Here is a 57,671-nt window from a genome sequence, read left to right as displayed (position 1 = left end):
ACGAAGATCAACGCGCTTTGAGCCGGTCAATTCGGCCAGGGTCGTGGCTTTGCCATCCTGTACAATCGTCAGTTCATGCACCGAATGATCGGTCAGATTCTTATCGATCGTGGCAAAGAAAACCCGCCCTCTGGCAATGTCCCCGAAAACGTATTTGTGCTTCAATGCCTCAATGGGACCATCATACACATAACCACCACTGATTGCATTACCGTCAATATGGTCGTATTGCAGAAATGGCTTGATGAATTTATCGGACTTGACGCCGGGCGCAGGATACACATTCTTCAAATCCTTCGACGAGATTCCGTAGTTTCCTTCCCGCACATTCCAGCCATAATCGCCACCCTTCTGAATAACGTTTACTTCTTCGAAATTTGACTCACCTACATCGGTACAGAACAGTTGGCCATTATACCAGGCTTGCCGGTGCGGATTGCGAAAACCATACGCATATATTTCCTGGTACACCGAAGCATCGTTCGCAACCACAAACGGATTGTCGGCAGGGATGCCATACTGCCCATTTTTACTATTTCGCCCCAACGGATCAATTCGAATCAGGGTACCCAGCAGGGAGGTTAGCTTGTGACAGAGTTCCGGGTGCTTACTGATGGTCGATCCACCGTCGCCGATACCGATGTAGAGCTTACCGTACTCCGGGGACCCTTTCGGGGCTTCTGGATTAAACCCAATATCCTGTACGCCATGGGCTCCGGTTGGTACATTAACCCGGAGTAATTCCCTTCGTTTACCGGTGAATACTGGACTTTTTACATCATCCATGTGCCATTCGGAAACCACCCACTGCAAAGCCACCTCTACCGAATCGCTGTATTCGTAATCGGCACGTTTACCCTTAAATGATTCTGTATGGGTACTGTATATGAGCCCATTGCTCAGATAGTCGGGGTGAAAGGCAAAGCTGCCCAAACCCGTGCCTAATCCCGGCTCGTTGATGAAATTTTCGATCTGAGAACGAGCGTCCAGAAAGGTACTGACGTCTCTGCCTACAATGCGATAGATCAGTCCGCGCTGGTCACTGACGTACTGTGTCCTGTCGCCGGAAGGGTGAGGGCGCATGGTGGCGATTCGGGTACGGGGCATTTTATCACTAGATGGCGGGATGGTCACAAACTCTTCCAGCTCGATGGTGAGGTTTGATTTTGCTACCGGCGCTATTAATCGCGCAACGGCTCCACCCGTATTGTTACTAACCTCCAGTGGTTGAATAGCCTGTTTCTGGGTCTCGTCGGCGATGTAAGCCACAATGGATTTCAACTCGTCGTCTTTCAGGAAATCGAAAGCGGGCATGATCATCTTGTAGCGTTTCGACAAGCTTACCGCCCGGCTATTTCCTGACTCGATCGTCTTGAGTGGATTCTTTACAAAAGCAATCAGTTCTTTCTCGGAAAGCAGGCGGGTAATTCCTCCAAGTCGGGGGCCTATTCCATCCTGGTTCAGCGCATGACAGGATACACAGTGCGTTTTAAAGAGCGCGCTTCCCTGAGGATCGACTGGTATCGGCTGCAATCGATTAGAGACCGACAACGGGTGGCCATTAGGTGTATTGAGCCAAATCAATGCAAGGAAAGGAATACTGTAGAGGAAGCGTAACAATTGGGCCATACATAAAAGATCAACCCTTTTAAAAGCATAGTTAAGCTAGCAACTACCATTCAGAGATGTCAATCCCTTATGAACTGACTGTCTCACTACCCAACTTCCTCAATCTCCGGCCCCTACTAAACAAAAAATTTCAAAAACTTTTTTCCCAAATTATTGGTTGATATATCAACATAACACTACATTTGCGCCATGATCGTCAGTAAAGAAGAAGAACTTCGCCAAAAGGTTTCGGGTCGGATGGGCCGTATGTTCATTTTTATGATCAACCATGTGGGTCATTTGATGGGCAAAAAGGCGAATCGCGAACTTGTCCGGTTAGGGTTTACTCTTCAGATTGAGCAGGTGCCGATCCTGTTTATGACCTACTTTTCGGGTGAGGAGTTATTATCGCAACAGGAAATCGCGGATCTGCTACATCGGGACAAATCGGGTATTCAACGCTCGCTACGCACGCTGGAACGGGATGGTTATCTTCGGATTGTACCCGATAGTATCGACCGACGTAAGAATCTAATTCAGTTAACCCCGGCCGGAAAGATGGTCGTCGAGAAAGTGATTGAAACGGCTGAAGTCATTGATAAGCAAGTAACAGATCAGTTAACATCTGAAGAGCTGGATTCGTTTTTATCCACGTTACGGAAAATTTCTACTCTACTGGAAAAATAACATTTTTTTAACTAAATAGTTGATATGTCTACAGTAGACACCTCAACTTTATTGAACGTATGAAATATAAAATTGCACTGAGTTTATTTTTGCTACTGGCACAAGCTGGCTGGGCTCAGTCTACGCAAAGTTTTCGGTTGAAAGACTGTATCGATTACGGTCTACAGCATTTTGGTACGGTCCGCATTGCCCAGAATCAGGTTGAGAATGCCAATCAACAGGCTCGACAGGCATTGGGTCTGTACCTGCCTCAGGTTTCGGCGAACGGTACGTTTACGGATAACATAAAATTGCAGACAACGCTTCTACCGGCCGGATTCGCCGGACCAGAGCCCGTTCGACTTGCCCTCGGATCAAAATTCCAGACCAACGTAAATGCCCAGGCAACTCAGACCATCTACGACAAATCGCTGCTATTAGGTATCAAAGCGGCCAAGCCCAATCAGCAGTTGGCGGACCTAAATACCCGCCAAACCCGTGAGGACATTATCTATAACATCGCCAGCAATTACTATCAGGTTTTTATTGCTCAGCAACAAATAGCCCTGTTACGCGATAACCTGCAACGGACACAGCAGGTGCTGAACATCCTGAAATTGCAGCGGGATAATGGTGTCATTCAGCCTGTCGATTATACCCGAACAGAAGTCAGTTACAATAGTACACAGTCGCAGTTGACGCTGGCTGAGAATGACCTGAATCTGGCCTACAACCGACTCAAATACCAGATGGGTTTGCCGGGAGATCAGGAACTGACCCTGGCCGACTCGACCCTGTTAACGCAACTTCCGGTTATTGAACAACTGCCGTTTGAAGCCAGAAGCCTGGTCTCTTTTCAACAGGCCGAAACGAATCTGGAGCTCCAACGCCTTCAGCTTCAACGGGTAAAGGCGGGTTATATGCCGACGGTAAGTCTGGCGGCAAACTACGGATCGCTTGTGTTGGCAAACGAGTTCAGTAATTCATTTAGAAACTTTACAGGATTCGGCAGCTTTAGCCTACGGGTGAACATCCCAATTTTCGACGGCTTTCAACGTGACGCCCAGATTAAACAGCAACGCCTGACGGTACTCAATCAGGAAGAGCAGCAGCGACTGAACATTGCGGCCTATCGGCTTCAGTTCAACAACGCCCAGTCGCAGATTCAGCGGGCGCAAACGAACGTTTTGAACGGAGATCGAAACGTTAAGCTGGCTCAGGAAGTTTATAATGTCACGACACTGCAATACAAACAGGGCGTCAAATCGCTGACCGATCTGGTCAATGCGGATACCTCCTACCGGCAAGCCCAATCCGATTACATCAATTCACTCATTAATCTGTATCAGGCCCGACTCGATCTCGAGCAGTCGAAGGGCACGCTTCTTACTTTCTATAGTCAACTTTAAAATGAATAATGGATAATGTAAAATGAACAATGGATGATTGACAATGCAGACTAACTGGTTTACAGTGCATTAAACATTATACATTTTTCATTATTCATTTCCTCGATAGGTCATGAAAAAGACAACACTCATCATTATTACGTCGGCACTGGCCATCGTCGCGCTGATCGGCTTCCGACTAGCGTCGAATAAAGAGAAAATCGATGCCCAGAACAAACCGGTCGTTAACACGAATGTAGCGATTCCGGTAACGGTCAACCGGGTAGAAGAAGGGACAGTCAGTCAGCAACTCGTTAAAACCGGGAATCTGATTCCATTTCGCGAAGCAACAATTACGGCCACCACAGCCGGTAAGGTTACGCGCGTTAACTTCGATCTGGGTACGCAGGTGCGGCAGGGACAGACACTAGTTGAAATCGACAACCGGCTGAAAGAACTCTCCCTACAGGCTACTCAACTGAACATCGACAAACTGAAGAAGGATGTGAACCGCTATAACACCCTGCTGGCGGGCAACGCTACCACCGAGATTCAGGTCAACGAAACGAAATATAATTACGAGAATGCGGTGAATCAGGCCGAACAGATTCAGAAGCAGATTCAGGATGCGAACGTAAAAGCACCGATCAGCGGGCAGATTGTGCAGAAAGCCATTGAACCGGGTGTGTACATTACTGTGGGTAGCACGTTGGGCAAAGTGCTGGATGTGGCCCGATTGAAAGTAGATGTGCTGGTCAATGAGAGTGATGTCTATCAACTTCGCAAAGGGCAGGCAGTGAAAGTGACCGCCGATGTTTTCCCTGGAAAAGTATTCAATGGACAGATTTCCTACATCGCTCCGCAAGGCACCGACGAGCACAATTATCCGGTTGAAATCACCATCAGCAACGCCAATAACCTGAAAGCGGGCACGTTTGTCAATGTTGATTTCTCGCAGAAATCCAACCAGAAAGCCCTTCAGATTCCGCGCATTGCCCTGGTCGAAAGCATCAAGAATCCGTATGTGTATGTGGTAGAGAACAATGTAGTACACCAACGGAAGATCAGCATCGGCCGCGATTTTGGCGATACCATCGAAGTACTGAATGGCCTGTCGGCTGGCGACGTCGTCGTTACCACCGGCCAACTGAATCTGGGCGAAGGCAAACCTGTACAGATCACGAAATAATATAGAGTGATTGAGCGAATGAGTGATTGAGTGTTATCTAACTCGTCACTCAATCATTCATTCACTCATTCACTCAACAAGACTATGTCAATAACCGAGATAGCCATCAAACGGCCGTTACTGGTAACGACCATATTTACTGTACTGATTTTGTTCGGCTTCCTCAGCTACCAACAATTATCATACAACCTGCTACCGAAATTCGAGGCCAACGTGATTAGCGTGGCCACGACCTACCGGGGGGCCTCAGCCGACGAGGTAGAGACCAACGTAACGAAGCGAATTGAAGATGCCCTATCATCGCTCGAAGGGCTCGACCGCATGACGGCCACCTCGCAGGAAGGCGCTTCAATTGTTATTATTCAGCTTAAAAATGGCGTCGATGTGACGCTGGCCCAACAGGATGCCCAGCGAAAGATCGAACAGATTATCAACCTGTTGCCAGATGAAGTCGACCGCCCCATTCTGAATAAATTCTCGACAGATGAGATCCCGGTTTTGCGGATGGGCGTAACGGCGAATCTGTCGCCAACCAAACTGTACGATCTGATTGACGATGAGTTGAAACCACAGCTTTCCAACGTGGCTGGTGTGGGGCAGGTAAACGTGATCGGCGGTAATGAACGGCAAATTCAGGTAAACGTCAATGCCGAAAAACTTCGGGCCTACGGGGTTTCGATCGGTCAGGTTTCGCAGGCCATCAACGCGGCAAACACCAGCTATCCGGCGGGTCAGTTGGAGACGCGGCAGTCGCAGTATTCGATCCGGTTCGATGCGTCGGTTGAAACCGTCAACCGGCTTCGGAGTCTGGTGATTGCCCGCCGGACGGATGGCAGCGAGGTTCAGTTAAACAATATCGCCGAAGTGGTCGATGCGGTGGCGAAACCAACGGCCATCAACCACATCAACGGTCTGCCCTCTATTGGCGTCCAGATTCAGAAGCAGTCGGATGCTAACGCCGTATCGGTGAGTGAACTGGTTCGGGCGCGGATCGCGCTGCTCGAAAAGCAGCACAGTGATGTGAAACTGAAATTCAACATTGCTTCCGACCAATCGACTTACACGCTGGCATCGGCCCACGCCGTTGTCGACGACCTTTTCCTGGCCGTATTGATCGTGTCTGTTGTGATGCTGATGTTTCTGCACAGTTTCCGTTCGTCGCTGTTCGTGCTGGTGGCTTTGCCATCGTCCATGATTCCGACGTTCATTCTGATGTACGTATCGGGTTTCTCGCTGAACCTGATGACACTGATGGCCCTCTCGCTGGTGGTTGGTATCCTGGTCGATGACTCGATTGTGGTACTTGAAAACATCAACCGGCACCTCGAAATGGGTAAAGATCGGGTTAAGGCATCGCTGGAAGGCAGGAACGAAATCGGCTTTACGGCGCTGGCTATTACACTGGTCGACGTGGTAGTATTCGTGCCACTGGCGATGACCGGCGGGCTGATCGGGAATATCCTGCGTGAGTTTTCGCTGGTGGTTGTGTTCTCGACCCTGATGAGTCTGGTCGTATCCTTTACCCTGACGCCATTGCTGGTATCGCGGTTTGGGAAACACGAGCCACTAAACCCCAACTCCCTGTGGGGACGGTTAAACCTGGGTTTCGAAAATTTCCTGACCCGTATTACCAATGCCTATGGACGTATTCTGGAATCGGTACTGGGTCATAAACGCTGGATTTTTCTGGCGGTTATTGTCCTGCTGATGGGTTCGATTGCCTTAGTGCCCGCCGGTTTTATTGGGGCTGCTTTCATGCCACAAAGCGATCAGGGCGAGATGAGCGTTCAGTTGGAGTTAGCGCCGACGGCATCCATTTATCAGACGAATTCGGTGTCGCAACGAGCCGAGCAACTTATTCTGAAGCACCCCGAAGTAACGAACGTGTTCACCAACGTCGGCTATACGAGCAGCGGAATTGCTACCTCTTCCAACAGCAATATCGTCGATCTGAACGTGAAGCTGATTGACAAAAAGCAACGGACCGTTTCGACCGATGATTTCGGGCAGATTCTGAAACGGGAAGTTAGCCAGATTCCGGGGGTTAAAGTAACAGTCAGTCCGGTAGGTATCGTAGGCGCTTCACAAGCACCGATTCAAATTGCCGTTAAAGGTACCAGCCTTACCAGCATTCGGCAGGCAGCAGCTCAGGTAAAAAATGTAGTGGCATCGATTCCAGGTACGCAGGACGTCAAATTCTCGGTAAAAGACCCGAAACCAGAAGTTACCGTGAGCCTCGACCGGGAGAAAATGGCGCAGTTGGGCATCAGTGCTTCGGATGTGGGTATTGCCTTGCAAAATGCGTTCCGGGGTAACGACCTGTCGAAGTTCAAGCAGAACGGTAATGAATACGATATTCTGATTAGCCTGGACCGTTTCGACCGTACCAATCCGCAAGATGTCAGTCGTCTAACCTTCGTCAATAATCAGGGTCGAACCTTCGAGCTATCGCAGTTCGCCCGCGTACAGGAACAAACGGGCGAGAGCGTACTGGAGCGGATCGACCGGCTGTCTTCGATTACAGTTAATTCGCAGGTGGTTGGCCGTCCGGTGGGTACAGTAGGGGCTGATATTCAGGCAAAGATGGCGCAAGTCAAACTGCCCGAAGGTGTTAGCGTTCAGTATCTGGGGCAGTTACAGCAGCAATCCGATGCGTTCGGCAGTCTGGGGCTGGCCCTGATGATCGCCATTCTGTTGGTGTACTTCATCATGGTGGCGCTCTACGAAAGTGTGGTGTACCCATTCGTGGTATTGTTCTCTATTCCTGTTGCTCTGATTGGTGCACTGTTGGCGCTGGCCCTATCGATGCAAAGCCTGACAGTGTTCTCCATTGTGGGTATGATCATGCTATTGGGTCTGGTAGCCAAGAACGCCATCCTTATTGTCGACTTTGCCAATCAGCTTAAAGCCGAAGGGCATGACGTGATTCATGCGCTGATCGAAGCCGGTAAAGAACGATTACGACCCATTCTGATGACCACGCTTGCCATGGTGCTCGGTATGTTGCCGATCGCGCTGGCGAGTGGTGCTGGTGCCGAAACCAAAAACGGTATGGCTTGGGTAATCATCGGTGGTCTGACGTCTTCCCTCCTGCTTACGCTTCTGGTAGTCCCCTCGGTATACCTGGTCGTTGACCGGTTAGTTGCCCGATTCTCCAAAAAGAAGGTAACGCCCAAAAAACCACAGGAGCTTGAAGTCGCCAAAGCAATTAGTTAATTGTAAAATCAAAGCGCAGGTAGAAGCCTGCGCTTTGATTTTACAAGCCAGACATAGGTCGTTTAAAAACACGCCCTTGGTTCATAGCTCATTAAAATTAGTTTAAAGTGTCCGATTGTGACAGATATGTCTCGATCTAAATGCAACAAGACTAACGGCTGATGCGTATTAGAAAAGACAACAATCAGCGTCTCCGATTTCAAAAAATACTCCGCACCCTTACTCGGTCTGGCGCGACCTCACTGACGAATAGGACGGTAATTGATTAGGGAAATAATGCACAATGAATAATAGGTTGATCAACCCATTATTCATTGTGCATTACCCATTATGCATTATTCTAACAAATTCACTATTTATGAACACTTACGAACGTGCTTTTCAGAAACTCCAGCAGTTTTTATCACGAACTTTTACCTTACCTTATTCCACCATTGCCGCCTATCAACAGCTACAAGGCACACTCGGCCTGAGCGAATGGGAGTTTACCGAAGCGGTTGTGGTGCTGGAAACACATTTTGGTGTCGTACTACCCGATGAAGTACTTACCCCCAGACTCACCGTTGGCGAATTGTGTACGCTGGTTAGTCAGCAGGCAAGTCCACTTAACCGATAAATATCTATGTAAAGTGAATTTTCTGTCATTCCGACGAAGGAGGAATCTTCGGATAAGTTGATTTCTTCTGCCTCACCCGAAGATTCCTCCTGCGTCGGAATGACAGAAAAATGCCAAACACTTAAAGTACAGTGTAATAAATATCTGTGCAAAACTTCGTCTAAACAGCTACGAGACAACGCTCCTGGAAAACATTCGCCGGGTAAAACCAGCGATTCAACCGATCTGATTGGGCATTCAGGTCGGTTGTTTTTTTGATTCTGTCTAGCTGGCAATAACTTTCCAGGCAGTAACGTATAGATTAACATTAGCTGATCTAATTACTACCAACCCACAAAATGAACTCACTTATCTTGTCCTGAATCATGAATACAATCTCACTATTAGGTCTTGCTCCAGTGCTGGCCAGCTTGCCCGGATCAGCAACCAGTGGTCTGTTTATCAACCATCTGGAAAACGTCCTCGGCACATCGTTTGACCTTAAACTCGCTGCCAATTCGCTGGCCGCAGCCCGACAGGCCGAGCGTTTACTACTGAACGAAATAGATCGCCTTAGCGCCGTATTGAGTGGATACCAGACCGAGAGTGAGTTTAGTCAGTGGCTGGCTGCGCCCAAGAACGAGCCGATTTTGGTGTCCGATGATTTGTTTGCTGTACTTAGTGGATTCGATCATTGGCAAACAAAAACGTCCGGTGCTATCAATGCAGCCGCAGAGCATCTCGGTCAGTTATGGGCACAAGCCGCCAAACAACAAACTTCCCCTACCGAAGCGGATCGGCAAAATGCCGTTGAACTGGTCAATCAAACACACTGGCTGCTCGATGCCAACCAGAAAACCGCTACCCGGTTAACGCAGGTGCCGCTTCGCCTGAACACGTTCACCAAAAGCTACGTGCTGGACCGAGCCGCCAACGTTGCGCTCAAGATACCGGGTATAGATGGCCTGGTACTGAATAGTGGGGGCGATATTGTTGTTCGGGGAAATTGGCAGGAACTCGTTTCGGTAGCTAACCCTCGTGCCGATGCCGAAAACGCGGCTCCATTAACGCGGCTTCAGGTAAAAAATAGTGCCATAGCCACCAGTGGCGACTATCGGCGAGGTTACCAGATCGGCAACGATTGGGTGTCGCACATCATGGACTCACGCACGGGCTTACCTGCCCAGGAGGTTATCAGCGCAACGGTACTGCATCCCGATGCGGTTACGGCTGGTGCACTGGCAACGGCCTTTAACGTTCTGTCTCCATCCGAAAGGGATGCACTTGCTTCCCAATTACCCGGCACAGAGTACCTGCTGGTCACTCGCGATGGGCAAACGATTAAAAGTGCGAACTGGCCGACTGCCTCTTTGCCAGAACCACCACAGGGTGCTGTTGAATCATCAACGACCGCTCATCTGATCTCACTAGCTGTTAAAGATAAACTGTGGAATCCCAATCAGGAGTTACAGATAACGCTGGAGCTGGCCCGAATTGAAGGGCGTTCGCACCGGCCGTTCGTGGCAGTATGGGTTGAGGACGAAGCAGGAAAGCCCGTTCGGCAACTGGCTCTGTGGTACAACAAACCTCGCTGGCTGCACGACCTGCGCGAATGGTATACCCTGCAAACCGACAAAGCTGCTTCTGTGACCAGTGCCACTCGTTCACCGGGCGAATACACACTCGTTTGGGACGGGAAGGATGATGATGGGCAGTACGTAAAGCAGGGCAAATACACCGTTCTAATTGAAGCAGCCCGCGAGCATGGCACGTACCAACTGATTCGTCAGACGATGGATTTTAATGGAAAAGTCAAACAGCAACCCCTACCTGGCAATGTCGAAATCTCAGCAGCCGCCCTGGATTACCGCGAAAAAACACCAACTCGCTAGTGGCCACTCCGTGCGGCCTCAGCCAGCCGCAAAGTCGCAGGGCGGCATTCGCTGGGCAGGGGTAGCTCGCTGGCTTCATCTGTACCTTTCGGTCGTGAGTTTCGTATTGGTACTCTTTTTTGCCGTAACGGGGCTGACGCTTAACCATGCCGACTGGTTCGATGATGCGACTCAGACAACAGAGTTGAAAGGTAAAGTAAATTCCTCGTGGGTAGCCGGTACCGATACCGCTGCCGTCAATAAGTTAGCGATTGTTGAATATTTGCGGGCTACGCACCAGCTTAAAGGAAGCGTCAGTGAATTTCGGATCGACGACCGCGAGTGTTCCCTTTCATTTCATGGACCGGGTTACTCCGCCGATGCGTTTGTCAAACGTCCAGACGGAACCTACCAGATTACGGAAACTAAGATGGGGTTGATGGCCGTACTCAACGACCTGCATAAAGGCCGGGATACAGGCCGTGGTTGGGCGTGGGTAATCGACATTGCGGCCGTATTCATGACGCTGGTTTCGATAACAGGCTTAGCCTTGTTATTGGTTCTGAAAAAACGGCGGGTAAGTGGATTAGGCTGGTTGGTTATTGGAGCTGTTGGCACTGGATTGGCCTACTGGCTACTGGTTGTTTAGCCGTCTGTTGGCTACGGAGTACTTAATCGGTAATATTGCTGCCAGTTTAGACTATTCCATCTTTAATCCAACAATGTCACAAGCAGCAACACAACTTAACCCGTATCTTTTCTTTGGTGGAAATTGCCGGGAAGCCATGGAGTTTTACAAAAGCGTTTTTGGTGGCGAATTGACCATTTCTACGTTTGGTGAAGGACCAGCCGATGCGCATCAGGACCCCAAAGCCAATAGTGAGGAAACAAAGGAAAAAATCATGCATGCCCGACTCAATGGCGACGTTGTGCTTCTAGCCAGTGATGATCCTAACAGTGACGAGCCCAAAAATATAAGCCAGATCAGTCTGTCGCTCGAAGGTTCCGACGAAGCTCGGTTAAGCGGCTATTTCGAAAAGCTTTCTCAAAACGGCCAAATCCTTGCCCCACTCGGCAAACAATTTTGGGGTGATATATTCGGAATGCTGACCGATCAATTTGGTATCAACTGGATGATCAGTATTACTTCTGTAAGCTAGTTTTCTCCTGGTTATTTATCTTTAACTTCCCGAAAGCCCTAAAACTTTCGGGAAGTTAAGCGAATTCTGTTGCTCGCTGCTCGTCCACGATTGTATCACTGATACCTGAGATTCGCGTCTGTGACGCTATAAGCAAAACCCTATTAGGCGTCGCAGACGTGGGTCTCGAGCATCCGCGATGCAATCGCGGACGAGCAGCGAATTAGTTAATGCTACACCAGTGCTTTTCGGGCATCACGGTCGGGATCGTTGGCAAGCGCTGGCGCATCGTCCAGAATCATGGTTTCGCCATTCTGGGTTGTGTAGGGCTTCCAGTTTGGTAAGCCTCCACCGTTTGGATTGCCGGTTTTCATGAAATTAAGAAACGAACCCGCCATCTTTTCCGACAAGGCACGAGGGCGTTTGCCGCCCCCCGTGTGGGTTAGCATCAGGTCGGTGTTGTAAAACCAGAAACAGATGTCGTCGCAGTGGAAAGCCCGCATCCGCCCATCGAACAGTGGAGGTTGCCAGCCAAACCAAGCCACGTATACCGGTGCTTTGTGCTGCGCAACTTTGGCATCGGCAGTAGCCACGGCATTCTTTCGGTTAGAGACAATCAGCGCCCACAGTTCGATTGGACGAGCTTTCGGGAAGTTTTTGGCATACGCATCAACAATATCACCCGACTTATCGCCAAAGCGTGGTTTGAGTTTCTCTTTCACTTCAGTCAATGAAATACTTTCCAGCGACGCATCGGTCCGGTTAGGGTTCATTTCATGGAAGGTTGTACAGATCATCAGCGGAATATCAGCCGAGAAATGATTCGGATCGCTGAAGAATGCGGTTCCGTTCAAGTATTCGCCGTCGCCGACTGGAGCGTATCCTCCTCGCTGAATACCCATTCTCTTCGCTTCTTCGGCCATTTTCTCTACGGCTCGATTCGCAATATCAATGTATTGCCGCCAGGGAATCTGCTGAAGTTTGTCAATTTCGCCGGGTTTCAGGCCTGCTTCTTCCATCACCTTCTGACCCAGTTTTTCGGCATATTCTTTATTAACGCCCGCTAGTGAGCTTCCGCTTAAGCAAACCGCCTTATGAAATAGTCCTTTGGCCGATGGCATATTCATCAACGTAGTTACTTTGGCTCCCCCACCCGACTGCCCAATGATCGTTACATTGTTGGGATCGCCCCCGAAATTGGCGATGTTGTTTTTGACCCATTCCAGCGCGGCTACCATATCCAGATTGCCTACGTTGCCGGAAGCGGCATACGATCCGGCGTCCCGGCCACCAGCTGCTTTTAGGTCGGTGTACCCCAGCGCACCAAGGCGGTGATTGATGGAACAGAAAACGACATTCCCCAGTCGAGAAAGATTTTCTCCATGATACCCGTCCTGCTCGATAGCATTACCATTGACGAATCCACCTCCGTGAAGCCAGACCACTACCGGACGTTTTTGCTTATCGACAGCGGGCGTCCAGACATTCAGCTTCAGACAGTCTTCCGATACATCGTCGTAATTCCAGTGGTCAACAAAGGATGCGTATGGATTGGCATACCGTTTTTCCATGATCTGGGGAGCCGAATTGCCCCACCAGATAGCCGGACGAACATCGGTCCAGGGTGTGGGTTTCTGAGGAGGCATAAATCGATTCTTACCAGACGTATCGGCCCCATACGGAATGCCTAAAAACTGATGGATACCTCGGAGAATGAACCCTCTGACTTTGCCATATTCAGTGTTGGCAACCGCAATGTTGTCGCCCACAAATAAAATTTGATCGTCACCGGCTGGCTTTGTTACTTTAGGGCGATTCGGGCCAGCAGCTTCCGATGGGTACGATACGCCTAATCCCGCTACGCCTACTCCCAGTGATTGTAAAAAATTGCGTCTTGAAGCTTTCATTGTTGACTATTTATGGAGGTTAAAGAAGGTCAACCACCCGACTATCGGCAACGCATAGCAACTCGCCGATAGACAGGCTTATTGTCAAAAAGACATAATGAAGCTTTTTTACTGCAATGAATTTGGTTTGTTTCTGAATTTCAGCGAATTATTTCAAGCCCATAGGCCCACCCAGTTGCGAAGTTGTTTTTGACCGTTTCATACAGGTCCATTCCCTTTGCCGTCAGTAATCCACGAACGAAGTGATGCTTGATGGCTTCATCGGACGTATCGTATGGCGTTTCGCGCTGACTTTGGTCGGCCCATAACCAGGCAATTACCGGCTGGTCTAAGTCGGCTCGGTAAATACCCTGTTCGATGCCGTGCTGGAGATTACTGACCAGAATTGTAGTGATGTATTCGCCCCGGAATGTCTGAAAGAAATTCCACACAGCCGGATAGTGGCGCTCAATATCGCGAAACAGATTGGGGTTAATCGTACGTCGGTAGTTTATCAGCCGGTCCCAGATCAGTAGGGCGCCTACAATTGGATTGTCTACCTGCGCCTGAATGGCGCTGGCTTTCTGTAAATTTTCATTCAACTGAGCTTCCAGCATCAACCTGACCAATTCTTCTTTACTTTCAAAATACTGATAAACGGTTTTCTTCGAAATTCCCAATTCCTGGGCAATATCTTCCAGCCTGACGGTTCGTACGCCCAACTGATTGAACAGATGCCGGGCTTCAGCGACAATTCGTTCCTTCATGCCCGCTGGCAGTTTACACATATGGGCGAAATAAGTGGTCAGTATATCGTTTTTCCTCGAAAATAACATTGAGCAGAATTGGCTATATACTCAAGCGAAAATAGTGTAGTGTATGCTGCAAAGACGTTTCTGTCATCCCGACGCAGGAGGGATTTTCGGAGACGTCATAAAAGATAATCTCCGAAGATCCCTCCTGCGTCGGGATGACAGAAAATAACCTAATGTATTCCCAAGCGCCTACTTATGAACGTAAAACGGATGTCTTGAAGCTAATACTGACTACAAGCTACAAGACATCCGGCTAATTTTCAATACAGACAAAATCGCTTCGGGGGATATACCCTATCCTCAGCGATTACGTCGAATGGCCCAGATCATATAGAATACAAGCCCGGCAACCAGGCCCAGGCCCAACCCACGCGCAACGTGAAACGAAACAGGTGTGGGCATGTCGACAACTCCGTTTTCATCGGTGATGGCAGCCTGTTTAACATAGCGCCCACCCGACGATGGAATCGAGCGGGATTCAAATTCGTGCGCCAATCGATTGAGACCCAATTCCAGATCAAGCCCACGTACCGATACACCATGCCCCGTTCCAGCAGCTAAAGGATTGAGATTATTCAACTTAATCACCGATTGCTTGGCCGCTTCCCAGTCGCAGGTAAAATAAGCCGGTGGTCCGTGAAATTCCTCCCGTTGGGTAGCAACCGCCGTAATAGCGTTCTGGTTGGTGGTCACGAAGGCATCGCCCGCAATGAGCGTCCGGTCTTTGTCGCGGAATAGGGAGATATGACCCGGTGCGTGCCCAGGTGTATGAATAGCACGCCAGTCGGGCAACTCAGGAATCGAGCCATTTTCGGCAATTGGCTGAATAGCATCACCAAAATCCATTGGACCGATTGGAAAGATCCACGACATGTAGGACATACCGCCCCCGCCAATAGCCGGATCAGGTGGTGGGTAGCTCGACTTACCCGTCAAGTATGGGATTTCCAGCCGATGTGCGTAAACAGGTACGTCCCAATCTTTCAGTAACGCTTTCAACGAACCTGTATGGTCGGCATGTCCGTGCGTTAATACAATCGCCTGGGGCTTATTATCAGGACCAAATAACTCTTCAGCCCGACTTTTTATTGATCCGGCATAGCCCATCAGACCGGCATCGACCAGCACCCAGGGATTTCCTTGTCCCGGCTCGCCAATGAAGAATACATTGACAAACAAGGTTTTCAAGCCCGCTACATCGGCGGTTACATCATAAGGATTATTAGCGCCGATATTGATCGGCTCATCCAATTCAAGTTCGCTTTCCATATCCGTGAAGTTTACGAAAACGGTCAGGCCAGCTCCTTTATCGATTCAATCAATTATAAAAGAATCAAGGTACGAACTGGCCTGACCGTTTCACTGCTCAACCTACAGACATGATGGATTGTTCAGCAAACCCGGCAAATGGTCTGCATACTAGCTGCGCTCTTCCCAAACCTGGGCGACATTCACGATAACTTCAACCGCTTTTTGCATATCCTGAACCGATACCCATTCCAGCCGCGAATGAAAAGCGTGTTCCCCGGCAAAGATATTAGGACAAGGCAAGCCCATAAACGATAGTCTTGAACCGTCGGTGCCGCCCCGGATACTGCGCCGTTCGGCCGACAATCCAGACCGTCGAATAGCCTCCAGTGCATTATCAACTACGGCCGGGTGCTGATCCAGTACATTTTTCATGTTGCGATACTGCTCCTTGACAACGAATTGTGCCGATGAGCCGGGATAATTTTTCAGCACGTCATTCAGCCTATTTTGCAGATAGAGTTCTTTCTCCTGCAAACCCACCTCCGTAAAATCACGAATGATAAATTCCAGCACGGTCTGATCCTGATTACCCTCCAGGCGGTTGGGGTGAACGAAACCCGCTTTATCCTCGGTAGTTTCGGGCGAGAGGGCATTTTTAGGCAGCGTAGCCAGCAGGTCAGCCGCTATTTTCAGGGCATTTTCGAGCTTACCTTTGGCAAAACCCGGATGCGTACTGACGCCCTGAATAGTAATTTTTACCGCATCGGCCGAGAAGGTTTCATCTTCGAGCGTACCCAAGGCTTCTCCATCGATGGTATAGCCAAAATCGGCGCCCAGTTTCTCAATATCTACTTTTTCAGTGCCCCGACCCACCTCTTCATCGGGCGTAAACAACAGACGAATACGCCCATGTTTTACCTCTGGGTGTGTAAGCAGGTAATGAGCCGCATCCATAATTTCGGCCACCCCCGCTTTATTATCGGCACCGAGCAGGGTAGTTCCACTGGCCGTAATAATATCGTTGCCAATCTGGTGCTGAAGATCAGGATGATCGGCCACCCGAATTACCTGATTCGGATCATCGGGCAGGGCAATATCAGCCCCATTCCAGTTAGCATGAATAATTGGTTTTACCCCCTCCCCTGTCACATCTGGCGATGTATCGACGTGCGAGCAGAAGCAGATGGTTGGAACGGTCGTTTTATCCGTATTGGCCGGAATAGTTGCGTAAACATAGCCCCACTCATCCAGTTCGGCATCAGGAATGCCCATCTGGTGCAATTCGTCGACCAATAGCCGACTTAAATCCTTTTGTTTAGCGGTACTCGGGTTGGCCGTTGATTGCGGGTCTGATTGGGTATCGATCTGGACATAGCGCAGAAAACGCTCGATAGCCGTAAATTGGTAATCTTTCATACGCTCACATGTAACAATGAACTCTGTGGTGTCAATAGAATTCCTGGGCAATGATTTACTCTACGTTTTTCTTAAAGGTGCAGTTTCATCCCTTCATGTGAGGCTTTGAAACCTAGTTTTTCATAAAATCGAAGGGCATCGGGTCGTTGCTTATCGGTTGTCAATTGTATAATGTGAGCCTTTCGTAATCTGGCCCGTTCAATTGCCCACTCAATCATTTTCTGGCCAACGCCCTCACCTCGCGTATCCTCCCGAACCCGAACGGCTTCAATCTGAGCCCGAATACCTCCCCGATACGTTAAATATTGAATAAAACTCAGCTGAAGGGTGCCCACTAGTTCCTGCTGCTCATTTTCGGCAACAATTAACTCCTGGTTTGGGTCGGCGTTGATATTGTCAAAGGCAGAAAAATAAGCCTCCGGTAATGGATCAGCATAATTTTCGCGCAATTGACCCAGCTTGTCATTTGCCAATAACTGCACTATGATCGGCACATCCTGCCGGGTCGCTTTTCTGAAAACCATCGGTATGCTCGTTTCTTAGGCGGGTTCACTCAACACACCTTCCAGATCGGCCGGCGAGTAATTGACACTTTTCAGCGTTTTGTGATCGGCATCGCGATAAACCAGAAACTTACCGTCCGACTCGATAAAATGACAAGGTACGCCTTTCGCCTGATACTCAGCAACAGTTGCTTCTGCTTCCGCAACGGTCAGACAGGCTTTGCTCATGTTTGAGCGCTGTACCTCGTCAAATAACGCTTTGAATTTGTGGCCCAGTCCGAATTCCAACACTGCTCCCGACAAAACATATTGCAAATCACAAAGGGCATCGGCCACAGCAACAATATCACCATCAGCAATGGCTTCGCGCAGTTCGTCAAGTTCTTCGGCCAGCAGGGACACCCGCAGTTGACAGCGGGCTTCAGATGGGATTTGTGGGGATTCTAAAATAGGAGCATGAAAGGTACGGTGAAATTCCGCCACCTGATTAAGCGAGTCGGGTTGTTGCATATGTCAATGATAGAATGAGTGAATGATCGAATGATTGAATAGCTGACGCAAAACCTATTCAATCATTCGATCATTCACTCATTCAAAATTAATTTTCGTCTTCACTCGTGAAGGAATAGAGGATTGTGTCTAAGGAAAGCTTGTTGGCGTTGAAGTCACGGACGAAGGTTTCGATAATATCGTCGGTGATTTCTTCCACGTTCAGGCACACGTCCAGGGCAATACCATAATCGGATTGCATATCAACTTCTACATGCTCCTGAACTTTTACCGTTTCGGTTTCTTCAATCTCGTCGATGATCTCGGTCAGCGCGGTTTCGGCTTCCTCTTCCAGATCGGGGGAGATTTTATAATTAGGTTTCCGATCTTCAGGTGGCACGTATTCAGGATAGGTTTTACGTACCTGCTCTACGGCCATTTCGTACACTAAACTACTGTGGTGTAACCGCAGTGTATAAACCAGCGTGTCGAAGATCACTTCTTCGCCCTGGTATTTGCCCGGAAACTGAATGTGTACGCATTCGCCTTCATCCAGTGTATCCAGATCGTCGTCTTCGACGTAAACGAACGATTTGCCTTCCTTCCGACATTCCTCTTTGAGGGCGCTGATTTCTTCAGGGTCGTACCCTTCGTTTTTGTAGTTTGCCATGGGACAAAGCTAATGGATAATGAATAATGAACAATGTAAAATGGATAATGCACCCCTTCTCTCCATTACTCATTATTCATTATCCATTTTATCACAACGGCTTCGGCAAAATCAATTGCATCATGGATTGGGTTGGTTTCAACGTGTTCGAGGGTATCGACCGATTGATGAATGCGCGGCATTCGGCCTTGATTATCTAAGGCGCATAATGCCAGTACTGGAATCTTACTCCGCACAAACCAGACACTGTCGAAATCGGCGGTATGCCAGCGTCCAACCTGCGCCCGTTCGCGAAAACGGTCTGTCGAAAGTAGTTGCCTGGCCAATTGGGTCCCCCTGTTGTCGTACCGAATCCGGTCGATTGTACCCGTTTGCTCAATAACCGTTAGTTTTCCAGCACCAAGCGTATCAAAATTAATGGCTAAGGTTTGACTACGATTCCAGTCTCTTTTATGAGCTTCTACATAGTAATAGGCTCCGATCATACCCACTTCTTCGGCACTGGTCAGGACCACCTCAATGTCCAGATTAGGCAGCCCCATTTCCCGTAACCGCTCGGCTGTTGATAAGGCAGCTACTACTCCGGTTGCATTGTCGCTGGCTCCGTTCGTGTAGCCTTTGAGCCAGTATCCAATCGTTCCGGTAATGGCCTGCACAGCAAAATATGCCATCAGTCCATAACGAACATACATGGTATAAGGTGATCCTACTTTTAATGCTTCGAGGGCCGCAATACCCACTGAAAAGCCCATCAGCCAAAGTGAAATTATCAACGATACCCGAAAATTGGCCTGTTGTTTTGGGCTATATAACAGCGAAACCGGAGCGGTGTCGTAATGCGCCATCAGAATCACTTTCTGGCGATTCTCATCAGCTACACTGGCTGGCCAATGCCCAATCACATTACAGGCAGTATGTTGTATAGGAAATTTTGTGATGAAGGAATAGTGCCAGTTGAAATACCGCCAGGCCATTACGGTGAAGTATAAAACTAATCCAACCGCAACGCCCGAAACGGGGATTAAGGCCAGGCTGACCAGCAATCCGCCAATCAACCAATACACGATGGTTACGTAAGTCCGAGGGGTTTGAAATGACTCTGTACGGACTTCCGCGCCCATATCGGTCAGATACGACCGGAGCAGACGAGCGGCTTCGGCCCCCTGTGGCGTAGCCGCTCCCCGATGAGGCAGTCGGCATAGGTCGTTCAGAAGAGTTAATGCAGAATTCACCAGGTTTAGTCAGGCAGAATGGAATACTAGTACAAATTACGCATGCTTTTTAAACACGACATCAGGGTCGATGTTGGCTTCGCGCATAAGATCCATACCATATTGCCGGATGGTTTCAATAATCGGAATAGCCCGTTTGCCCTTTTCGGTCAGCGTATACTCCACCTTTGGCGGCACCACCGGATAAACAGTCCGAATCACAAAACCGTCGGCTTCGAGCTCCCGTAGTTGGGTTGAAAGCATTTTATGGGAAATATGCGGCAAATACTTTTTCAGTTCACTATAACGCATCACCTGCTTATTCAATCGCCACAGAATGGGCATTTTCCAGGTGCCGCCAATTTGATGCATGGCATATTCGACAGGATTGTAGAAAATGCGGCCTTTATCAAGAAAGTCTGGCATTTTGTAAGCAATAATTAAAGCCAAGGGTCACAAAGTACGTACTTAAATAGAAAATAGCAGCATACTCATCTTTTCTACAGCTAAAGTCAAAATAGGTGTGGCTTTCTCAGCACAAGTTAGCTTAATCCAGCGGCATCAGCTGCCAGTCCGCAAAACATACATAAATTGACTCGTCAGTCCGGACGAGATTAAAAACTGATTAAAAAAACTAATGTAAGAGTTTGGTAAAAACCGCTATCTTCACCCCTCAATTCACTAGTTCAATAAGAACCAAGACAACTCATCAGTCACAATTTTTTACTTTAGTTATGACAAGCTACGAGCAGATTTTTGAGAATAACAAGCAATGGATTGCTGAAAAAACTCGTACCGACAGCGATTTTTTTAAAAAACTGTCCCAAAACCAACAACCTGACTATCTGTACATTGGCTGCTCCGACAGTCGGGTAACGGCCGAAGATATGATGGGTATCCAGCCGGGCGAAGCCTTTGTCCATCGAAATGTGGCTAATCTGGTCAACAATACCGACCTGAATGTAATGGCCGTCATCAATTACGCCGTTCGGCACCTGAAAGTAAAGCACATCATTGTGTGCGGTCATTATAACTGCGGTGGCGTAAAAGCTGCGATGCAACCTAAAGACATGGGCCTTCTAAACCCGTGGCTACGCAACATCCGGGATGTGTACCGCGGTCATCAGGCTGAACTGGATCAAATTACTGATGAACAGGCTCGTTACGACCGGCTGGTTGAACTGAACGTACAGGAACAGTGTGTGAACATTATTAAAACGGCCGCCGTACAGCTTGCTTATACAGAATCAGGTTATCCAGAAGTTCATGGCTGGGTATTCGACCTCCGATCTGGCCACATCAAAGACCTTCAGCTGGATTTCCCATCCATTCTTCATGATATTCAAAAAATCTATAATCTGACCGACAAACCGTTGTTTTAGGTTTATTATTCAGTAGCTGTTTAGCAAACTGCTCCCTATAATCGACATCAGAGCAGCGCAATTTTGACACAGTAGCCCCCGGCATTTATGCATAAATGCCGGGGGCCTATTTTTTATATGCTGATTATCAATAACTCTCTAAAAAGATAGTATCACACTAAAAAGTATATATATAGACTTGACGGCTATAAGCTATCACATTTGTATCAAACATGTATAAAAAACCAAATTGATACAAATACCATGAGCTTAAAAGACCCGAATCTTGTAAGTCCGAAGCATCCTAAACGTATTGCCATTGTGATTGCCAACCCTGCTGTTTCGACCACGACCAACTGGCCGGTCGGTTTCTGGTGGAGCGAGTTGACGCATCCCTATTATGAATTCACCGAAAAAGGCTATGAGGTCGAAATCTTCAGTCCAAACGGGGGTAAGTGTGAAGCTGATGCCATGAGCGACCCCAACGATGAGAGCGGCTATTCTTCGACGGACCTCATTTCGCAGGGCTTTATCCATACCGAAAAATTACGCACCCTGGTCGATAATACAAAACCGGTATCGGAGCTGGACGTTGATGCCTTCGATGCTATTGTGGTAGCGGGTGGTCAGGCTCCCATGTTCTCATTTGAAAACGCGACAGCCCTTCAGCAAAAGTTTGTACAGTTTTATGAAGCTGGCAAAGTCACCTCGGCGCTTTGTCATGGTACCGCTATTCTGCGCTACGCCAAACTTTCGAATGGTGAGTACCTGGCAAAAGGAAAAACTGTAACGGGCTTTGCCAATGTTGAAGAAGATTTTGCCGATAACGCCGTCTGGGAATATGGCCTGCTTTCCCGCGATAAACACGTGATGCCCTGGCGCATAGAAGATGAGCTTAAAAAGCTGGGCGCCAACTACGTGCAGGCAGGTTTGTGGCGTGGGTTTGCCATCCGCGATGGTAACCTCATTACCGGTCAGCAGAATTTTTCGGGTGCTGAAACGGCAAAAGCAATAATCGAAGCACTGGGCGAATAACTATGAAAGCTGTTAGGCATCAAGCCCAATCACCACCAGCTTGATTGTCAGACAATTGCATTTTTCAATGTAAATATTATTGACGATTCAGGTATCGTCTTCCCTGTCTGAACGTCTTACTGAACAGTTCGATGGAAACGCCATCGATATTCATTCATTACCTTATTAAATAACATGACAACACAGGAAATTGCCGATCGTTTGGTGGCGCTCTGCCAGGAAGGTAAGTACGAACAGGCTCAACGCGAATTGTATGCGTCAGATGCCAAAAGCATCGAACCGGCCAGTGCCCAGGGAATGCAATCGGTAGAAGGGCTGGATGCCATCATTGAAAAAGGCAACCAATTTCAGGCAATGATTCAGGAAGTACACGGCGGTAACGTTGGCGGACCACTGGTAGCCGGTAATCAGATTGCCATCACGATTGGCCTGGATGTAACGTTCAAAGACGGCAACCGCATGAACATGAACGAAATTGCGATGTACACCGTGAATGATGGTAAAATCGTTCAGGAACAGTTTTTCTATTAACCGAAAAAACTAAACCAGTTGTAGTGAGGCATCCATAAAAAACAGTCTATACATCTATTGCCCTGTTTACAATGGATGCCTCCACTGTTGCATTCTGCCATCAGTAAATTACTCAGGACTATTGTCAATATTGAAGCTGTTAACGTTGGTAGCCAGAATCATTTGCCTTATTTGTCTGGTCGCAACTCCTGTTTTAGCTCAGTTGAACGAAAGCGATACGGCCCGGCTTCAGGTACGCGCTTCGCTGACTGGCAATTTTCAGCAGGGAAATGTAGAGGTAACCACCCTACGCGGCAAGCTGGACCTAGTTACGTCACCGGTACGGTCGTGGGTGTTCAAGTCGCAGAATTCCAGCTTGTATCAATCGTTCTATTCGACAAAAGCCGACAACGATCTGTTCAGCCGGAATTACCTTTATTACCATCCCGAACGCCGGGTGTATCCGTTTGCCATCGCCTATGTTTCGACCAACTACCGCCGGAAAATCGACTTGCGCTATTTCGCTGGGGCCGGAGGCACCCTGCAACTCATCAATACGCCCAGAAACGTACTGAAAGTATCGGCCGGGGCCGTGTTCGAAAAAACGCGCTTTACCGCGACCACCTATAACGAAATCCGTTATAACGGCTCGCAAGCCATTGACCTGTGGCGCGGTACGGCCTGGCTGGGGGGTTGGCATTACCTGCTCGACAATCACCTACGGCTTTACTACGATGCGTACTATCAGCCTGCTTTTTCGGATGCGGCCAACTACCGCTGGCAATTCGACTTCGGCTTTGACTTCCCGATCTGGCGCGGACTGGCTTTCAATGCGTTGTATACGTATACGCACGAAAATGTGGTCGTTACCCAAGTACAGCCCGACGATAAACTGCTGACGGTTGGCCTATCATATACCCTCCGCAAACTGCACAGTCGCTGAAAAATCTGTTTTTGAATTTCCCACTCACCCTATGAACTGGCAGCGTTTGGTGGGTGTGGGTCTGTTAATTGTGGGCGTGTACGTTGTCCGTAGATTCTGAACTGAACCCCTAAAATCACCCATGAATTACTTCTCCAAAACGCGGGTTGAAGCCTTTAGCGATGGTGTTTTTGCGATTATAGTTACCTTATTGGTGCTGGAACTCAAGGTCCCCAGTATCGTTCACCATGAGTCGGTTACTGAATTGAGTAAAGCGCTTTATGCGCTTTTGCCCAAACTGATTAGCTGGATCATTAGTTTTTTGATGGTTTGTGTTATCTGGGTAAACCATCATCGGCTGCTCAATCAGATCAGCAATATTACACACGGAATTTTCTGGCTCAATGCCTTACTGTTGCTCTGGTGTTCGTTCATTCCGTTCCCAACGGCCCTACTGGGCGATTACCTCAGCAACCCTGTATCCACATTTGTTTTCGGTGTCGTGATGGTTCTAATGTCGTTTACGTTTACCCTTATCCGTTGGCAGGCACAAGGCAAACCTGATATTCTCCAGGCCAGCATTAACCGAACCGATTTCCGGAAGGTTACCTGGCAATCGTTGATTTTTGGACCGCTTCTCTATGGCCTAGGCGCAGTCCTTGGTTTTGTTAACCCGTGGTTATCAATTGCCCTTTTTACCTTCATTCCGTTTTATTTTATTTTTTTCAATACGGCGACTTTGTTGGCCAACGATTAGATTAGACATTAAATCACTTCTTATTCAAAAAAGTATGAACATCGCAATTATTGGTACTGGCAACGTTGGTGGGGCTCTGGCACAACGCTTTATTCAGGCAGGCCATACCGTATTGATGGGCTCCCGATTTCCTCTTTCGGCAAAATCAATTAAGCTGGCCACTAAGATCGGAGAAGACCGGTTTACCACGGTAGCTTCCGCCGTTGCCCAATGTAGCGTAGTGATACTGGCAACACCCGGCATGAAAGCAATCGACATAGCCAGAGAGCTTGGCAATACAACTGGTAAAGTGATTATTGACACCATGAACATTGGGCGCGCTATGGGACTGCCTGGTTTCACAAACACGACTGAGGCAGTACTAGCTAACACTGCTACCAACGACGTGGTAAAATGCTTTAACGCAACCGGCTACGAAAATATGATCGATCCTGTCTACAATGGTGAAGGTATCGATATGTTTATGGCAGGAAATAGTACAAAAGGAAAAGCAATTGCTGCCCAGCTAGCCAAAGACGCTGGCTTTGCCGAATGCTATGATATGGGTGGCAACGACAAGTTCGCGCTTCTGGAGCAGCTAGCCTTGAGCTGGATTACACTCGCCATTTCTCAGGGCTATGGCCGGGGAATCGCCTTCAAAATAGTAAGACGTTAATCCGAACCGGGATTATGTGATTTACCTGACCGACTTTGATTTTTCTACCAGCCTTCAAAGAAGGCCTAATCACAGTCAGTCAGGTAAATCACATAAATCCCGGTTCGGATTACTTCACAAACAATAGCTCCCGGTATTTTACCAGCGGCCAGTCTTCGTCGTCCACGATCTCTTCGAGCTTATCCACTTCATACCGGATAATATCGAAGTGATCTTTTACTTCGGTGGCATACAAACGGGCCCGTTCAGTAGTGTCAGCCACATTATTCGCTTTTTTTCGCGACTCAATCATGGTTTCGACTCCTTTCTTGATAACCAACACACGGGTCGAAATTTCACGTAGGATGTCTTTGATAGGTTCGGCTTCGGCAATCATACCCAACTCCACCAAATTCCGGGCCGTTTCGGCCAGTTTGTTCTGATACTTCAGCGCTGTTGATACCACGTGATTCATCGCCAGATCGCCCATCACGCGCGACTCAATCTGCACATTTTTGATGTACTTCTCCAGTTCAATCTCGTAGCGCGATTCGACTTCGGCATGGTTCATTATACCAGTCCGCTCAAATAAGGAAAGTGATTCGGGCTGCACGTAAACGGCCAGTGCTTCAGGCGACGACTTGATGTTCGACAAACCACGCTGGGCTGCTTCTTCGACCCACTCGTCGGAATACCCGTTTCCTTCAAACAAAATCCGTTTTGAGTTGGCGTAATACTCTTTCAGAATATCGACAATGGCCAGTTCTTTCTTTTCATTCCGCGCCAATCGTCCGTCGAGGTCGGTTTTGAACTTGTTCAACTGGTCGGCTACAATAGCATTGAGTACGGTCATGGTCGATGCCGAATTGGCGGAGCTACCTACAGCCCGAAACTCAAACTTGTTGCCCGTAAAGGCAAACGGCGACGTTCGATTACGATCGGTATTATCGCGCATCAGGCTTGGAATCCGGTTCAGTCCCAGTTTGTAATACACATTATCGCCCTTGTTGATGGTCACTTCCGACTTGGTTTCGAGGTCGGTTAGAGCTTGCGTCAGGGTTTCGCCCAGAAAGACCGACATAATAGCAGGCGGTGCTTCATTAGCCCCAAGTCGATGTTCGTTACCAGCCGATGCGATACTAGCCCGTAAGAGGTCGGCATTATCATGAACCGCTTTAATCACGTTGACCAGAAACGTCAGGAAACGGAGCGTTTCTTTAGGCTTCGTACTGGGTGCCAACAGATTAACGCCCGTATTTGTCCCCATCGACCAGTTATTATGCTTACCACTTCCGTTGATGCCGGCAAAGGGTTTTTCATGAAAAAGGACTTTCAGGTTATGCTTCTCAGCTATTTTTTCCATCAAATCCATGAGCAGCGCATTGTGATCGATGGAGAGGTTGACCTCTTCAAATGTTGGCGCTACTTCAAACTGCCCCGGTGCCACTTCGTTATGGCGTGTCCGGACGGGCATCCCCAGCTTCATCGACTCAAACTCAAAATCAACCATAAAGGCGTTGACACGCGGGGGAATCGAGCCGAAATAATGGTCTTCCAATTGCTGTCCCCGTGCAGGCTGATGACCAAATAAGGTCCGTCCCGCCAGTACCAGATCAGGGCGCGCGTAGAAAAGCGCCCGGTCGACTACAAAGTACTCCTGCTCAGGCCCGAGCGTAGGGGTTACTTTCGTAATGTTCCGGTCGAAATACTGACATACGGACGTAGCCGCTTTGTCCAGCGCATTCAGTGCTTTTAGCAAAGGAGTTTTATAATCCAGGGCTTCGCCGGTATAGGAAATAAATACCGATGGAATGCAGAGTGTTTTCCCCCCGGCGCCGTTGTCCATCAGAAAGGCGGGCGAACTAGGGTCCCAGCCGGTATAGCCACGCGCTTCGAAGGTATTGCGCAGTCCGCCACTGGGGAACGACGAGGCATCGGGTTCCTGCTGAACCAGGGCACTCCCTTTAAATTTTTCGATGGCTTTCCCATCTGATCCTACATCGAAGAAAGCGTCGTGTTTTTCGGCCGTTTCGCCCGTGAGCGGCTGGAACCAGTGGGTGTAGTGGGTGGCTCCTTTTGAGGTAGCCCATGATTTCATCGCCCCGGCCACTTCATCAGCAATGGCCCGGTCTATCTGACCATTGGTGTTGATAGCTTCAGTAACTTTCAGGTACGCTTCGGGCGACAGAAGCGACCGCATTACTTCATTATTGAATGTATAACTGCCAAAAAAATCGCCAACGCGTTCAGTCGGTGCCGCTACGGGCATCGCCTGACGATTTTGGGCCATTTCAAGAGCTTTAAAGCGAAAATTGGACATTAGGGCGGGGTTAAGATTTTAGATTGAAAAATTAACCAAACATACACCCCTTCTGCCAGTTACAGAACTTTCACCAGTTAATTTCTTGATTTAAGCGGACGAAAAGGAAGAAGCTTCAGTTACTAATGACGAGTGATTACGGAATTATTCATCGCCCGACAGCAAGCCTGTTACGCCAAAAAGCACAGTTCCTAAAATTTTAGGGCCGAATTTTTTGCCGGTAAACCGGCCAAACTCGCTCATCCATTTGGTCTTTTCCAGCACCTTATTTCCGGTTTCCCGTAGTGCCTCCGCTGTGTCTTTCCCAGCCGCTTTTTTTGAAAAGTACATAACCGGTGCGCCCAATCCCAAGACCGAAATACCCACTATGGCCCCAGCTACCGCACCGATGGTACCGGATACTTCTTTACCCGTTTCTTCAAACTGTTTCCATTTTTCTTCGAAATCATAGTCTTTGGCTTCCATAGCTTTTTTCACGTTAAGATTCAGGGAATATGATAGTTAAAGGTAGCGAAAAGCAGGGCTTGAATTAAACAAACTTGATAAACGGTCTCCAAGGGGCAACAAAAAGCCCGACCACTTTCGCAGTCGGGCTTTCGATAAACTATATCAAGTGGCTTACGCTTCTACAGCTTCAGCATCTTTAACAGTCTTGATGATAATGGCAGCTACTTTATAAGGATCGGCAGCCGAGTTTGGACGACGATCTTCCAGCCAGCCTTTCCAGCCGCGCTCTACGGTAGCAATTGGGATACGGATCGAAGCACCGCGGTCCGATACACCAAACGAGAACTGATCGATCGACTGGGTTTCGTGTTTACCCGTCAGACGCAGGTGGTTATCAGCGCCGTATACGTCGATACAGGCTTTGATGATCTCAGGCGTACGACCAAATCCACTACAGATTTTGTCATACACTTCTTTGCTGCCCGCCGTACGAAGGGTCGTGTTTGAGAAGTTAGCGTGCATACCTGAACCGTTCCAGTCAGTATCGCCCAGCGGCTTACAGTGCCAGTTGATCGAGATACCGTATTTTTCACCGATACGCTCCAGAATGTAGCGAGCAACCCAGATTTGGTCACCAGCTTCTTTCGCACCTTTAGCGAAAATCTGGAATTCCCACTGACCGGTTGCTACTTCTGCATTGATACCTTCTACGTTCAGACCAGCATCAAGGCAAGCGTCCAGGTGTTCTTCGATGATATACCGACCGTAGGCATTCTTAGCACCTACCGAGCAGTAGTAAGGACCTTGTGGGCGTTTTGGGAACCCTTCTGTCGGGAAGCCCAGTGGCCGATCGATCGACTCATCCCACAGGAAGTACTCCTGTTCGAAACCGAACCAGAAATCGTTGTCGTCATCTTCAATCGTGGCACGGCCGTTCGACTCGTGAGGGGTACCATCAGCGTTCAGCACTTCGCACATCACGAGGTAGCCATTTTTACGCTGTGGATCAGGGCAGATGAAAACGGGTTTCAGCAAGCAGTCAGATGAACCACCAGGAGCCTGCTCTGTTGACGAACCGTCAAACGACCACATAGGGCAGTCTTCCAGTTTACCAGAGAAATCGCCTTCAATTTTGGTTTTTGAACGCAAGCTTTGGGTGGGCTTATAACCATCGAGCCAAATGTATTCTAACTTCGCCTTTGCCATGATGTACAAGTGGATTGAGTTGAATAGGGGTTTTGTGCAATACTTTTGGCAAATATAATGCGGGTTTACAATAAAAAATAAATGCCACACCCCCCTTAAACCATATTTTTTACTGTTTTTCAGGAAAAGTTATAATTAAAATTCGTTTGATACAGTAAACAACCATATTTAGGCTATTTTTTTTATCACTTTATAATCTTAGCGGCTTTTTACAAAAACGTAGAAATTGGGCTGTTTTACCTTTAAAAATCCTGTATTTATCCACACAATTTGTCTTTTTCGGAGATTTCAGCTTTAATTCGAACATTTCTCACCTGGTATATGCTGCCTGAAAACCGTATATTTTGTAAAATTCACCTCCTAGTAAGAGTATTCCAAAATGCTTAGTCTAACGTTTTACGCAAAACACACCTATACCACCCAGTCAAGTGTAGATGAAATACTTGCACGAATCAATACAGTCATTCTTAATACGCCGAACAAAAACATATTTAACGCTACTACAGACGACGATATGTTTCTAGGTTATTTAAGTGGATTAAAGTTTTCAATTGAGCCAACATCATTTACGAATCGAAGAACTATGAACGTTATTGCTGATGGCACATTTCAACCATTCAATAACACATTAGCAGTCACATATAAGCCAAACGCAGAGTTCCTTATTACCTTGAGCATACTACTTTTCGCGGTGAGTTTAATCTGCGTTTTAGATATCGGGAAAAACGCTCGCTATACATCTATCTGGATACCGGCAGTTTGTTACATAGCTGCCATCTTACTATTTAATTATCAAGTAGCAGTCATATCTGATTTTCTTGAGCGGATTTGTGAAGCGCCCAAGTCCCCCACAGACAGTAAATAAAACGCGAACTATGAGACTTTTGACCGCGTAGCGGATGGCCATTTTTCTACAAACATTCCGTACCTACGGCACTTAATTAACTACTGATCAATGACTAAATCTCATAGTTCACGTTAAATAAAAATCTAATTCTTGCCGTACCTTAAAAACCAGGAATCAGATTGGTTTTGAGCAGCTTTATCGCAATAGCCAATAGGATAATACCGAAGATTTTCCGTAACACGGCCAGGCCTCCCGAACCCAGCCGATTCTCCAGCCAGCCCGACGACCGGAGTACGGCATAAATCAGCAGTAGATTCAGGATAATGCCAATGATAATATTGATTGTCTGGTACTCGGCCCGGAGTGAAATAAGGGTCGTTAAGGTACCGGCTCCGGCAATGAGTGGAAAAGCAATGGGGACAATGTGCGTGGCCCCGTCCGTTTCAACTTCTGATTTGAATATGGTTCGTCCCAAGATCATCTCCAGCCCGATCAGAAAAATAATTAACGCACCAGCTACCGCAAACGAGGCCACATCAACGCCAAACAACGCCAACAGTTGGTCGCCTACGAACAGGAAAGCAACCATTAAGGCTCCCGAAGCCAGGGTAGCCCGTTCGGATTCAATCTTCCCCGACTTACGGCGGAGGTCAATGATCACAGGCAATGAGCCAATGACATCAATCACCGAAAACAAAATCAACGTAACGGAGACAATTTCTTTAAAATTAGGCATAGGTAACGCGGTGGTGCGAAGCCCCGTCGGCACATTCCGACATTCTATCCGCACTATGATCTATAAATTTCTTTTCACGATGCGGGCAAGATGTCGGTATGCCGCACCACCGCGTTACAATAGGCCAGCAAAAACTGCTTAAGCGCTTCAATCTCTTCGTTGGAAATAGCCGGGAAGTTGGCGATTCGGAACGTTGAAGTCTTCCAGTCGCCATAGCCATTACCGAGCGTGATTCCGGCCTGCTGAGCCGCGGCCTTAATGGCTTTTATATCCTCTTCTGCTCCTTCGACAGCAATGACCGTATCGGATCGCACAGTCTTATCCTGATTTAATAAGCGGAAGGGCGACTGGGCCAGTTCGTTCTCAAAAAAGGCATACCAGTTAGCGGCCCGTTGTCTGGTAACGGTAGCCACTTCGGCAATGGGTGGAACCTGCTGCAAAACCCGCATCAGCAAGTAAATACCCAATCCATTGGGCGTATAAGGGGTCTGAAACTTCGAGAAGTTTTCGTGGATGAACAGAAGGCTGTTATAATGAGCCTTCTCCCCTATTTCGGCGGCTTTTTTGAGCGCTACTGGCGAATAAATCAGCACAGCCAGTCCGGCAGGTAAACCGAAACATTTCTGCACAGAAGCAAACCAGACATCGGCCAGCGACCAGTCGAGCAGGATACCTGCCATTGATGAAACCGCATCGACGGCAATCAAACCCGTAAAATCCCGGCGAAACTGAGCCAATGTCTCCATCGTTACCTGGGTCCCATTGGAGGTTTCGTTCTGCACGATACACAACACATCGGCTTCGCTCAGGCTGGTTGGAGACTTTATTCGGTACGCATATTCAGCCCATTTTTTTCCGAATGCGCCACTATGCGGGTGCAAACTGGCTTCGTCGGTCAATGACTGGGCTACAATTTCCCAGCACTCCGTTGCCGACGACACCAGCGCAATGTGATAGTCGGCCGGGATCGCAAGTTTTTCATGTAACAGGCGTATGGTCTCTTTTACAATGTCCATAAAACCTGCACTGCGGTGGTTCAGGCTAACAATTCCCTGATGCACCGCTTCGGCCGCATAATCGGCCACTTGCGGGTAAACTTTTGAAGGACCGGGATAAAATGTGATCATTGCTTAATGGATAATGTAAAATGGATAATGGACAAATAATACTGTAAAATGAGTAATGAATGGCTAGCCTTTTTGTTCATTATCCATTTCACATTAGCCATTATTAATTAAATACCGCACAGCCAACTCGTATCCCAACAACCCAAGCCCGGCGATTACACCTTTGCATTTGGCCGACAGATAGCTGTGATGCCGAAACGATTCACGGGCATGTACGTTCGAGATATGCACTTCAACAGCAGGAGCTGTAACCGCCGATAAGGCATCGGCGATGGCAATGGATGTATGCGTGTAGGCTCCGGCATTGATCACAATGCCATCGACATCAAAACCGAGTTCGTGAATTTTATCGATTAGTTCGCCTTCGTGGTTCGACTGAAAATAGCGAAGTTGCACATCCGAAAACTGCTGTTCGAGGGTTTCGAGGTAATCGACAAACGAGCGATTGCCGTAAATAGTCGGCTCGCGCTTACCTAACAGGTTGAGGTTCGGGCCGTTGATAATAAGAATCTGTTTCATACTTTATGAATAATGTACAATGAATAATGCACTATGAATAATGAGTACGGGACATTGACCGATGGAAAACTCTGGCAATCTCAGTAGGCCAGCATTATCCATTATTCATTGCACATTATTCAATGTATATTATTCATTCACCGTCCTATGTGGCAAAGTTATATAAACGCCTTTAAGAACTACCTCAAGTTGGAGCGATCACTGGCCGAAAATTCAGTGGAGGCCTATCTGCACGATGCGGAGAAACTGTACGAGTACATTCTCCTGACCAACCCTGCGTTGGACCCAACCCAGGTAACGGAAAAGGAATTGATGAATTTTCTGAAGTACCTGGGCGAGCTTGGTCTATCGGCACACAGTCAGGGGCGGATGCTATCAGGACTAAAATCGTTTTTTAAATACCTGCTTCTCGAAAATCTGATTCAGCATGACCCGACGCAGCAACTTAAAGGGCCAAAACTGGGCCGACAACTACCCGATACATTAAACTTTCCGGAAATCGAAGCCATTCTAAGCGCCATCGACCTATCGACTCCCGGCGGTACGCGCGACCGGGCTATGCTCGAAGTATTGTATAGTTCCGGGTTACGAGTGACCGAACTACTCAATCTACGATTGACGAACTGCTTTTTCGATGCCGGTTTTATTCGGGTTCTTGGTAAAGGCGACAAAGTCCGGCTGGTACCGATTGGCGAAGACGCCATGCACTATACGCGTATTTACATACAGCACGTGCGTAGCCAGTTGGATGTACAGAAAGGCGACGAAGATACCATCTTCCTAAACCTGCGGGGTAAACAGCTTTCGCGTATTTCGGTGTTTACGACCATCAAAAAACTGGCTGATGAAGCGGGCATCAAAAAAACGATTAGCCCGCACACGTTCCGGCATTCCTTTGCCACTCACCTCATCGAAGGGGGAGCCGACCTTCGGGCCGTTCAGCAAATGCTTGGTCACGAATCCATTACCACCACCGAAATATACACCCACCTCGACCGCGATTACCTCCAGCAAACCCTTCGGGAGTACCATCCGAGAAGTCGGAACCGGGATTTATAGGATTTAACTGACTGACTATGATTTTATTGTAACGCGAACTACGAGATTTAATCATTGATTTTCAGCTAATTAAGTGCCGTAGGCACGGAATGTTGGTAGAAAAATGGCCGACCGTCGCTACGCGGTCAAAAATCTCATAGTTCGCGTTATTTTAAATCTTCGAAGAAGGGATAATCACAGTCGGTCAGTTAAATCCCAAAAATCCTGGTCAAAAAAAGTCCCCGCCACTGAAACAGTAGCGGGGAGCTTCCAATCTAACTAACCCAAAACTATATGAAATAGTTATCGTTCGACCGAGTACTTCAGTTAAGCGTCGGCCAATGTTTTTTCACCCACGAACTGCTGGTTCTGGTTTTTGAACAGCAGATTGAACGAGGTCAGGCTACCGTAAATTCGGGTGATATATTGTTGAATATTTATCTTCTCTTCATCGTCGAGCGGGCTGGCATTAATCCGTTGTTCGAGTACACGCAGGCGGTCGCGAACCATCACAATCTTATGAAAGAACGAGTCGATCGGTATCTCTTTTTGTGCCAGATCGGCTCGGCCCGGTTTCAGAATGAGTTTGCCTCCTTTCCACTTATCACCAAGCGGTACGATTTCCGTCTGGTCGACCCAGCGTTGGAGAACCCGAGTCAGCGACTGCTCGACATCGAACAGACTAACCAGATCGCCATCGGGTTCCAACGCATCCAGGATGGTGAGGGGTGTGTCGAATTTGATTACCTTCACGCCATGCTCGATAAACGTAATCGTATAGCCGGTGGCTTTCAGGTTGATGACAACGCCATCGCCAAATTCTTCATGCCGAACACGTGAGCCAATGCCCAGTAAAGCAGTCATTTTATGGGGTAGGTTTTAGGTTTCAATTATGCCTTTACAAACCCCGTGCCAATTTTTTCAGCGATCTAATTTTATATGCTCATCAACACAAATCCTCTTCAATCTCAAAAAGATCAATTCAGTTTACCACCAACCATTCACTACCTGAATTGCGCGACCAAAGCTCCGTTTAGTCGAGCCGTCGAACAGGCAGGCCACACGGCGCTCTCCCAGCAGACCAATCCATTTGGCTTAAAACCCGACGAGTTTTTTACAGGAGCCGTTCGTGTCCGAGCCCTTTTCTCTAAGCTAATCCACAACTCCGATCCCGAACGAATTGCCGTCATTCCTTCCGTTTCGTATGGCATGGCCGTAGTAGCTCATAACCTGCATCGAAAACCAGGCATTCGGGCCGGGCAAAAACTGGTTTTGATCAGCGACGAATTTCCAAGCGATGTCTATGCCTGGAGCCGTGTCAGTGCTGAATTAGGTCTAACCATAACGACTATCCCTATGCCTGCTGAGTTTCCGAAAGGAGAGCTTTGGAATCAACGACTGCTGGATGCCATTGACGCTGATACAGCAATGGTCGTTGTGCCACCTGCACATTGGATGTATGGAATCCGGTTCGATCTGGAAGCCATTAGCCAACGGGCTCGGGATGTGGGAGCCTGGCTGGTCATTGACGGAACGCAGGCCATTGGAGCCCTTCCGTTCGACCTGGAAGCTGTTCAACCCGACGCGCTTATTTGTGCGGGCTACAAATGGCTGATGGGGCCTTATTCGCTGGGATTGGCCTATTTTGGCCCAGCTTTCGATGAGGGCATTCCATTGGAAGAAGGCTGGATGAATCGACTAGACAGCAATCAGTTTCACCGGTTGATGGATTACCAACCCCAATATCGATCCAAAGCGTATCGGTATAACGTAGGTGAGCATACGCATTTTCTGCAAATGCCCATGCTCGAAGCCGCCCTAACACAACTGATCGACTGGCAACCGGCTCGTATTCAGGATTACACAAAAAACCTACTGGCCGATGCCTGGCCCATTCTGGAAAAATTAGGCTGTCAGATCGAGCCCGAAAATGGTAGCAGAGGTCGCAGCCATCATCTGGTTGGTCTCTGGCTTACTGAACAGGCCGATCCCATGACCATACAACAAGCTCTTTTGAAAAAGAATGTTTCTGTCTCGGCACGGTCCCGTGTCCTCCGCATCGCTCCACACGTCTATAACGATGCCAATGATGTCGATGCCCTGGTTGACGTATTAGTGAATATACTCTTGTAGAGAGGCAATCCCTTGCGTCTCCTGTGCATCAGCAATAAACCGCCGGTGTAAGGACCATCCGGTCAGCAGACGCGAGGGATCGCCGGTCCGCTGGTGCGGTCTCTACATTTCATACAATTCCAACGGTAAATCGTCCGGGTCGGCGAAGAAGGTGAATCGGCGACCTGTATGTTCATCAACACGAACCGGCTCCGTCACTACTCCCTGTTCGGTCAGGTGCTGAATCGCGTTGTCCAGATCAGTAACGGCAAAAGCCAGATGACGCAGACCAGCCGATTCGGGTCGGGATGGGCGTTTTGGCGGATTAGGAAACGAGAAGAGTTCGATGAGATACTGCCCGTTCAACGCCAGATCCAACTTAAACGATTGCCGTTCAGCCCGGTAATATTCACCCAGTATAGTAAACCCTAATGTCTCTGTATAAAACCGCTTCGAACGTTCGTAATCAGAACAGATAATCGCAATATGGTGTACAGCGCTAAGTTGTAGCATAACGGAGTTAGGGGTCAAGGAGCGTGTCTCTGGCCATCGTGTCGGCAACGGTACCATCTTTAGGGGGCAAAGCCCGTTCGGCTTCCCGGCGCTTGTTCCAGGGGGCCGTAGTCCGGCGGGCCATATCAATGGCCAGCAGGGCAACGATTGTCGTGAAAACAATAAAGACGACGATGAATATGCGACGATTACGGTTCACTTTGTTCAATGATGAATTATACATGATGAATTATACATGATGGCGTTATAAACCTATCATTCATAATTCATCATTTATCATTAATTGGCAATTGCTTGGGTCCGATCTGAAATTCCAGTTTTCCGGTCCGGCCTGAGATTTCAGACCAAGTCAGGTTTCCGAATGTAATAGCGACAACTGCCCCTTTGCTCATGGAACCAATATCCTGATGGGTCAGAAACTCACCGAAATACGATACGTCGGGGTTATGTCCTACAATCATGGCCGCATTGACCGTTGGAGGCAACAGGTTTATGGCTGCCAGGTACGCTTTAGGGCCACCTTCGTATAAAAACTGATTTAACTCGATCCTGGACAGATCAAATCCGGTTTGTTCGGCAATTACTTTGGCTGTGTCTTTGGCACGGGGAGCCGTACTGCTGATGATCACATCTGGCAAAATAGCTTTCTCGTGCAGGTATCGCCCCATTCGGGCGGCTGCAATGATGCCGTCGGGGGTAAGTTGCCGGTCATGATCCGGCATAAACATGGCTCTGTCTTCAGCTTTTGCGTGGCGAACGATATACAAGGTTATCGACATCTTATCGGAGGTGGGTGGTTTGTTGTCTCAATTTGGCGCAAAAATACGGCAGCAATCGACCCGCACCTACTTACTTATGATTTTACGGAATAAAATTGTTTATGGGCTATTCAACCGACAATCCGTACTTTTGCGACCACAATCATTACCGGGTCACCATTTTAGTATGAGTTACTTACCGATAAAGCAGTTATTAAAAACCTCGTCGGGCACCGAATTGCCCGTTGGCACTACCGTAACCGTAAAAGGCTGGGTTCGCACAAAACGTGAAAGTAAAAATGCCGTTTTCATCGCGCTCAACGACGGATCAACCATACAAAACATTCAGGCAGTAGCCGAGGCCGGCCAGCTTCCCGAAGATACACTGAAACTGATTACGACGGGTTCCTGCCTGGCTATTACGGGGCAGCTCGTGGAGTCGCAGGGAGCGGGTCAGGCCATCGAAGTTAAACTAACGGAGGTTGTGATTTATGGCACGGCAGACCCCGAAAAATATCCGCTTCAACCCAAACGCCACTCGCTGGAGTTTCTGCGTGAAATTGCCCACCTACGTCCGCGTACCAATACGTTCAGCGCGATTCTGCGGATTCGTCATGCCCTGGCCTTTGCCATTCATAAGTATTTCAACGACAACGGATTTTTCTACCTTAACACGCCCATCATTACCGCTTCTGATGCCGAAGGCGCTGGTGAAATGTTTCGGGTAACCACGCTGGACGCCATCAAACCTCCGATGACCGAAGAGGGTAAAGTTGATTACAGCCAGGACTTCTTTGGTCGCGAAACCAACCTGACCGTTTCTGGTCAACTGGAAGGAGAACTAGGCGCTATGGCGTTGGGTAAGATTTATACCTTCGGGCCAACCTTCCGCGCTGAAAACTCCAACACGACTCGCCACCTGGCCGAGTTCTGGATGATTGAACCTGAAATGGCGTTCTACGAGCTGGAAGATAACATGAATCTGGCCGAGGACTTCGTCAAGAACGTTATCCGATACGCGCTTCAGCACTGTGCCGATGATCTGGCGTTTCTGGACAACCGGCTCAAAGAGGAAGAGAAAACTAAAAAGAAAGAAGAGCAAAGCGAACTGGGCCTGCTCGAAAAGCTCCAGTTTGTCATCAACAACGAATTCGTCCGTCTTACCTATACCGAAGCGGTTGATATACTAATCAACTCAAAACCAGCGAAGAAGGGCCAGTTTCAGTTTGAGGTGAAATGGGGTATCGATCTGCAGTCGGAACATGAGCGGTATCTGGTGGAAAAGCATTTCAAGAAACCAGTTATTCTGACCAACTACCCACGTGCTATTAAGGCATTTTACATGAAGCAGGACAGTGAACCAGCTACCAGTGCACGTGGCGAGGTGTTTGGGCCAACCGTTCGGGCTATGGATGTCCTGTTTCCTGGCATTGGCGAAATCATTGGCGGTTCACAACGCGAAGAGGATCTGGACAAACTGGTAGCCCGGATGCAGGAAGTCGGTATTGAACCCGAAGCGATCTGGTGGTATCTGGATACCCGCCGGTTCGGGACGGCTCCCCACGCGGGTTTCGGCCTGGGCTTCGAACGGCTGGTTCTGTTCGTAACGGGTATGGGCAACATCCGCGATGTAATCCCCTTCCCCCGAGCACCCAAAACCGCCGAGTTTTAACTAATTATGAATTATAAATGATGAATGATGAATGAGGTGTTGCAGTCGCAAAATCATTCGTCATTCATCATTCATCATTAACTAACGTGCTTGCTCTCCCTATCTTTCTGGCCATGGCTTCCGGTTTTGTCGTCGTTGGGGTGTATACCGAACGGAAGGTGTCGGCATTTATGCAGGACCGACTTGGTCCCATGGAAACCGGGAAATGGGGATTGCTGCAACTCTTTGCTGACCTGCTGAAGTTGCTTCAGAAAGAAGATATTGTGCCCACGGCTGCCGATCGGCGGTTGTTTCTGCTGGCGCCTTCTATCATTTTTGCTTCGGTATTTGCCGGTTTTGCAGTACTTCCGCTTACGCCCGATCTACAGGGTTCAAAAACTGATTTGGGCGTGTTCTACCTGATGGCCATTGTGTCGTTCGATGTGGTGGGCATTCTGATGGCAGGCTGGGGATCGAACAACAAGTATTCGCTATTTGGCGCGATGCGCTCCGTAGCGCAGATTATTTCCTACGAAATACCACTTGGCCTGACCATTCTGTGCGTGGTCATGATCTGTCAGACGCTCAATTTACAGGACATCAGTTTTCAGCAGGGCATTTTTGGGCATGAGACCAATTATTTGTTTGGCCTGAAAGCAACCGGTATCGATGTGTCGACCTGGGGCGGTATTTTCAGTTGGAACATTCTCCGAAATCCTTTCCTGTTTTTTGCGTACATCATTTTCTTCATCTGTACGCTAGCCGAAAGCAACCGGGCTCCGTTCGACTTACCCGAGGGGGAATCAGAGATTGTGGCGGGTTTTCATACCGAATATTCGGGGATGCGATTTGCGTTGCTTTACCTGTCGGAGTACGCCATGATGCTGCTGGTATCGTTTCTGGGCGCGGTTCTGTTTCTGGGTAGCTGGAATACGCCCTTCCCGAACCTCGGCCCTCTCCGACTAGCTGACTGGACGAGTGGTGAACCCGGTACCATTTGGGGGCATATCACAGGAGGGTTCTGGCTGCTGTCGAAAGCCTTTTTTGCAGTTCTGATTCAGATGTGGGTACGCTGGACGTTTCCCCGCGTTCGGGTCGACCAGATGATGTTTTTGTGCTGGAAAGTGCTGACACCTGCGGCTCTGCTTTTATTGCTCATTTCGGGTATTTGGCGCTTACTCATGATTTAACGGTATGGTCTACACGCTCGACTGGCTGATTGACCAGTATACCCAATCAACCCGACTGAAGTACCTTTTTTTCTGGGGTCATCAGCCGAGAAAGGATGGTCGCATTGGCGAGTCTTGCCTGAGTCAGTGGTGGGTAGCTCCGTTTGACGTCGATGGGATACGGTATCCGTCGGCCGAGCATTATATGATGGCCGAAAAAGCCCGCTTATTTGGTGACTCGGATGCCTTGACTACGATTCTTGCCAGCGCAACACCTGCCGAAGCCAAGAAGATAGGTCGTACGGTTCACCATTTCGACGCACCAACCTGGGATAATGCCTGCGTCGACATTGTGATCAGGGCCAACTTCCACAAATTTTCACAAAACCCTGACCTACGCGATTTTTTACTAACGACAGGTAACCGGGTTCTGGTTGAAGCGAGTCCAGTTGACGCGATTTGGGGCATCGGGATGGCGAAGGATAATCCAATGATTGAAGATCCTACTCAATGGCAGGGTAAAAATCTGCTTGGTTTTGCACTAATGGACGTTCGGGATCGCTTACATTAGCTGAAGTTCGTTAACAACTTCGTATCATGAACTCCAGATGGCAGCGTTTCCGAAACCGGCTTCACGAAATCATTTTCGAGGCTGACACATGGGCTGGTCGTGCCTTTGATGTTACGTTACTCTTCCTGATCCTCTTCAGTGTAATGGCCGTGATATTGGAGAGTATTCCATCGTTAGCACGAGCTTATGGGTTAGTCTTTGACCAAATTGAATGGGTATTTACTGTTCTGTTTACGGTTGAGTATGTTCTACGAATCATCAGTATTCGACAACCTCTACGGTACATAACCAGTTTCTTTGGTCTTGTTGATTTGCTGGCCATTTTGCCAAGTTACCTTACCTTATTTATGCTTGGCGCTCCCGAGTTTGCTACTGTACGAATACTTAGGCTCCTGCGTGTTTTCCGCATTTTGAAGCTGGGGGAGTACACAGCCGCTGCTTCAGTACTGGCTTATTCCCTCCGCGAGAGTCGGGCAAAAATTACGGTCTTTTTCGTAGCTATCCTGGCACTAGTTGTCACCCTTGGAGCCATGATGTACGTTGTTGAGGGACGTTCCAACGGGTTTGAGAGTATTCCATTAAGCATTTACTGGGCCGTCATTACGATCACTACAGTTGGGTATGGCGATATTGTCCCCAGCACACCAATGGGTAAATTTATTGCTACCATCATTATGTTGCTGGGCTACGTCATTATTGCGGTTCCAACGGGTATTGTGGCTGTCAGCCTGACCACAGCCAGTAAAAAGCAGGAAATTTCGACCCAGGCTTGCCCAAACTGCGGTCGTCAGGGTCATGACCCCGACGCCGTTTATTGTAAATACTGTGGAGCGCAGCTATAATCGATAAGCTGAGGTAAATAGGTCAGGAATACCGGTCGTTTCGCCAGGGATAAGCTGTATTTGAATAACCGCGTTCTTCCCAGAAACCGAGTTGATTTTTCGACAAAAACTCGATTCGCTTGATCCACTTAGATCCTTTCCAGGCATACAACTGCGGGGTGATCATTCGCAATGGACCACCATGTTCGCGGGGCAGGGGTTGCCCATCGGCCGTATGAACAAGCAACACATCCGGTTTGAGGGCTTCTTCGAGCGATACGTTGGTCGAGTAGCCATCGTAGCCATAGCACATCACATGCGTTGCTGTTCCTTTGGGATCAACCAGAGCGGCTAAGTCCATAAAGCGAACGCCTACCCACGGAATATCCAGCCGCGACCAGGTGGTTACACAATGAAAATCACTGGTGTCCTCTACCTGTGGCAGCGCCATCAAATCTTCCCATTTGAGCCGAACCGGATGGTTCACTTCACCGTCGATAGCCAGTTGCCATTTATCGAGTGGAATATTCGGTTGGTAGCCTAAATCCAGCACTGGCCATTTGGTCGTAACAGTCTGCCCAACCGGAACCGTGGGCATTCCGTGCCGATTCGGCTGCCCAGAACCTCGTGGCTTTTCGTCGGTCATGGAGGGAGTTTGCGCCATTTTCTCCTCAAACCGACGTTTGAGTTTCATCCGCGCTTCGACTATTCGTTCTGTTTTATCGTTCGATTCCATCGTTTGTGTTAAGCAGCTAGCTGCGACTTTTAGCCTGTAACTATAAATAATATTTTGTAGTTTTACGAAAACGAAAAATTGGCTTTATGGTAGCCGAAAAAATTTATATCGCCCCCGACGTTTATCTCCAGCAGGAACGCGAAGCTGCGTTCAAAAGTGAGTACGTAGCTGGAGATATCATTCCAATGGCAGGAGCATCTACGAATCACAATCGAGTTAAAGAAAACATAGCTATCGAGATTGGTTTTCATTTACGTGGCAAAGGGTGCCGCAGCTATTCAAGTGACCAACGGGTGAACGTTCCCACAGATTCGCTTTATGCCTACCCCGATGTTGTGGTTGTCTGTGGACCGAACCAGTACCACGATGACGTACAGGATACCCTTACCAACCCGATGCTCGTTGCCGAAGTACTATCACCAGGAACCGCGGCCTTTGATCGCGGTGATAAATTCGCGCTTTACCGCCACTCCCCTACTTTTCAGGAATATTTGCTTATCGACTCTGAAAAAATACGAGCCGAGGTTTTCCGGAAACACGAACAGGGCTATTGGTTCCTGGCCTCCGAAGCCAGCCTACCCACAGAATCCATCAACTTGGCCAGCATCGGTTTATCGTTACCTATGACAACCGTTTATGCTGAAACGGAAGGCATTTTACGTTAACTGGCCCAGCGAGCATCGGTTATTACAGCGCCCGTTCGACATTTCGGTCTGGAATAAGCCAGATTGCCGACTGGATAAAGAATAACATACCCGGAATAATCGGATCGACAAATGCCATAGGCACAGCCAGTGCACAAGATAAAGCGGAGAGAATAACTTTCCCATTTTGCTTTCGAATGGCTTCCCGCAATTTCGACTCAGGTGGTGTAACCTGCACTATCTGCTGCTGGAGTATCCAGTACGAAATGCCGCATAAGGTTGAAATAATCGCATAGAGTACAATCGTATTCGGGGCAAAGGAATTATCACCCATCCAGCCCGTCGCCAATGGCAATAGGGATAACCAGAACAGCAAATTCAGATTGGCCAGCATAATGCCAGAATTCACGGTCTTGATAGCTTGTAGTAAATGGTGATGATTTCCCCAGTAAATACCCACAAACAGGAAGCTGATCAGGTAACTGAGAAATCCAGGAATCAATGGCTTTAAGGCAGCCCATTCAGCATGTTGTGGCGTATGGATGGTTAATACCATAATGGTGATAATGATCGCCAGCACACCATCACTAAAGGCTTCCAATCGAGATTTGTTCATGGAATCAATTGTCATTAGTGGGCATTTTTGGGCATTAATAGTCATTGGTAGCTAGTTGTCACAACCGCAACGTATGACAACTAATGTCTACCAATGACCATCAATGACGACTAATGACCCTATAATCTAGGAGACCCTTACATAACTCCCCAGCCATTTCACCTCAGCCGCGTGGTGATTCAGGATTTCCTGCAAATCGGGGTCGCTGGCGTGGCCTTCGCATTCCAGTAAAAACCAGTACCGGAAGGTTGCCCCTTCGCGCAACGGGCGGCTTTCGATTTTGGTCAGGTTGATACGCCGGGCATTAAACTCCTGCAGAAATTCGGCCAACACCCCCGGCGAATCGGTGTTCTGAAGTTTCGCAATCAGGGTTGTTTTGTCGTGTCCGCTGGGCTGATTAACAAAATCTTTCGCCAGAATCAGGAATCGAGTCCGGTTCAGGTCGCTGTTTTCAATGTTATCGAACAGGATGGGCACATCGAACAGCTTAGCCGCAATACCTGAACAGACAGCCGCAGCCTTCGGATTTTGGGCGGCTAATTTTGCCGCCTTGGAGGTTGATTCTATGGGTACCAGCTCGGGACTAAGCCCATCAAAATAATCGCTCAGGAACCGGCTACACTGGCCAAACGCAATGTCTTTCGAATAAATATGGGTAATGTCGGACAGGTTTTCGGCCTTGGTGGCAAACGTGAAGTGAACGGGAATCTGTACCTCGGCAGCAATACGCAGATCTTTTTCGAGCAGCAAGTCAATGGCCTCTTCCACCACCCCTTCCTGGTTATTTTCGATGGGCACTACGCCAAAGCGAACCCGCCCGGTTTCGACTCCCTCAAATACAGAACGGATATTCGGCAAAGCCAGATAGGTACTCATGGCCCCAAAACGGCTTTCGGCAGCCTGGTGGGTAAAGCTCCCTTCCGGCCCTAAATAAGCGACTCGTTCGGGAAGCTCCAGATTCCGGGAGACGGCAAATATTTCGAGAAAGATCGCTTCAATAGCCGGGCGATTCAACAACCCATTGTTTTGTTCATGCAGCCGATCTATGATCTGCTTTTCGCGTTCGGGCCGGTAGATAACGGCGTTGGTCGAACGTTTTAACTCGCCCACCTGACGAACCAGATCCATCCGCTGATTAAGTAGCGTCAGAAGCTGATCGTCGAGGGAATCAATTTGGTTACGAAGGGATTCTAATGTCATTATGGCCATACTTAACGTACAAAAGTACATTTCCTCTTGCCTCCTACAAACATTATCCCCCTTTTGAATTAAAATTGACATGCATTTAAACTTCCCGAAAGCTTGGAGCTTTCGGGAAGTTATGGTTATGAGCAGCAACACAGCGACCCAAAAAGGTAACGCGCCTGACCGAAATTTCAGCCAGGCGCGTTACATCTGATCAACTACTAAAACTTATTGAGGGTTCTGTACGACTACCCCGTTCGTGTTGTTGATTTCATCCTGCGGAATCAGGAACTGCCATCTCTTATCGTCGGCTGGTACATCAAACACCCCGTTTGTATAGGACGCATTGTGGTTACCGCCGTTTCGATTCAGTGGTGAATTGGTCCGTTTCAGATCATAGAATCGGAAGCCTTCTCCCCAAAGTTCAATTCGTCGCTGAACCATAATCTCATCGAGTAAAGCGGCCCCGGTCAACGTCGACTTGGTATATTTGGGATCACGATTGACCGCTAGTGTATTGAGAACCGTTGCGGCATCTGCATCTTTCCCCTGACGAGCGAGTGCTTCGGCTTCAATCAGATACATCTCAGCCGCCCGCATATAGGGTACATCGCCGATACTCAGGGATGGATCAGCCACTTTAAACTTCTTTTGCAGGTATTTATAGCGCTGGAAGGTTGAGGCTGGCAACGGGAACTCAGCCGTATTTGTACCTGTCGAATCCCATAGTTTCTTACGTACATCGGTAGCTCTGATTTTGCTGTACAATGACGAGAACATCACTTTCGGTGTAGAGCGAATGGCCGTCGAACTATAGTTGATCGACATATAGGCGAAGAACGAATAGAAATAGTTCGTCTGATCGGCCACAATTTTGGAGGCCCACATCCATTCTGGATTCGTGTAGTCATTAAAACCATCCAGATACTGCGTGTTCGACATCAGGCTATAACCGGTACGAGCTTCTTTGGCCATCTGAGCGGCCGTAGCATAATCCTGCTGAGTCAGTGCAATCCGGGCTTTGATGCCTTTAGCAACGCTTTGGTCAAAATGTGATTTGTTCAGGCGAGTATAACCGGTAAACAAACCAATGGCCTGATCGATATCCTTGTTGATCTGCGTATAAACCTCCGATACTTTAGCACGGGGGGTCGGGGTGGTTTTAGCCTCTAGTACCAGCGGAACACCCAGTCCCTCATTGGCAGCCCCCGCGACAAAACGTTCACCAAACAATTGAATCATCTGGAAATAAGCCCAGGCCCGATAGGTTAATGCTTCGGCCTTGATGGCTTTCTTTTCCGCATCGGTTCCGGTAGCGCCATCAATGTTATTAATGATCATATTGGCATTACCAATGATCACATAATAGAACTCATAATTATAGAAAACAATCGAGCTTGATGGGTTCCTATGAGAATTAGTCCAGCGATATTCGGCAAGCAGCCAGGTATTAGACGCATTGGGGAATACGACGTCTTCGCCCATTATGTCCATGTATAGCATATTACCCGATTGGCCACCCTGCGCCTGAACGCTAAAAATTTGGGAATACAGGAGTCGGTGAATACCGTTCAGGGCAGCCCATGCATTTTTAGTGGTTGTAAAGGCATCTGCCGTCGAAACCTGGTTCGTTGGTGTCGTTTCCAGATATTCCTGTTCACAACCGAAGAGGGAGAAGGCAACCGCCATTCCCAGAACTCCTTTTATGATTAATTTCTTCATTGTTAAATGTGTTTTCAAGTCTTTCCCGTATTAAAAACCAAGGCGTGCCCCAACCGATAGTACCCGGTTAAAGTTGTAGGTATTGTCTACCGTTCCGTTGAACGAGCCGGTTACATTCATACCGACACGAGCCGAGAATAAGGCCAGGTTTTCGCCCGAGAAGTAAATACTAGCCGATTTAGCGCTGATCTTATTCAGTAAGCTAGAAGGAAGCGCATAGCTCAGCGTAATGTTGTTGATCTGAAGGAAAGATGCATCGGTCAGGTAACGTGTGCTTGTACCCGTCAGGTTGGTCACGTTACCATTGTCGAAACGCGGTACATCGGTGATGTCGCCCTGTTTCTGCCACCGTTTAAACGCATCTTTGTGCAGGGCTGTACCATAGTTCCCCCCGTGCATCAGAGAAGCATAAGCACCGTCATACACTTTGCCACCTACCTGATAGGTCAATAATACACTCAGAGTTAAGCCTTTGTATGACAGGTTGTTGTTCATTGAGCCATAGAATTTTGGGATCGATGAAAACCCGGTGTACCGGTAGTTTGCTTCCGAAATAACCGTCGTTACGGTATCGGCTCCAATTACTTTGGCATTGGTCGTTAAGGCATTGGTGCGGTATAACGAGTTACCCGTTTCTGGATCGACGCCATAAAACTCACGCATGTAGAAATCATAAATCGAATGCCCTACGCTATAGCCTTTTGTACCCGACTGAATCAGTGGCTGGTTATCCGGCATTTTCGTAATCTGATTCTTAAAGGTCGTCCAGTTCAGAGTCACCGAATATTTGAAATCCGACGTTCTGACCACGTCTCCCGTCAATTGGATTTCAAACCCTTTATTGTACAGATTACCAATGTTGCTGGGGATCGTGAAGTTTCCGCTGGTAGTTCCACCGTTTGATAAAGCAAGCGGAACGTTAAAGATCAACCCATCGGTAACGCGGTTGAAGTACTCAACACTACCCGATACCCGGTTTCTGAACAGACTGAAATCAATGCCTAAATCGAAATTTTTACCCGTTTCCCAGGTTAGGTTGTTGTTGGGTAAAGAAGCTTGGGTAAAACCTGGTTCAGCATTGTTGTTCCGGCCAAGTGTATATAGAGACTGATACGGATAGAGGCCAATATCAGTACCTAAATTTTCGTTCCCAACTACACCGTACGAGGTACGTACTTTCAGCAGGTCAATCCAGGGCACCTGGAAGAAACTTTCCTTCTCCAGGTTATACGCAGCACCCAGCGACCAGAAGTTGGCCCAACGAACGTCTTTGTAGAATTTAGAGTTACCGTCTCTTCGGAGCGTTGCGCTCAGAATATACTTTTTATCGAAGTCGTAATTGGCTCTTGAGAAGAAACTTTCAATGGTATAGTTGTCTTCAAACGAAGAAACCCCCAATACCGACGCAAAGTTGACTAACTCGGTGATACCGTCCACAATAATACCCGAGCGAGAGCCCGTCAGCGAGTTGTATTTATATGAATAGTTCTCGTGACCAGCCAACACATTTAAATTGTGCTTGCCAAACGACTTATCATATTCCAGCAACTGGTTGAAGGTCGTTGAGGTAGTCCGATACAGGTTGTTACTGGCACGACCCGCCGGAGCGCCATCCCCAACGATTGGGTTATCGTAGGTGCGGTACTGGGTATCCTGTAAATCGAAACTTACGTTCGTCGTTGCTTTAAAGCCAGGAAACAGATTTATCGTAGCATAGGTCCGGCCACCAATAACGCCACGAAATTGCTTCCGGTCGTTCAACTGGTTTTCCCAAACTGCGTGTCGTCCACTCGCATATGGTCGCGAATCGCCCAGGTCATACACCTGATTGCCGTATTGATCCAGGATGTAATCTCCCGTTGTCGGATCGTGTTTGTGAACCGGGTAGATTGGCGCGATAAAGCGAGAGATGTAAAATGGATTAATAAATGAAGTTCCCCCATCGCTACCCGCATCTGTATTAGCTTTACTGTACGTTCCGGTTAAGTTAAAGCCGGTTTTAAACCATTTCGTAGCCTGAGTATTTACATTGATACGCCCACTAAAACGCTCAAAATCAGACTTTAACAGATACCCTTGCTCTTTCGTATAGCCCAACGAGACGAAGTAATCCGATTTTGCCGTACCGCCATCATACGAGAGACTGTAGTTACTACGGCTTTTGCCGCCCTGCTGAATGGCATCGACCCAGTTCAAATCTTCTGGATACCGCAATTGAGCGGCTGGATTTAGTTTGCCGTTCACATCAACGAGCTGGTTGTCGGCTACATTAAACGGATTGTATTTCAACAGGTCCGTGATGCCTGTATAATTTCTACCATTATAGGTTGTAGTCAGTCCAGAGGCAATGCTGCTGGCTACATCCTGAGGAATTTTCAATGAACCATATTGCAGCGTGTTCCGGTATACTTCCCACATTAACGGATAGTATTCCTGTGCCGAAACGGTTTCGTATTCGGGTAAGCCTCTGGAAATCGCGCCGACCGATGCATTGAACGTCAGGTTACTACGGTTGTTTTTACCCTTCTTAGTCGTAATCATAACAACACCGTTGGCACCCCGCGATCCGTAAATAGCCGTTGTTGACGCATCTTTCAAAATGCTAATCGATTCGATATCGTCAGGGTTGATACTCGATGTACTCATGTTGTAGGGAACACCGTCTACTACATACAGCGCTGAATTATCGGCTGAGATCGAACCAAACCCTCTGACCCGAATAGCAGGAGCCGACCCTGGAGCCCCACCTGCCTGGGTAGCCTGCACGCCTGGTGCCGCTCCGATAACAGAGTTTAAGGCGTTGGAATTTGGTCGATTGGCAAAGGTCTTAGCATCGATTTGATTAGAGGCACCTACGTGGGTTTCTTTGTTTACGGTTCCGTAGCCCACAACCATAACTTCATTCAGGTAGCGGCCTTCCTCGTCAAGTGCGATAGTGACAGCTGTTTTGCTGGTCACGTCGACTTCCTTCGTAACAAAGCCGATAAAGCTTACAACGAGCGTAGCGGACGATTTGGGGACGTTAATGGAGAATTTCCCCTCTTTGTCAGTGATTGTTCCTACGGAGGTACCTTTCACTACCACACTGACACCTGGTAGTGGCCCTCCGTCTTGCGATGACGTGATACTGCCTCGGACCGTCGTCTGAGCGTACAGGTAACTACTTGTTACAATAAATAACAAGAGACTCAATAAAGATCTGTGCATAGTTTGTAGATAAATAGATATTAACATCAAAGTTAATTGGATAAATTCAATATGTTTTAATGTAGATTAAAAAATTATGATCTTTATTATTTGTACATATCTATGTAATAACCTAGTAAACAATTGAAAATAATTACAAAAATAATAATTAGTATACTCTATTATCCAATATAATCTTTTGATATTTCTCCATAAATCAAATGTATTATCTACAATAAAAAGACTGTTTTCTTAAAAGATTACTAGCCAAATACGCAAGATTAATAGTATAATATCAAGAAGTCATTATTGAAGATTAAAAAAGACTAATTGAATATAATTAATAATTTATTTCAATATTACCTTGTAAGTAAACAATATATAATTAGTATATAAATTCAATAGTATGCCACTATTTACTAACCAGAGGAGTTTGTTCTTAAGCAGCTGAAGATGGGCCTGTACTTTTGAGAGCCAACGGATTAGAAAGCTATGTTTACAGCTTCAATTGGTTGGCGGATATAGACCGACATAAAAAGGCCTCCTCTCAGACTTTGGCATTGTAGTACTGCGCAAAGCTTAAGAAAGGAGGCTCTTTAGATCGCCCTTCAAAATTCGAGCGGATGTCTGTTTGACCTATAAATACGCTAAAATCAATTTAGGCCACCAGTGCGGCTTCATCTACATCTTTTTCAACTCGAAGATTATCAATGATAAATCGTTGCCGTTCCGGCGTGTTCTTACCCATGAAGTAGCTGAGCAGCTTCGGAATAGAGGTTTCCTTTTCCATAATGACGGGTTCCAGTCGCATACTCTCGCCGATGAACAGCCCAAACTCTTCCGGCGAAATCTCTCCTAACCCTTTAAACCGGGTGATTTCGATCTTTTTGCCACTCTTCGTCAGTTTGCCAATGGCTTTTTGTTTCTCATCGTCCGAATAGCAATAGGTGGTCTCCTTATGGTTTTTTGGATTCCGTACCCGGAACAACGGTGTCTCCAATATATAGAGGTGTCCATTTCGGACCAGATCGGGGAAAAACTGCAGAAAGAATGTCAACATCAATAACCGGATGTGCATTCCGTCGACATCCGCGTCCGTAGCAATCACGATACGGTTATACCGTAATCCTTCCAGTCCTTCCTCAATGTCCAGCGCATGCTGAAGTAGGTTGAACTCTTCGTTTTCGTACACCACTTTCTTGGTCAGACCAAAGCAGTTTAGCGGCTTTCCCCGCAAACTAAATACAGCCTGCAGCTGAACATTGCGCGATTTGGTAATCGATCCACTGGCCGAATCACCCTCGGTAATGAATAAAGTCGTCTGATAGCGATCTTCTGCTTTCGGGTCGGACAGGTGGTTTCGGCAGTCACGCAGTTTTTTGTTGTGAAGACTTGCCTTTTTGGCACGATCATTGGCCAATTTTTTGATACCGGCGAGTTCCTTGCGTTCCCGTTCCGACTGTTCGATTCGCTTTTTAAGGGCATCGCGCACCGACGGGTTGATGTGCAGGTAATCATCCAGGCGTTCTTTTACAAAATCAATCACAAACGACCGAACCGACTGGGCATTTGGCTCTGGCGACATATTGACCGAACCTAGTTTAGTCTTGGTCTGCGACTCAAACACGGGCTCCTGAACCCGGATACTAATGGCCGCAATAATACTGGCCCGTATATCCGTGGTTTCGTAGCTTTTGTCGTAATGCTTACGAATGGTTTCAACGACGGCTTCTTTCAGCGAGTTAAGGTGCGTACCATGCTGGGTTGTATTCTGCCCATTCACAAACGAATAATACTCTTCTCCATATTGATTACCGTGCGTAAGTGCGATTTCGATATCATGACCTTTGAGGTGGATAATCGGGTAGCGCAGCGAATCTTCATCGGTTTTATTCCGGAGCAGATCGAGAAGGCCGTTCTGGGAAATGTATTTCTGCTTATTGAACGCAATGGTTAGGCCGGCATTCAGGTAGCAGTAATTCCAGATCATGTTTTCCAGAAACTGCGGAATGAAGTGAAAATGCTTGAATACGGTATCGTCGGGCTCAAAGCAGATCAGCGTACCGTTACGTTCAGAAGAAACTTCTTCTCCCTGCTGCTTTAGTTCGCCCCGCTCAAATTCGGCCCATACGGTTCGGCCTTCGCGGAACGACTGCACCCGGAAATAGGTCGACAAGGCATTAACCGCTTTGGTACCAACACCGTTGAGCCCAACCGACTTCTGGAATGCTCCCGAATCGTATTTACCCCCAGTATTGATCTTCGACACGACCTCAACGACTTTACCGAGCGGAATACCCCGGCCATAGTCGCGCACTTCGACCCGGTGGTCGGTTACCCGCACCTCAATCGTTTTGCCAAAGCCCATGACATGTTCGTCAATGCAGTTATCAATCGTTTCTTTCAAAAGAACATAGATACCATCGTCGGCAGCCGATCCATCGCCTAATTTACCGATATACATGCCTGGTCGCAGGCGAATATGCTCGCGCCAATCCAGCGAGCGGATGCTGTCTTCGTTGTATTGAACCGGCTGGTTCAGAGATTCTGCCATGTAGGTTAATGGATTAACTAAAAATGTAGTAGTTTTGCAACCTCTTTCAGTACATCGGAAAAGTTATACCGTGTAGGGTAAGAGGTATAAAACTTACCATTCAAAAGGAAACTGTTTAAAATCCAACAAAAGTTCGCTTACTTTGCCAACTAAACTATCCTGCGTACTACACGAATAAATTGTTCGTTAACTACTGGTCTTAGTCGGCGTTGCTTGCGAGCTGTTCGACTTCTTAAAAATATGCAAAATCTAAGAATTATTCACGTGTTTCCACTGAATTTTTTTCTTTTCGGCATAAGCCGCTTATCTCGTCAATTAGCCACCTGTCTTACTATTTTGTTGGTACTCATAGCCGGATTGACGACTCGGGCTCAGGTAGCTCCTGGGCCGGCAGCAGCCCCTTCTTCGGCACCAGGTTCTATAAACCCAGCCTCGCCAAGTCGGGGAGGTGGGCTCCCTTCTGGTGTAACGCCTGGAAACCTGCCAGCCAATATTCAGCAGCAAATTAACCAACAGCGCGGGCAAAACACAACTAACGGACGTACGGGCAACCCTACTCCTACCCAGCAATCCCGTACGGGCAACAACGGCACAACGACCAATGCGACTGAGGGGAATCAGCAATTCGATAAGCAGGACAATTCGGAAACAGTTCCTGCCACCGACGAAGAACTTGCCGAAGAGCGTATAAAGCAGGCTCAGCGCCGTGAACAGGAAGAACGTCGTCAGAAGTTGTTTGGTTACTCGCTGTTTAACGATCCGACTATGGCGTCTACCTTCCAGCCCAATATCAACATTGCTACTCCGCGCAATTACATTGTTGGCCCCGGCGACGAGTTGAATATTCGGATGTATGGGTATTCGGAAGGAGATTACTCTCAGAAAGTGTCGCCCGAAGGGTTTGTTTACATCGCTCAGCAAACGGGTATTGGGCCCATTTTTGTATCGGGTTTATCCGTTGATAAAGCAAAAGAACGGCTGGTCAGCCGGATGGCTACGAAGTTTGTAGGGCTTCGGAGTTCATCGTATGGTCCGCAAAATACATTCCTGGAAGTATCGCTCGGCTCCATTCGAAGCATTCGGGTAACTGTAACCGGCGACGCTGTGCGTCCGGGTACCTACACGATGTCGGGCTTGTCGACGGTTATGAACGCCATTTATCAGGCCGGTGGTCCTAATGACATTGGTTCGTACCGGAAAGTACAGTTGATTCGTAATAACCGCATCGTAGCCACGCTTGACCTTTACGACTACCTATTAAATGGGATTCAGCAAAACGACTTACGTTTGCAGGACAACGATAATATTCGCTTTACCACCTTCATTGAACGGATTGAAATTGGCGGAGCGGTGAAACGGTCGAATATTTTCGAAATGCTCCCCGGCGAAACCCTCGATAAGCTTCTGTTCTATGCCGGTGATTTTACCGCCAACGCCTATAAAGGTCGCCTGAAAGTTACGCGCGTGACCGACCGGGAGTTGAAGGTAACGGACGTGACCGCCCCAGAGTTTAAATCCTTTGTGATGCAGGACGGCGACGTCGTTTCGGTCGAACGGGTATTGAATCGATTCGAAAATAAGATCACGATTGAAGGGGCTGTTTTCCGTCCAGGTGAGTATTCCCTCGATAACAATAAAACCCTGAAAGATATTATTACCTCGGCCGAAGGGCTGAGAGGTGACGCATTCACGGGTCGTGTGAACATCGTTCGGACCCGCGAAGATCTGGCCGTCGAAAACCTATCGATTAATCTGGCCAATATTCTGGCAGGTACTGATCCCGATATTCCACTCCAGCGCGAAGATCAGGTTATCATTCCATCGCGCTTCGATCTAGCTCAGCAGGCTACTATATCCGCAACGGGCGAACTGAATAAGCCCGATCCAGGAATGCCGTATATGGCCAATATGACGCTCAACGACGTATTAATTAAAACAGGTGGCTTGAAAGAATCGGCTGCTTACTCGGTTGTTGAAGTTGTACGGCGGAAAAAAGACGTCGATCCTCGCTCTCCAACCGCTCAGATCGCCGATATCTACCGCTTCAACGTGAACCGCGATCTAACCCTGACCAATGATGCCAACAGAGCCTTTGTACTGGAGCCATTTGACCAGATCATTGTCCGACGGTCGCCCAATTACCTCGAACAAACGTATGCGGCTGTTGTGGGTGAAGTGATCATGCCAGGGCCTTATGCTATCCGCAGCAAAGACATGAAAATTTCGGATCTGGTCGTTCAATCAGGTGGTTTAACTCCCCAGGCTTACGTTGAAGGTGCTACGCTGGTGCGGCCGGTACGGCTCAGTACCGATGAACTTCGCCGGAAACAACGGGCCATCAGCGAAGTAGCCGATAATGCGACGAAAACGGTCGTTGAAACCGAAACCCTATCCCCAACTTCCTCGGAGTCGATTGGAATCAACTTAAAGAAAATTCTGGCCAAGCCAGGCTCGACCGAAGACATTCTGGTTCAGGAAGGCGATACCCTTCGGATTCCTAAACTCCTGGAAACGGTACGCATTCAGGGTGAAGTCCAACTACCTAATACCGTCAAATATCGTCCTGGTCAGACGTTCCAGGATTACATTTCGCAAACGGGTGGCTTTACCTCCAAGTCTCAGAAGAAACGTTCATTTATCGTTTACGCCAACGGCTCAGTCGATCGCACCCGGAAATTCATGTTCTTCAATGTGTATCCGCGGGTTGAACCTGGTGCAGAAATTGTCGTTCCCAAACGGACTACGAATCCATTGACAGCACAACAAGTTTTATCGTCGACGGTGGGGATTGCAAGTTCGTTGTTAACACTTATCACGACGATCTTACTGATTTCCCGCGTAAACTAAATTAGGCAGCAATCCATCATGGCTTCTACTAACTTAACTGACACACACACCAATTCTCCGGTCACGGCTCGAACGTTACCGCCCGATGAGCTATCTCCCAAATCGGTCGTTTTACGTTTTTTATCCATAAAGAATGTATTTCGGCGTAACTGGAAATTCCTCGTTATTCTGGTGGGTATCGGAGCTATTTCTGGCTTCATTTATGACTTAATGCATAAACCCCGAATTGTTTATACCGGAAGCATTATGTTCAACCTTGGCGGGGGCTCATCGAACGGTGGTTTTGGTGGAGATCTGGGGCAGTTGGCCAGTGCATTCGGGCTATCGTCAGGGGCTCCTGATGCCAACATTTTCGTAGGCGATAACTTCCTGATTTACGCCAAATCGCGCCCTGTGCTGGAAAAAACCCTGATGAAAACGGATACCATCAATGGTAAAGACACATTGCTGGTCAACTACTATATCCGCCATAGTGGTATCCGCGATAAAGAATGGGAAGATAACGATTCGCTCAGGGCGTTTTATTTCAAACAGGCCAAAACTCCTGAACAATACACAAAAACGGAGCAGATCGTGATGGCAGGTATCTGCGGCCGGATTGAAGGCGAAATGGCGATTAAACAGCCCGAGCGTAAATCTTCATTCATGGAATTAGAGTGCTTTATGGAAGATGAAAAGCTGACAGCTACCTTCCTGAACACCCATCTCAAAACCATTGAGGAAGACTACCAGAAGAAGCAGACCAAAAAGACCCGTGAGATGTATCAGATGCTCGAGCAACGAGCCGATTCACTGGCTAAAATCATAACGGGAACCGAGAATCAACTGGCTCAGTTTATGGACCAGAATCAGCAGGTGGTTGTGGCTCAGGCTCGTCTGAAAGAAACTAAACTGACCCGCAATTCAAGCTTCCTATCAGGCTTGTATTATCAGGCACTTCAGAGTGCCGATAATATGCGCTTATCGCTTATTCGGGAAACGCCATTGTTCACCATCATCGAGCCTGTTGCCTATCCGCTGTACCGGGAAGTTATCAAAACCCAGGGGCTTCAGATCGGTATTGCCCTGACATTGGTTCTCTCTATTGTGATCATTTTCGTCCGGGAGACTTTCCGTTCGATAATGAAAGATTAAGCATTTTCGCTGCAACGGAGATAGAACAATCAATACACTCGTTGCAGCGAAACTCATAAACTGTAATTTGTTTTGAAAACACACGAAGTTGTTATTCAGCCCGGTCGTTCCGAACGGCACTACTGGCGGGATCTGTGGCGAAATCGGGAACTGCTTTATATTCTGTCGATGCGCGACGTAACGGTTCGTTACAAACAAACCGCACTCGGTACGGCCTGGGGGCTTATTCGGCCATTAACCACCATGCTGATCATGGTGTTTGTATTCAGTAAGATTGCCAAACTCCCACCCGATCCGGGCATTCCCTATCCGTTGATGGTATTGGGGGGCATTACCGTCTGGACGTTTTTCTCGACGGCTTTTACCCAGATCAGCAACAGCGTTACGCTCAATTCAAATCTGGTCACGAAGGTTTACTTTCCACGGCTGATCATGCCCCTCAGTTCGATTGCCATTAGTCTGGTCGACTTCCTGGTGTCACTGGGTCTGTTCATTCTATTAGCCATCTGGTACCGATTTATTCCCGACTGGCACCTGCTTTTACTCCCGGCGTTCATTGTTCTGGCTTTATTGGCCTCCTTTGCGTTTGGGCTCTTCTTCGCGGCTGTCAACGTTCGTTTCCGCGACATAGCCCAGCTTATTCCATTCATCGTTCAGGTTGGCTTTTATATTTGTCCAATCGCCTATAGTAGTCGTCTCGTGGCCGATAAGTCGTCGGAGTGGTGGGCGCCACTGTATTGGGCCAATCCGATGGTTGGCATTATCGACGGCTTTCGCTGGTCACTACTGGGTGAAAAAGCATATTTTAATCCGCAGAGTCTGCTCATATCAGTTAGCATAGTGCTGGTGTGTTTGGCACTCTCACTCTACTTTTTTCGGAATCGGGAGAATACCTTTGTAGATGATATTTAAAAGTAGTTAGGAGTGAGGAGCGAGGAGTGAGAAGGCTGACGCTTTAAGAAAAAACATGCGTCAGCCTTCTCACTCCTCGCTCCTCACTCCTCGCTCCTCACCACTTATGTCCGTCATTACTGTCGAAAATATTAGCAAGCAATACATCATTGACCATAAAAAGGGCAAAGGTGTCAATACGTTGCGGGATGTCATCTCGGAAAATTTCCGGTCGATATTCGGCAACAAAAAAGACCAAACCACCATCACGCATGAAGAATTCTGGGCTCTGCGCGATGTTAATTTTTCGATTGAGCAGGGCGACCGGGTAGGGATTATCGGCCACAATGGGGCCGGGAAATCGACCATGCTCAAAATTCTGAGCAAGATTATCCAGCCGACAACCGGAACCGTTCGCATCCGTGGCCGGGTAGCCAGCCTGCTCGAAGTAGGTACCGGGTTTCACCCTGAACTAACCGGCCGGGAAAATATCTTCCTGAACGGTTCGCTGTTGGGCATGAGCCGGAGCGAGATACGGAAGCACTTCGACGAAATTGTAGCCTTTGCCGGGGTCGAAAAATTTCTGGATACGCCCGTTAAGCGGTATTCGTCGGGGATGTATGTTCGGCTGGGTTTTGCCATTTCAGCCCACCTCGACCCTGAAATCATGATTGTGGACGAAGTGCTGGCTGTAGGTGATGCGGAATTCCAGAAGAAGAGCCTTGGCAAAATGCGCGATAATTCGGCCAGTGGACGGACCATCATCTTTGTAAGTCATAACCTGACAGCCGTACAGGCCCTTTGCAATAAAACGCTGTACTTTGAAAAAGGTCGACTGATCGAACAAGGCGAAACCAATCAGGTCGTGGCTTCGTACCTGAGTAAGGTGTCGAAAACGCGGCTGGTTCGGCAATGGGAAACCCCGGAAGAGGCTCCCGGCAATGACCTGGTTCGAGTCCGTCGGATCGAGTTGATTCCCGATTATTTAGATGATCTTACTCATATCGACGTCCGGACGTCGATGAAGTTCCGGTTCGAGTTCTGGAACATGATGGACCGCGCCAATCTGAACTTAAGTCTGCATTTAAACTCCCTTACGGGCGAATGTATCTTCAATATAGGTACTCAATCGCAGTCGTATGGTAAGGGGTTGATAGCGGGCGAATGCACTATTCCGGGGTATTTTCTG

General features: G+C 48.1%; 51 protein-coding genes (2 of these 51 only partly in view). 25 read left to right on the top strand and 26 right to left on the bottom strand.

The genetic code is table 11. The annotated features are described in order from the left end of the window. Positions 1-1,629, bottom strand: partial view of a PQQ-dependent sugar dehydrogenase gene (locus ACYVFD_RS02570; protein WP_461088185.1) — the 5' portion only. It extends 90 nt beyond the left edge of the window; 1,629 of the gene's 1,719 nt are visible here — the first part of the coding sequence; the start codon lies at positions 1,627-1,629; the stop codon falls past the left edge of the window. Between the two features lie 189 nt (positions 1,630-1,818). Between ACYVFD_RS02570 and ACYVFD_RS02565 the strand changes: the two genes are divergently transcribed. From ACYVFD_RS02565 to ACYVFD_RS02530, 8 genes are all read left to right on the top strand, one after another. After that, positions 1,819-2,295 (top strand): MarR family winged helix-turn-helix transcriptional regulator, encoded by a 477-nt coding sequence (locus tag ACYVFD_RS02565; protein ID WP_461088184.1) that lies wholly within the window; start codon positions 1,819-1,821, stop codon positions 2,293-2,295. A 59-nt stretch (positions 2,296-2,354) separates the two neighbouring features. Next, positions 2,355-3,683 (top strand): TolC family protein, encoded by a 1,329-nt coding sequence (locus ACYVFD_RS02560; RefSeq protein ID WP_461088183.1) that lies wholly within the window; start codon positions 2,355-2,357, stop codon positions 3,681-3,683. A 112-nt stretch (positions 3,684-3,795) separates the two neighbouring features. Continuing rightward, the gene (locus ACYVFD_RS02555; RefSeq protein WP_461088182.1) at positions 3,796-4,851 is read left to right on the top strand and encodes an efflux RND transporter periplasmic adaptor subunit; all 1,056 of its coding nucleotides are present in this window, start codon (positions 3,796-3,798) and stop codon (positions 4,849-4,851) included. A gap of 84 nt (positions 4,852-4,935) precedes the next feature. Next, complete coding sequence (locus ACYVFD_RS02550) at positions 4,936-8,067, top strand: efflux RND transporter permease subunit (RefSeq protein WP_461088181.1); 3,132 nt, start codon at positions 4,936-4,938, stop codon at positions 8,065-8,067. Positions 8,068-8,425: 358 nt separating this feature from the next. After that, positions 8,426-8,683, top strand: a complete 258-nt coding sequence (locus tag ACYVFD_RS02545; protein ID WP_461088180.1) for an acyl carrier protein — start codon at positions 8,426-8,428, stop codon at positions 8,681-8,683. A 365-nt stretch (positions 8,684-9,048) separates the two neighbouring features. Next, on the top strand, positions 9,049-10,554 hold the full coding sequence (locus ACYVFD_RS02540) for a DUF2271 domain-containing protein (RefSeq protein ID WP_461088179.1): 1,506 nt from the start codon (positions 9,049-9,051) through the stop codon (positions 10,552-10,554). Next, on the top strand, positions 10,499-11,182 hold the full coding sequence (locus ACYVFD_RS02535; protein WP_461088178.1) for a PepSY-associated TM helix domain-containing protein: 684 nt from the start codon (positions 10,499-10,501) through the stop codon (positions 11,180-11,182). Before ACYVFD_RS02540 ends, ACYVFD_RS02535 begins: the two co-directional genes overlap by 56 nt. A 73-nt stretch (positions 11,183-11,255) precedes the next feature. Then, positions 11,256-11,693 carry a VOC family protein gene (locus tag ACYVFD_RS02530; protein ID WP_461088177.1) on the top strand — a complete coding sequence of 146 codons (438 nt, stop codon included), beginning with the start codon at positions 11,256-11,258 and terminating at the stop codon, positions 11,691-11,693. A 212-nt stretch (positions 11,694-11,905) separates the two neighbouring features. Here the strand turns inward: ACYVFD_RS02530 and ACYVFD_RS02525 are convergent, their stop codons facing one another. The 9 genes from ACYVFD_RS02525 to ACYVFD_RS02485 form a co-directional block, all read right to left on the bottom strand. Beyond that, positions 11,906-13,579 carry a carboxylesterase/lipase family protein gene (locus tag ACYVFD_RS02525; protein WP_461088176.1) on the bottom strand — a complete coding sequence of 558 codons (1,674 nt, stop codon included), beginning with the start codon at positions 13,577-13,579 and terminating at the stop codon, positions 11,906-11,908. 140 nt (positions 13,580-13,719) lie between these two features. Continuing rightward, positions 13,720-14,325, bottom strand: a complete 606-nt coding sequence (locus ACYVFD_RS02520) for a TetR/AcrR family transcriptional regulator (RefSeq protein WP_461088175.1) — start codon at positions 14,323-14,325, stop codon at positions 13,720-13,722. A gap of 348 nt (positions 14,326-14,673) precedes the next feature. After that, positions 14,674-15,642 carry an MBL fold metallo-hydrolase gene (locus tag ACYVFD_RS02515; protein ID WP_461088174.1) on the bottom strand — a complete coding sequence of 323 codons (969 nt, stop codon included), beginning with the start codon at positions 15,640-15,642 and terminating at the stop codon, positions 14,674-14,676. A gap of 150 nt (positions 15,643-15,792) precedes the next feature. After that, on the bottom strand, positions 15,793-17,040 hold the full coding sequence (gene pepT / locus ACYVFD_RS02510; protein ID WP_461088173.1) for a peptidase T: 1,248 nt from the start codon (positions 17,038-17,040) through the stop codon (positions 15,793-15,795). A gap of 71 nt (positions 17,041-17,111) precedes the next feature. Then, positions 17,112-17,564, bottom strand: coding sequence for a GNAT family N-acetyltransferase (locus ACYVFD_RS02505; RefSeq protein ID WP_461088172.1), 453 nt, complete (start codon positions 17,562-17,564; stop codon positions 17,112-17,114). A gap of 15 nt (positions 17,565-17,579) precedes the next feature. After that, the gene (locus ACYVFD_RS02500; protein WP_461088171.1) at positions 17,580-18,053 is read right to left on the bottom strand and encodes a pyrophosphohydrolase domain-containing protein; all 474 of its coding nucleotides are present in this window, start codon (positions 18,051-18,053) and stop codon (positions 17,580-17,582) included. A gap of 88 nt (positions 18,054-18,141) precedes the next feature. Continuing rightward, complete coding sequence (locus ACYVFD_RS02495; RefSeq protein ID WP_461088170.1) at positions 18,142-18,702, bottom strand: hypothetical protein; 561 nt, start codon at positions 18,700-18,702, stop codon at positions 18,142-18,144. A gap of 65 nt (positions 18,703-18,767) precedes the next feature. Beyond that, positions 18,768-19,934, bottom strand: coding sequence for a M28 family metallopeptidase (locus tag ACYVFD_RS02490; protein ID WP_461088169.1), 1,167 nt, complete (start codon positions 19,932-19,934; stop codon positions 18,768-18,770). Between the two features lie 36 nt (positions 19,935-19,970). After that, complete coding sequence (locus ACYVFD_RS02485) at positions 19,971-20,339, bottom strand: winged helix-turn-helix transcriptional regulator (protein WP_461088168.1); 369 nt, start codon at positions 20,337-20,339, stop codon at positions 19,971-19,973. Between the two features lie 308 nt (positions 20,340-20,647). Between ACYVFD_RS02485 and ACYVFD_RS02480 the strand changes: the two genes are divergently transcribed. The 6 genes from ACYVFD_RS02480 (at position 20,648) to ACYVFD_RS02455 (ending at position 25,153) form a co-directional block, all read left to right on the top strand. Next, the gene (locus ACYVFD_RS02480; protein WP_461088167.1) at positions 20,648-21,295 is read left to right on the top strand and encodes a carbonic anhydrase; all 648 of its coding nucleotides are present in this window, start codon (positions 20,648-20,650) and stop codon (positions 21,293-21,295) included. Positions 21,296-21,538: 243 nt separating this feature from the next. Continuing rightward, complete coding sequence (locus tag ACYVFD_RS02475) at positions 21,539-22,309, top strand: type 1 glutamine amidotransferase domain-containing protein (RefSeq protein WP_461088166.1); 771 nt, start codon at positions 21,539-21,541, stop codon at positions 22,307-22,309. Positions 22,310-22,483: 174 nt separating this feature from the next. Beyond that, on the top strand, positions 22,484-22,840 hold the full coding sequence (locus tag ACYVFD_RS02470; RefSeq protein WP_461088165.1) for a SnoaL-like domain-containing protein: 357 nt from the start codon (positions 22,484-22,486) through the stop codon (positions 22,838-22,840). A 145-nt stretch (positions 22,841-22,985) separates the two neighbouring features. Then, positions 22,986-23,762, top strand: a complete 777-nt coding sequence (locus ACYVFD_RS02465) for a DUF481 domain-containing protein (RefSeq protein ID WP_461088164.1) — start codon at positions 22,986-22,988, stop codon at positions 23,760-23,762. 121 nt (positions 23,763-23,883) lie between these two features. Beyond that, positions 23,884-24,498 carry a TMEM175 family protein gene (locus tag ACYVFD_RS02460; protein WP_461088163.1) on the top strand — a complete coding sequence of 205 codons (615 nt, stop codon included), beginning with the start codon at positions 23,884-23,886 and terminating at the stop codon, positions 24,496-24,498. A gap of 34 nt (positions 24,499-24,532) precedes the next feature. Beyond that, the gene (locus ACYVFD_RS02455) at positions 24,533-25,153 is read left to right on the top strand and encodes an NADPH-dependent F420 reductase (protein ID WP_461088162.1); all 621 of its coding nucleotides are present in this window, start codon (positions 24,533-24,535) and stop codon (positions 25,151-25,153) included. 109 nt (positions 25,154-25,262) lie between these two features. Here ACYVFD_RS02455 and ACYVFD_RS02450 read toward each other — a convergent pair whose 3' ends face one another. The 6 genes from ACYVFD_RS02450 to aroQ form a co-directional block, all read right to left on the bottom strand. Next, on the bottom strand, positions 25,263-27,452 hold the full coding sequence (locus tag ACYVFD_RS02450) for a glutamine synthetase III family protein (RefSeq protein WP_461088161.1): 2,190 nt from the start codon (positions 27,450-27,452) through the stop codon (positions 25,263-25,265). Positions 27,453-27,596: 144 nt separating this feature from the next. Further along, entirely contained in the window at positions 27,597-27,917 is a 321-nt protein-coding gene (locus ACYVFD_RS02445; RefSeq protein WP_461088159.1) for a hypothetical protein, read from the bottom strand. A 153-nt stretch (positions 27,918-28,070) separates the two neighbouring features. Next, positions 28,071-29,105 (bottom strand): glutamine synthetase beta-grasp domain-containing protein, encoded by a 1,035-nt coding sequence (locus ACYVFD_RS02440; protein ID WP_461088157.1) that lies wholly within the window; start codon positions 29,103-29,105, stop codon positions 28,071-28,073. Between the two features lie 1,007 nt (positions 29,106-30,112). After that, positions 30,113-30,688: a MarC family protein gene (locus ACYVFD_RS02435; RefSeq protein ID WP_461088156.1), complete on the bottom strand. Its 576-nt coding sequence runs from the start codon at positions 30,686-30,688 to the stop codon at positions 30,113-30,115. A gap of 74 nt (positions 30,689-30,762) precedes the next feature. Continuing rightward, complete coding sequence (locus ACYVFD_RS02430; protein WP_461088154.1) at positions 30,763-31,815, bottom strand: aminotransferase class V-fold PLP-dependent enzyme; 1,053 nt, start codon at positions 31,813-31,815, stop codon at positions 30,763-30,765. A 93-nt stretch (positions 31,816-31,908) separates the two neighbouring features. Further along, entirely contained in the window at positions 31,909-32,334 is a 426-nt protein-coding gene (gene aroQ, locus ACYVFD_RS02425; RefSeq protein WP_461088152.1) for a type II 3-dehydroquinate dehydratase, read from the bottom strand. Between the two features lie 147 nt (positions 32,335-32,481). Here aroQ and xerD point away from each other — a divergent pair, with 147 nt between their 5' ends. Continuing rightward, a complete protein-coding gene (xerD, locus tag ACYVFD_RS02420) occupies positions 32,482-33,393 on the top strand; it encodes a site-specific tyrosine recombinase XerD (protein ID WP_461088150.1) in 912 nt (303 codons plus the stop codon). Between the two features lie 306 nt (positions 33,394-33,699). Here xerD and ACYVFD_RS02415 read toward each other — a convergent pair whose 3' ends face one another. Beyond that, positions 33,700-34,236, bottom strand: a complete 537-nt coding sequence (locus ACYVFD_RS02415) for a hypothetical protein (protein WP_461088148.1) — start codon at positions 34,234-34,236, stop codon at positions 33,700-33,702. 75 nt (positions 34,237-34,311) lie between these two features. Here ACYVFD_RS02415 and ACYVFD_RS02410 point away from each other — a divergent pair, with 75 nt between their 5' ends. After that, positions 34,312-35,505 carry an aminotransferase class V-fold PLP-dependent enzyme gene (locus ACYVFD_RS02410; RefSeq protein WP_461088147.1) on the top strand — a complete coding sequence of 398 codons (1,194 nt, stop codon included), beginning with the start codon at positions 34,312-34,314 and terminating at the stop codon, positions 35,503-35,505. A gap of 102 nt (positions 35,506-35,607) precedes the next feature. Here ACYVFD_RS02410 and gloA2 read toward each other — a convergent pair whose 3' ends face one another. The 3 genes from gloA2 to ACYVFD_RS02395 form a co-directional block, all read right to left on the bottom strand. Further along, a complete protein-coding gene (gene gloA2 / locus ACYVFD_RS02405; RefSeq protein ID WP_461088145.1) occupies positions 35,608-35,997 on the bottom strand; it encodes an SMU1112c/YaeR family gloxylase I-like metalloprotein in 390 nt (129 codons plus the stop codon). A 7-nt stretch (positions 35,998-36,004) separates the two neighbouring features. After that, positions 36,005-36,196, bottom strand: coding sequence for a hypothetical protein (locus ACYVFD_RS02400; RefSeq protein WP_461088607.1), 192 nt, complete (start codon positions 36,194-36,196; stop codon positions 36,005-36,007). A 70-nt stretch (positions 36,197-36,266) separates the two neighbouring features. Next, a complete protein-coding gene (locus ACYVFD_RS02395; RefSeq protein ID WP_461088143.1) occupies positions 36,267-36,776 on the bottom strand; it encodes a SixA phosphatase family protein in 510 nt (169 codons plus the stop codon). Positions 36,777-36,942: 166 nt separating this feature from the next. On the opposite strand from ACYVFD_RS02395, the gene asnS reads away from it, so the two are divergent. From asnS to ACYVFD_RS02375, 4 genes are all read left to right on the top strand, one after another. Beyond that, positions 36,943-38,427, top strand: coding sequence for an asparagine--tRNA ligase (asnS, locus tag ACYVFD_RS02390; RefSeq protein WP_461088141.1), 1,485 nt, complete (start codon positions 36,943-36,945; stop codon positions 38,425-38,427). An 86-nt stretch (positions 38,428-38,513) separates the two neighbouring features. Further along, on the top strand, positions 38,514-39,596 hold the full coding sequence (locus tag ACYVFD_RS02385; protein ID WP_461088140.1) for a complex I subunit 1/NuoH family protein: 1,083 nt from the start codon (positions 38,514-38,516) through the stop codon (positions 39,594-39,596). A gap of 4 nt (positions 39,597-39,600) precedes the next feature. After that, a complete protein-coding gene (locus ACYVFD_RS02380) occupies positions 39,601-40,146 on the top strand; it encodes an NADAR family protein (RefSeq protein ID WP_461088138.1) in 546 nt (181 codons plus the stop codon). Between the two features lie 26 nt (positions 40,147-40,172). Then, entirely contained in the window at positions 40,173-40,988 is an 816-nt protein-coding gene (locus ACYVFD_RS02375; RefSeq protein ID WP_461088136.1) for an ion transporter, read from the top strand. A gap of 22 nt (positions 40,989-41,010) precedes the next feature. Here ACYVFD_RS02375 and ACYVFD_RS02370 read toward each other — a convergent pair whose 3' ends face one another. After that, positions 41,011-41,703 (bottom strand): sulfite oxidase-like oxidoreductase, encoded by a 693-nt coding sequence (locus tag ACYVFD_RS02370; RefSeq protein WP_461088134.1) that lies wholly within the window; start codon positions 41,701-41,703, stop codon positions 41,011-41,013. 86 nt (positions 41,704-41,789) lie between these two features. Here ACYVFD_RS02370 and ACYVFD_RS02365 point away from each other — a divergent pair, with 86 nt between their 5' ends. Further along, a complete protein-coding gene (locus ACYVFD_RS02365; protein ID WP_461088132.1) occupies positions 41,790-42,368 on the top strand; it encodes a Uma2 family endonuclease in 579 nt (192 codons plus the stop codon). Positions 42,369-42,390: 22 nt separating this feature from the next. On the opposite strand, the gene ACYVFD_RS02360 is transcribed toward ACYVFD_RS02365, so the two are convergent. From ACYVFD_RS02360 to ACYVFD_RS02340, 5 genes are all read right to left on the bottom strand, one after another. Then, on the bottom strand, positions 42,391-42,963 hold the full coding sequence (locus ACYVFD_RS02360; RefSeq protein WP_461088130.1) for a TMEM175 family protein: 573 nt from the start codon (positions 42,961-42,963) through the stop codon (positions 42,391-42,393). 126 nt (positions 42,964-43,089) lie between these two features. Next, positions 43,090-44,163: a prephenate dehydratase gene (gene pheA / locus ACYVFD_RS02355; protein WP_461088128.1), complete on the bottom strand. Its 1,074-nt coding sequence runs from the start codon at positions 44,161-44,163 to the stop codon at positions 43,090-43,092. 213 nt (positions 44,164-44,376) lie between these two features. Then, positions 44,377-45,870 carry a RagB/SusD family nutrient uptake outer membrane protein gene (locus ACYVFD_RS02350; RefSeq protein ID WP_461088126.1) on the bottom strand — a complete coding sequence of 498 codons (1,494 nt, stop codon included), beginning with the start codon at positions 45,868-45,870 and terminating at the stop codon, positions 44,377-44,379. 30 nt (positions 45,871-45,900) lie between these two features. Then, complete coding sequence (locus tag ACYVFD_RS02345; RefSeq protein ID WP_461088124.1) at positions 45,901-49,077, bottom strand: SusC/RagA family TonB-linked outer membrane protein; 3,177 nt, start codon at positions 49,075-49,077, stop codon at positions 45,901-45,903. 637 nt (positions 49,078-49,714) lie between these two features. Further along, positions 49,715-51,610, bottom strand: coding sequence for a DNA topoisomerase IV subunit B (locus tag ACYVFD_RS02340; RefSeq protein WP_461088122.1), 1,896 nt, complete (start codon positions 51,608-51,610; stop codon positions 49,715-49,717). 240 nt (positions 51,611-51,850) lie between these two features. Here ACYVFD_RS02340 and ACYVFD_RS02335 point away from each other — a divergent pair, with 240 nt between their 5' ends. From ACYVFD_RS02335 to ACYVFD_RS02320, 4 genes are all read left to right on the top strand, one after another. Then, a complete protein-coding gene (locus tag ACYVFD_RS02335) occupies positions 51,851-54,457 on the top strand; it encodes an SLBB domain-containing protein (protein ID WP_461088120.1) in 2,607 nt (868 codons plus the stop codon). A gap of 18 nt (positions 54,458-54,475) precedes the next feature. Next, on the top strand, positions 54,476-55,591 hold the full coding sequence (locus ACYVFD_RS02330) for a hypothetical protein (protein ID WP_461088118.1): 1,116 nt from the start codon (positions 54,476-54,478) through the stop codon (positions 55,589-55,591). A gap of 72 nt (positions 55,592-55,663) precedes the next feature. Continuing rightward, on the top strand, positions 55,664-56,503 hold the full coding sequence (locus tag ACYVFD_RS02325; RefSeq protein WP_461088116.1) for an ABC transporter permease: 840 nt from the start codon (positions 55,664-55,666) through the stop codon (positions 56,501-56,503). A 106-nt stretch (positions 56,504-56,609) separates the two neighbouring features. Continuing rightward, a protein-coding gene (locus tag ACYVFD_RS02320) for an ABC transporter ATP-binding protein (protein WP_461088114.1) crosses the window boundary here: on the top strand, positions 56,610-57,671 show its 5' portion. 201 nt of this gene lie beyond the right edge of the window; 1,062 of the gene's 1,263 nt are visible here — the first part of the coding sequence; its start codon is at positions 56,610-56,612; the stop codon falls past the right edge of the window.

The organism is Spirosoma gilvum (assembly GCF_054776815.1).
This window is presented reverse-complemented; position numbering and strand designations above follow the sequence as displayed.

What these genes read in the sequence shown, in the direction of transcription:
- ACYVFD_RS02445 (WP_461088159.1), bottom strand. Translation starts at nt 27,917, where the DNA reads ATGGAAGCCAAAGACTATGATTTCGAAGAAAAATGGAAACAGTTTGAA.
- ACYVFD_RS02460 (WP_461088163.1), top strand. Translation starts at nt 23,884, where the DNA reads ATGAATTACTTCTCCAAAACGCGGGTTGAAGCCTTTAGCGATGGTGTT.
- pepT (WP_461088173.1), bottom strand. Translation starts at nt 17,040, where the DNA reads ATGAAAGATTACCAATTTACGGCTATCGAGCGTTTTCTGCGCTATGTC.
- asnS (WP_461088141.1), top strand. Translation starts at nt 36,943, where the DNA reads ATGAGTTACTTACCGATAAAGCAGTTATTAAAAACCTCGTCGGGCACC.
- ACYVFD_RS02345 (WP_461088124.1), bottom strand. Translation starts at nt 49,077, where the DNA reads ATGCACAGATCTTTATTGAGTCTCTTGTTATTTATTGTAACAAGTAGT.
- ACYVFD_RS02480 (WP_461088167.1), top strand. Translation starts at nt 20,648, where the DNA reads ATGACAAGCTACGAGCAGATTTTTGAGAATAACAAGCAATGGATTGCT.
- ACYVFD_RS02560 (WP_461088183.1), top strand. Translation starts at nt 2,355, where the DNA reads ATGAAATATAAAATTGCACTGAGTTTATTTTTGCTACTGGCACAAGCT.
- pheA (WP_461088128.1), bottom strand. Translation starts at nt 44,163, where the DNA reads ATGACATTAGAATCCCTTCGTAACCAAATTGATTCCCTCGACGATCAG.
- ACYVFD_RS02505 (WP_461088172.1), bottom strand. Translation starts at nt 17,564, where the DNA reads ATGGTTTTCAGAAAAGCGACCCGGCAGGATGTGCCGATCATAGTGCAG.
- ACYVFD_RS02330 (WP_461088118.1), top strand. Translation starts at nt 54,476, where the DNA reads ATGGCTTCTACTAACTTAACTGACACACACACCAATTCTCCGGTCACG.
- ACYVFD_RS02435 (WP_461088156.1), bottom strand. Translation starts at nt 30,688, where the DNA reads ATGCCTAATTTTAAAGAAATTGTCTCCGTTACGTTGATTTTGTTTTCG.
- ACYVFD_RS02500 (WP_461088171.1), bottom strand. Translation starts at nt 18,053, where the DNA reads ATGCAACAACCCGACTCGCTTAATCAGGTGGCGGAATTTCACCGTACC.
- ACYVFD_RS02450 (WP_461088161.1), bottom strand. Translation starts at nt 27,452, where the DNA reads ATGTCCAATTTTCGCTTTAAAGCTCTTGAAATGGCCCAAAATCGTCAG.
- ACYVFD_RS02440 (WP_461088157.1), bottom strand. Translation starts at nt 29,105, where the DNA reads ATGGCAAAGGCGAAGTTAGAATACATTTGGCTCGATGGTTATAAGCCC.
- aroQ (WP_461088152.1), bottom strand. Translation starts at nt 32,334, where the DNA reads ATGAAACAGATTCTTATTATCAACGGCCCGAACCTCAACCTGTTAGGT.
- ACYVFD_RS02395 (WP_461088143.1), bottom strand. Translation starts at nt 36,776, where the DNA reads ATGTCGATAACCTTGTATATCGTTCGCCACGCAAAAGCTGAAGACAGA.
- ACYVFD_RS02455 (WP_461088162.1), top strand. Translation starts at nt 24,533, where the DNA reads ATGAACATCGCAATTATTGGTACTGGCAACGTTGGTGGGGCTCTGGCA.
- ACYVFD_RS02485 (WP_461088168.1), bottom strand. Translation starts at nt 20,339, where the DNA reads ATGCCAGACTTTCTTGATAAAGGCCGCATTTTCTACAATCCTGTCGAA.
- ACYVFD_RS02515 (WP_461088174.1), bottom strand. Translation starts at nt 15,642, where the DNA reads ATGGAAAGCGAACTTGAATTGGATGAGCCGATCAATATCGGCGCTAAT.
- ACYVFD_RS02365 (WP_461088132.1), top strand. Translation starts at nt 41,790, where the DNA reads ATGGTAGCCGAAAAAATTTATATCGCCCCCGACGTTTATCTCCAGCAG.
- gloA2 (WP_461088145.1), bottom strand. Translation starts at nt 35,997, where the DNA reads ATGCTACAACTTAGCGCTGTACACCATATTGCGATTATCTGTTCTGAT.
- ACYVFD_RS02335 (WP_461088120.1), top strand. Translation starts at nt 51,851, where the DNA reads ATGCAAAATCTAAGAATTATTCACGTGTTTCCACTGAATTTTTTTCTT.
- ACYVFD_RS02545 (WP_461088180.1), top strand. Translation starts at nt 8,426, where the DNA reads ATGAACACTTACGAACGTGCTTTTCAGAAACTCCAGCAGTTTTTATCA.
- ACYVFD_RS02475 (WP_461088166.1), top strand. Translation starts at nt 21,539, where the DNA reads ATGAGCTTAAAAGACCCGAATCTTGTAAGTCCGAAGCATCCTAAACGT.
- ACYVFD_RS02530 (WP_461088177.1), top strand. Translation starts at nt 11,256, where the DNA reads ATGTCACAAGCAGCAACACAACTTAACCCGTATCTTTTCTTTGGTGGA.
- ACYVFD_RS02470 (WP_461088165.1), top strand. Translation starts at nt 22,484, where the DNA reads ATGACAACACAGGAAATTGCCGATCGTTTGGTGGCGCTCTGCCAGGAA.
- ACYVFD_RS02340 (WP_461088122.1), bottom strand. Translation starts at nt 51,610, where the DNA reads ATGGCAGAATCTCTGAACCAGCCGGTTCAATACAACGAAGACAGCATC.
- ACYVFD_RS02495 (WP_461088170.1), bottom strand. Translation starts at nt 18,702, where the DNA reads ATGGCAAACTACAAAAACGAAGGGTACGACCCTGAAGAAATCAGCGCC.
- ACYVFD_RS02525 (WP_461088176.1), bottom strand. Translation starts at nt 13,579, where the DNA reads ATGAAAGCTTCAAGACGCAATTTTTTACAATCACTGGGAGTAGGCGTA.
- ACYVFD_RS02550 (WP_461088181.1), top strand. Translation starts at nt 4,936, where the DNA reads ATGTCAATAACCGAGATAGCCATCAAACGGCCGTTACTGGTAACGACC.
- ACYVFD_RS02430 (WP_461088154.1), bottom strand. Translation starts at nt 31,815, where the DNA reads ATGATCACATTTTATCCCGGTCCTTCAAAAGTTTACCCGCAAGTGGCC.
- ACYVFD_RS02410 (WP_461088147.1), top strand. Translation starts at nt 34,312, where the DNA reads ATGCTCATCAACACAAATCCTCTTCAATCTCAAAAAGATCAATTCAGT.
- ACYVFD_RS02350 (WP_461088126.1), bottom strand. Translation starts at nt 45,870, where the DNA reads ATGAAGAAATTAATCATAAAAGGAGTTCTGGGAATGGCGGTTGCCTTC.
- ACYVFD_RS02380 (WP_461088138.1), top strand. Translation starts at nt 39,601, where the DNA reads ATGGTCTACACGCTCGACTGGCTGATTGACCAGTATACCCAATCAACC.
- ACYVFD_RS02370 (WP_461088134.1), bottom strand. Translation starts at nt 41,703, where the DNA reads ATGGAATCGAACGATAAAACAGAACGAATAGTCGAAGCGCGGATGAAA.
- ACYVFD_RS02520 (WP_461088175.1), bottom strand. Translation starts at nt 14,325, where the DNA reads ATGAAGGAACGAATTGTCGCTGAAGCCCGGCATCTGTTCAATCAGTTG.
- ACYVFD_RS02415 (WP_461088148.1), bottom strand. Translation starts at nt 34,236, where the DNA reads ATGACTGCTTTACTGGGCATTGGCTCACGTGTTCGGCATGAAGAATTT.
- ACYVFD_RS02565 (WP_461088184.1), top strand. Translation starts at nt 1,819, where the DNA reads ATGATCGTCAGTAAAGAAGAAGAACTTCGCCAAAAGGTTTCGGGTCGG.
- ACYVFD_RS02360 (WP_461088130.1), bottom strand. Translation starts at nt 42,963, where the DNA reads ATGAACAAATCTCGATTGGAAGCCTTTAGTGATGGTGTGCTGGCGATC.
- ACYVFD_RS02555 (WP_461088182.1), top strand. Translation starts at nt 3,796, where the DNA reads ATGAAAAAGACAACACTCATCATTATTACGTCGGCACTGGCCATCGTC.
- xerD (WP_461088150.1), top strand. Translation starts at nt 32,482, where the DNA reads ATGTGGCAAAGTTATATAAACGCCTTTAAGAACTACCTCAAGTTGGAG.
- ACYVFD_RS02535 (WP_461088178.1), top strand. Translation starts at nt 10,499, where the DNA reads ATGTCGAAATCTCAGCAGCCGCCCTGGATTACCGCGAAAAAACACCAA.
- ACYVFD_RS02375 (WP_461088136.1), top strand. Translation starts at nt 40,173, where the DNA reads ATGAACTCCAGATGGCAGCGTTTCCGAAACCGGCTTCACGAAATCATT.
- ACYVFD_RS02540 (WP_461088179.1), top strand. Translation starts at nt 9,049, where the DNA reads ATGAATACAATCTCACTATTAGGTCTTGCTCCAGTGCTGGCCAGCTTG.